Genomic DNA, 56574 nt, shown 5'->3' with positions numbered 1-56574 from the left:
GTCGGAGATCTCCTCGAAATCACCGCGTTCCATCGCCTCGTAGAAGGCGGTGTTGGTGAGCTCGACCGCCTCGATGTCGGCGCGTGCCGCGTCGTTCACCGGGCTCCCTCGACAGCGCGGGCCACCCGCACCGCGTCCGCCGTCGCGCGCACCTCGTGGACCCGTACGGCCCAGGCGCCTTCGTGCGCCGCGATCGCCGAGACGGCGGCGGTGGCCGCGTCCCGCTCCCGCGCGGGCGGCGGGGCGGCGCCCTCACCGGCCAGGACGTGGCCGAGGAACCGTTTGCGGGACGCGGCGACCAGCAGCGGGCGGCCGAGGGCCCGCAGGTCGGCCAGGTGTGCCACCAGGGCCAGGTCGTGCGGGGCCATCTTGGCGAAGCCCAGGCCCGGGTCGACGACGATCCGCTCCGGGTCGATGCCGCCCTCGACGACCGCCTCCATGCGCGTGCGGAGCTCGGCGACGACTTCGGCGACGACGTCGTCGTAGACAGCCAGGCTGTTCATGTCCTTGCTGAAGCCGCGCCAGTGCATGACCACGAACGGCACCTCGGCGGCGGCGACGGAGGGGACCATGCCGGGGTCGGCGAGGCCGCCGCTCACGTCGTTGACCAGGACCGCGCCGGCCTCGACCGCGCGGCGGGCGACCGAGGCGCGCATGGTGTCGACCGAGACGGTGACCCCTTCGGCCGACAGGCCGCGTACGACGGGGACGACCCGGCGCAGCTCCTCCTCCTCGTCCACCCGGGTGGCGCCGGGGCGGGTCGACTCGCCGCCGACGTCCACCAGGTCCGCGCCCTGGGCGACCAGCTCCAGGCCGTGCTTGATGGCGGCCGTGGTGTCGAACCAGCGGCCGCCGTCGGAGAAGGAGTCGGGCGTCACATTGACGACGCCCATGACCGCACACCGGTCGAACGTGGGCAGGCCCCGGGCCGTGCCCCGTCCGCGCAAGGTACTCATGCGTCCAGCCTAGGGGGTGTCTCGCGGGCGGCCCCGTCAGGCGGCGCGGACCTCGTGCTCGCCGTGGGCCGGGGTGATGTGGGCGCACGGGCGGCCGGTGGTGGCCGCGGCGCGGCGGCGGAACGGGCGGGGCAGCTCCACGTTCACGAAGCCCTCCGCCTGCATCGCGGCGAAACCGATGCGCGGGAGGTCACGGGCGTTGCGGTAGACCACGAAGCGGGGCTCCCAGCGGGGCTGGAACTTGGCGTTGAACTTGTACAGCGACTCGATCTGGAACCAGCGGGAGAGGAACACCAGCAGGCCGCGCCAGACCCTGAGGACCGGGCCCGCGCCCAGCTTCTCGCCGCGCGCCAGGGCGGAGCGGAACATCGCGAAGTTCAGCGAGACCCGCTCGATGCCCAGCTTCGGGGAGGCCTGGAGGGCGGCGACGATGAGCAGTTCGTTCATGCCCGGGTCGGCGGAGCGGTCGCGGCGCATCAGCTCCAGCGACATCCCGTCCGTCCCCCACGGCACGAAGTGGATGATCGCCTTCAGGTCGCCGTACGGGGAATCCGGGTCCTCCTTGTGCGCGGTGGCGATGACCGCGTCCCCGTCCGCCGGGTCACCGATCCGGCCCAGCGCCATGGAGAAGCCCCGCTCGGTGTCGGTGCCCCGCCAGTCGGCCGCGGCGCGCCGGATCCGCTCCAGCTCGCCGTCCGACAGGTCACGGGCGCGCCGGACGCGGGTCGTGTACCCATTGCGCTCGATGCGCTTGACCATCTGGCGCACATTGCGCATGGCGCGCCCGGTCAGGGAGAAATCCGCGACGTCCACCACCGCCTCGTCGCCCAGCTCCAGGGCGTCCAGGCCGGTCTCGCGGGTCCAGACCTCACCGCCGGTCTCGGAGCAGCCCATGACGGCGGGCGTCCAGGAGTGGGCCTTGGCCTCGTCCATGAACCGCTCGATGGCGCCGGGCCAGGCCTCGACGTCACCGATCGGGTCGCCGCTGGCGAGCATCACACCGGAGACGACGCGGTAGCAGACGGCGGCCTTGCCGCTGGGGGAGAAGACGACGCCCTTGTCGCGACGGAGCGCGAAGTGGCCGAGCGAGTCACGGCCGCCGTGCTTGTCCAGCAGGGCGCGCAGCCGGGTCTCGTCGTCCTCGGTGAGCCGGGCGACCGGGTGCTCGGGGCGGAAGGCGAGGTAAATGGTGGTGATGGCGGTCAGCAGGCCGAGGGCGCCGAGCGAGTAGCCGACGGTCCAGTCGACGCCACCGAGGTACCCGACCGGGCCCTCGATGCCGAACAGGCCGTACAGGACGTGCTCCAGGCGGTCGCTCAGGCTGGGGCTGCCGATGACCCTCCCGGGGTGGGCGCTGACGATGACCAGGCCGAGCGCGATGGAACCGGCGCCCATGAGGACGAAGTTCGCGAGGGCCTTCCAGCGGCTGCGCGGGTCGGGCAGGGCCGCGAACTCGCCGCGGTGGCGCAGCAGCAGCGCCAGGAGCAGCAGCGAGAAGAGCACCCCGATGACGGAATGGCGGTAGACGAACTGCGCCACGGCCCCGGCCGGCAGCAGGACCACCGCCGCGCGCCAGGCGCGGCGCTTGTGGCGCTTGAGTCCGTGGGCGAGGAGCAGCAGCAGGACGCCGGCGCTGAGGGAGAGCGCCGCGGACAGCGGCCCAAGGGTGCCGGGCAGCACCTCGGCGATGGCGTGCATCCGGCTGGCGCGGAAGCGCGGGAACACCCCGGCGGCGATGTCGATCAGACCGATGAACGTGCACGCCGTACCGACCAGGGAGGGCACCTTCCCGGCGCGTGGCCCGCGCAGGACACGGCGTATCCGACTCGGAACCGATCCTGACTTATCCCCATCTACCGTGACAGACATCGCTTCCCAAGGCTCCGCAAAGATTCGTTGTGTCCCTTCGGCCGGAACTGATTCGGTCCGGCCCGGACGATTCGCGCTCTCTAGGACGGGGCTTGTGGGGGGCGGGTTCACTCCCTTCCCGGAAAATCTCGACGAAGAAGGCTTGAACGACTCATGGGTCTCACCAGCAACAAAGTTCTGGCGCTGGCCGCCCTCCTGGCCGTGGTGCTGTTCGCCGTCACGGTCTGGCTGTGGCCCCGGCTGGCGCGCGGCGGCTGGCGGCCGGTGCTCGGCAGGATCGGCCTGCTGCTGGCGACCCAGGTGGCGCTGTTCGCGTCCGTCGGTCTCGCGGCCAACAACTACTTCCTCTTCTACGGCTCCTGGGCCGATCTCTTCGGGCAGGAACAGGAGCTGGGTGTGGTCGTCGACCACTCGGCGGGCGGCAAGGACATCAAGGTCGTCGGCAAGCAGAAGCTGGAGGGCGTGCCCGGGGGCGGCCACCCGGCGGTGGGCGGACAGGTCCAGAAGGTCGTCGTCGCGGGGGAGACCTCGAAGATCGACAGTCCGGCGTACGTCTATCTGCCGCCGGAGTACTTCCAGCCGGCGTACGCGAAGAAGACCTTCCCCGCCGCCGTCGTGCTGACCGGCTACCCGGGCACCGCCGAGAACCTGCTCAAGGGACTGAAGTACCCGCGTACGGCCTATGAGCAGGCCAAGGACAAGAAGATGCAGCCGATGATCCTGGTGATGATGCGGCCCACCGTGGCCCCGCCACGCGACACGGAGTGCGTCGACATCCCGGGCGGCCCGCAGACGGAGACCTTCTTCGCCAAGGACCTGCCCAAGGCGGTCTCCGAGACGTACCGCGTCGGCAACGCACCCCGGAACTGGGGCTTCATCGGCAACTCGACCGGCGGCTACTGCGCGCTGAAGATCGCGATGCACCACCCGGAGCAGTACGCGGCCGGCGCGGGCCTGTCCGCGTACTACAAGGCCGCCGAGGACATGACGACCGGCGACCTCTTCCACGGCGACCAGCGCCTGCGCAACCGGGCCAACCTGCTGTGGAGCCTGGACAACCTGCCGCAGGGCCAGTCGGCGTTCCTCGTCACCACCTCCCGCAAGGGCGAGGGGAACCTGCAGGGAACCCTCTCCTTCATCAAGAAGGTGAAGTCGCCCGCGCGCGTCTCGTCGATCACCCTGGACAGCGGCGGGCACAACTTCAACACCTGGAACCGGGAGATCCCGCCGGCGCTGGTGTGGATGAGCGGCCGGCTGAGCGCGGCCTGATGCTCAGCCGACCGTCTGGACGTCGACTTCGGTACGGGGGACGTCCCGCGTGTCCGCGTCGATCGAGCGGCGCAGCGCCTCGTGCAGCCGGGCCGGGGTCAGGACGCCGAGGAAACGTCCCCTCTCGCCGCGGTCGATGACGGCGATCCAGCCCGCGTCGTGCTGGAGCATGGTCGCGAAGGCCTGCTTGAGCGTGGCGCCGACCGGCAGCCACGCCTCCATGCGGCGGGCCTGGTCGCCCACGGTCCCGGTGGAGCGGGCGGCCTGCTCGGCGGAGATCCAGCCGTGCAGGTTGTCGTCGCGGTCCAGGACCACGGCCCAGCGCGAGTCGAGCTCGCGGGGCAGCGCGTCGTCCAGGTGGACGACCGGCGGCTGTTCGAGGTCGCTCTCCTCGATGGGCGTGACGGACAGCCGCTTCAGGCCGCGGTCCGCGCCGACGAAGTCGGCGACGTACGGGGTGGCGGGCGCGCCCAGCACGGTGGCCGGCGCGTCGAACTGCTCGATCCTGCCCTGGCCGTAGACGGCGATGCGGTCGCCGAGCCGGACGGCCTCCTCGATGTCATGGGTGACGAACAGGACCGTCTTGCGCACCTCCGACTGGAGTTTGAGGAACTCGCTCTGCAGGTGCTCGCGTACGACCGGGTCGACCGCGCCGAACGGCTCGTCCATCAGCAGGACGGGCGGGTCGGCGGCCAGGGCGCGGGCGACGCCGACGCGCTGGCGCTGGCCGCCGGAGAGCTGCTCGGGGTAGCGGTCGCCGTGGAGGGACGGGTCGAGGCCGACGAGGTCGAGGAGTTCGGCGGCACGGGCGCGGGCCGTGGCGCGTTTGACGCCGAGCAGGTGGGGGACGGTCGCGGTGTTCTCCAGGACCGTCTTGTGGGGGAAGAGACCGACCTGCTGGATGACGTAGCCGATCCGGCGGCGCAGCTGGACGGGGTCGGCGTCCGCGATGTCCTGGCCGTCGACGAATATCCGGCCCTCGGTCGGCTCGATCAGCCGGTTGACCATCTTCATCGTGGTGGTCTTGCCGCAGCCGGACGGCCCGACGAGCGTGACCAGTTCGCCCTCGGCCACCTCGAACGACAGGTCGTCGACGGCGGTCGTGCCGTCCGCGTACCGCTTCGTGACGCGCTCGAATCGGATCATGGCTCCCATTGTGGCCGGTGGCGGCCCCGGCGGGGTCGCGCGGCGTGTGAAGGCCGTGTTTCCAGGCTGTGGTGACGACCGGTGATTGTCAGTGGTGGAGGTTAGGGTCGTTGTCGGGTCGAACACCGGCTCGGACGCTGACAGGGGAGGAGGTGGGGGCGGGTGGCCGGCGAGGGATGCCTGGTGGCCAACGACTGGATCTGCGGGGAGTATGTCCGCTCCCGCGCCCAGGAGTTGACCGAGGCCACGGTCCAGCATGTGTGGATCACGGCGGTGTCGGTGCTGATCGGGCTGGCCGTGGCCTTTCCGCTGGCGCTGCTGGTGCGCGCCCGGCCGCGGCTGGCGGCGCCGGTGCTGGGCCTGACGACCGTGCTGTACGCGATTCCGTCGCTGGCGATGTTCTCGCTGCTGCTGCCGTTCTTCGGCCTGTCGGCCGCCCTGGTGGTGACCGGGCTGGTGCTGTACTCGCTGACCATTCTCGTACGGAACATCCTGGCCGGGCTCGCCGCGGTGCCCGACGAGGCGCGGGAGGCGGCGCGCGGGATGGGGTACGGGCCGGGGCGGCTGCTGTGGGAGGTCGAACTGCCGCTGGCGATACCGGCGGTGATGGCGGGCGTGCGGATGGCGACGGTGTCGACGGTCGCCCTGACGACGGTGGGCGCGCTGGTGGACTACGGCGGCCTGGGAACCCTCATCACGACGGGGCTGAAGAGCTTCTTCAAGGCGCAGGTGCTGACCGCGTCGGTGCTGTGCGTGCTGCTCGCGGTCACGGCCGACCTGCTGCTGCTGTGGCTGCAGCGGCTCCTGACGCCGTGGACCCGCACGCCCGGGACCCGAATACCCGGCACACGGACACGCATACGCATACGCAAGGCGGGGTGAGCGATGGGCGCGGTGGCCGATGCCTGGGCGTGGCTGACGACCGGGGCGAACTGGCAGGGCGAGAGCGGCGTGGGGAACCGGCTGGCCGAGCACCTGTGGTTCAGCGGCGTGTGCCTGGCGGTCGCGTGCCTGATCGCCCTGCCGCTCGCGCTGTGGCTCGGCCACATCGGCCGGGGCGGCGCGCTCGCCGTCAACATCTCCAACGCGGGGCGCGCGGTGCCCACGCTGGCGGTGCTGGTGCTGCTGACGCTCACCCCGCTCGGCAGGCACGGCGACCTGCCGACGATCATCGCGCTGGTGCTGTTCGCCGTGCCGCCGTTGCTCACCAACGCGTACGTGGGGATGCGCGAGGTGGACCGGGCGGTGGTCGAGGCGGCACGCGGGATGGGGATGTCGGGCGGTCAGGTGTTCCGCCGGGTGGAACTGCCCCTCGCGTACCCGATGGTGATGACGGGTCTGCGGTCGGCGACCGTGCAGGTGATCGCCACCGCGACGCTCGCCGCGATGGCGGGCGAGGGCGGGCTGGGCCGGATCATCACCGCCGGCTTCAACACCAACGACACCCCGCAGGTGGTCGCCGGGGCGCTGGTGGTCGGCGCGCTCGCGCTGCTGGCCGAGGGCCTGCTGGTGCTGGCGGGCCGGGTGCTCGACCCCATGCGGGCGACCCGGCGCGCGCACTGACCGAAGCCGAACGACTGGACAGCTGGACCGGACGGAGAACGTGATGAGCAGGATCTCAAGCATGGCGGGTGCGGTGCTGGGCGTAGTGGCGCTCACCGGCGGGCTGGCCGCGTGCGGCGGCGGCCAGAGCCTGGAGGAGCGGGGCGGTTCGGAAAGCTCGCCGGGCGGCGGCGGTGCCAAGGGGACGCTGGTCGTCGGCTCGGCGGGCTTCACCGAGGCCAATGTGCTGGCGGAGCTGTACGCACAGGTACTGAAGGACGCCGGATACTCCACGTCCATCAAGACCGTGGAGAACCGCGAGCTCTACGAACCGTCCCTGGAGAAGGGCGACATCGACGTCGTACCGGAATACGCGGCTACGCTTGCGGAATTCCTGAACGCCAAGGTGAATGGTCCGAAGGCGGTCGAGGAGAAGCCGGTCGCCTCCAGCGATGTCACCGCCACCGTAACGGCGTTGGAGAAGCTCGCCGGACCGCGCGGTCTGAAGGTGCTCCCGGCGGGTTCGGCGGTCGATCAGAACGCGTTCGCGGTCACCCGGGAATTCGCCGAGAAGAACAAGCTCAGGACGCTTTCGGATCTCGGCGCGGCCAAGCTGAAGGTCAGGATCGCGGCCGGTGACGAGTGCGCGATACGGCCGTTCTGCGCGCCCGGGCTGAAGAAGACGTACGGCATCGATGTGACGGGCATCGATCCCAAGGGCGTGGGCACGCCCCAGGCCAAGCAGGCCGTGAAGGACGGCGTCGACCAGCTCGTCCTGACCACGACGACCGACGCGACCCTGGACAACTTCGGGCTGGTGCTGCTGGAGGACGACAAGAAACTGCAGAACGCCGACAATGTGCTGCCGGTCGTGAATGCGAAGGACGCGGGTTCGGCGGAGATAGCCGCGGCTCTCAACAAGATCACCCAGGCGCTGACGACCGAGGATCTGGTGGAGTTGAACAGGAAGGTCGACGCCGAGCGGGCAAAGCCCGCGGACGTGGCGAAGGCTTACCTGGAGTCCAAGGGGCTGATCAAGAAGTAAGGGGCGCGCAGGGTGCGCCGGCCCGGTGGGGAAGGCGTGCGCACACGATTCGGATCACAGGGCCGAAACATTGCCGGGGCGGCCCCCCATACGACACCTACGCACGGTAAATTTCAGGCCATGCCACGTGGACGCCACCGCCATTCCCCACCCCTGCACAAACTTCTGCCCCCTTCCGCGGTAGCCGGAGCGGCCGTTGTGTGCGCCGGCGGCGCCTGGCTCCTCGCCGATCCGCTGGTGCTGCGCCTCCTGGCCGCCGCCGCGGCCGCGGCGGCCGTCACCGGCTCGGTCCTGATGCGCAGTTGGGACCGCGCCGCCGGCCGCCGGGTCGCCGAACTGACCCGCGCCCGGGCCGGTGACCAGTGGCGCACCGAGGAGCGCATAGCCGAGCTGGAGAGCGACCTGGAGGAATCCCGCGAGCTGCGCGCCAAGCTCGACGCCAAACTGCGCGCCAAGCGGGTCGAACTGGCCGCGCTGCGCAGTGAGCACGCCGAGCTGCTGCGGCGGTACGCCACCGCAGAGACCGAGCGCGCCAGCGCCCTGGAGGGCCGCAGGCAGCTCGCCCTGGAGGCCGCCGCCCCCACCCGGGCGCTGCCCGCCGCGAGTTCCACGCCCACGCCGGCCGCGTACCTCCAGGCCGCCAGGGCGCTGGAGAACCTCACGCGCAACGCCGCCGTCCAGGAGGCCAGGCGCACCACCGAGGAGGCCCGGCGCCGCGACCTGGCCGAGCGGGCCGGTGAGGCGGACGAGCCGCAGGGGAAGCACGCGGCGGCCGTCGAGCGGCAGCAGCACGCCCGCCCGTCGTCCGCCGCCCCCTCCGTCACCGGCGCGTCCGCGATGCGCCCGGTCCCGCCGGCCGCCGCCGTCGTGCCGTACACCGAGCCACGCCGCCCGGCGCCGCGCCTCCAGGGCGGCTTCGACTTCTTCGGTACGCAGAAGGCCCCCGCCGCCATCGAGGCCGTGCAGCACGAGGACCTCGCGGACGTCGTGGGCGAGGAGGCCCTCGCCGTACGGCGCAGGGAGGACCGCGCGGTCGGCAAGGTCATCGACCTGACCTCGCACGACGAGACCGAGCAGCTCGACGTGGTGGAGCTGCGGCGCGACGCCGTGTCCTGACCGACCGCGGGTCTACTTGTCGATGTCGCCGACGACGAAGAAGAACGACCCGAGGATCGCCACCATGTCCGCGACGAGCGTGCCGGGCAGCAGTTCGACCAGCGCCTGGATGTTGTTGTAGGACGCCGAGCGCAGCTTGAGGCGGTAGGGGGTCTTGTCGCCCTTGGAGACCAGGTAGTAGCCGTTGAGGCCGAGCGGGTTCTCGGTCCAGGCGTACGTGTGGCCCTCGGGCGCCTTGAGGACCTTCGGCAGCCGCTGGTTGATCGGACCGGGCGGCAGCTCGGCGATCCGGTCCAGGCAGGCGTCCGCGAGGTCCAGCGAGTTGTGGGTCTGCCCCAGCAGGCACTCGAAGCGGGCCAGGCAGTCGCCCTCGGTGCGGGTGACGACCTCCAGGGTGTCCTGGAGCTCCCCGTACGCCAGGTACGGCTCGTCGCGGCGCAGGTCGAAGTCGACACCGGAGGCGCGGGCGATCGGCCCGCTGACCCCGTACGCGTGGACGATCTCCGGCGACAGGACGCCGACGCCGCGGGTGCGGCCGCGGAAGATCTCGTTGCCGAGGACCAGCCGGTCGTACACGTCCATCCGGGAACGGACCTCGGCCACCGCCTCGCGGGCCCGGCCGAGCCACCCGGCCGGCAGGTCCTCCTTGAGGCCGCCGACCCGGTTGAACATGTAGTGCATCCGGCCGCCGGAGACCTCCTCCATGACGTGCTGGAGGTCCTCCCGTTCCCGGAAGGCGTAAAAGATCGGGGTGATACCGCCCAGTTCGAGGGGGTACGAGCCGAGGAACATCAGGTGGTTGAGGACCCGGTTCAGCTCGGCGAGGAGCGTGCGGGTCCACACGGCACGCTCCGGGACCTCCATGCCGAGCATCCGCTCGACGGCCATGACGACACCGAGCTCGTTGGAGAACGCCGACAGCCAGTCGTGGCGGTTGGCCAGCATGATGATCTGGCGGTAGTCGCGCGCCTCGAAGAGCTTCTCCGCGCCGCGGTGCATATAGCCGACGACCGGCTCGGCGTGCCGGATCACCTCCCCGTCCAGGACGAGGCGGAGGCGCAGCACGCCGTGCGTGGAGGGGTGCTGGGGCCCGATGTTCAGCACCATGTCGGTGCTTTCCGCGGCACCGCCGATGCCGACCGTGGTCTCCGTCATGCCGGACAGTATCCCTCGCCGGGCACGCGCTGCAGCAGCCAGGTGAAGTCCCCGAGCCCGCCGCGCGCGGTCAGCTCGGCGGCCTCCCCGGCCCGCGCGAGGGCCCGTACGTATCCGGCGGGGTCCGTCCGGGCCGTCTCCAGGGGCGGCCGCCCCCCGCTCACCGCGAGCCGCCGCAACGCTTCCCGCTGGCTGACCAGCTCGGTCCCGTACGGGAGCGGGCTCCCGCCCCCCGCTGGACCTCGCCCGACGTACCCGGCGCCGCCCGGGGTGCCCGGGGCGCCCGCGCTGCCCGTGCCGCCAGCGCGGCCCGTGCCGCCAGCGCGGCCCGTGCCGCCAGCGCGGCCCGTGTCGCCCGGGCTGCCCGTGTCGCCCCTGCTGTCCGGAGCGCCCGCGCCGCTTGCGCTGTCCGGAGCGCCCGCATTGCCCGCGCTTCCGGGAGTGCCCTCGCCGCCCCGGCCGCCCGGAGCACCCGCGCCACCCGCGCCACCCGCGCCACCCGTGTCACCCGCGCCACCCCGGGCGTCGGTGGCCGTGTGCCGGGGCGGGGGCGTGGCTGCCGCGCCCGCCGCCGCGCAGGCGTCCAGGGCAACGTGGGACGTGATGTCGCACGTGCCGTCCGGGGTCGGGGGGACCTCGCGGCCGGCGCGGAAGCCCGTCAGGGTGCCGTACGGGGGGCGGGCGGCGGCCGTGTGGGCGTAGTCGACCGCCACCGCCAGGCCCGCCGACAGGGACGACACCGCCCGCGCCCACGCCTCGTCACGGGGCAGGCCGATCTCGGCGCGCTCGCCCGGCTCCCGCAGCGGCCACCAACGGGCCAGCCACGCGGCGTCCGCGCCCGCCACGGGGGCGCCGAGCCGTTCCGTGCCGTCGGGCGCGACCTCCACGTACCGGGGCGTGCCCGACTCGTCGACCTCGGCAACGTCCACCGGGACGTTGTCCAGCCACTCGTTCGCGAACAGCAGCCCGCGCACCCCGGTCGGGGGCTCGGCCGCCCACGTGATGCGCGGGTCGAGGCCCTCGGGCCGGGCGGCGCGTTCGACGGCGTACGCCCGTACCCGAAGACCCGCCGGGGCGGCCGCCAGCACCCCCGTCAACAGCTCGCCGCGCCCCGCACCCATGTCGACCAGCGCGATCTCGTCCGGGCCGCCCAGCCCCTCCGCGACCTCCGCGAGCAGCCGGGCCACCGCCTCCGCGAACAGCGGCGAGGCGTGCACGGACGTACGGAAGTGCCCCGCCGGCCCCTCGGGGCGCAGGTAGAAGCCGTCAGGCCCGTACAGAGCCGCCTCGGTCGCCGCGCGCCAGCCGCGCCATTGACACGTCTCATCATTCACGGGCACCAGTCTCCACCTTGCGGAGTACGCCTCCGCCCCGTGGATCGAACCTCCGGTTGACCCCTGCACCTATCCGGTTTCCCTACGCTGGGTTACGTGCAGCGCCTCTACGACTTCATCCGCAGACACCCCACGGGCGTCGACAGTTTCTGGGCTGTGATGCTCCTGGGGTTCTCCATGCTGTGGGTGGCCCAGGTCCCCGTCGGCGCCGAGCCCCGCCTCCTGGCCGCCGAGATCGTCCTGCTGCTCTGCCTCGCCGTCGCGCTGCGCCGCCGCGCGCCCGAGAAGACGCTGCTGCTCGTCGCGGGCCTCGGGGCCGCCCAGCTCGCGCTCGACATCGCCACGAACCCGGCCGACTTCGCGATGCTCGTCGTCATCTACACGGTCGCCGCGCAGGGCGACGGCCCGCGCTGGGCGTCCCGCCTCGCGCTCGTCGGCGGCGTGGCCGCGGCACCGCTCTCCCAGCTGCGCTGGCCCGTCGAGAACGTCTCCACCGCCGGCAAGATCTTCTTCACCGTCGTGATGACCGTGCCGTTCATCCTCGCCTGGGTGCTCGGCGACTCCATGCGCACCCGCCGCGCCTACTTCGCCCAGCTGGAGGAGCGCGCTTCCCGCCTGGAGCGGGAACGCGAGGCCCAGGCCAAGGTCGCCGTCGCCGCCGAGCGCGCCCGCATCGCGCGCGAGCTGCACGACGTCGTCGCCCACAACGTCTCCGTCATGGTCGTCCAGGCCGACGGCGCCGCCTACGTCCTCGACACCTCCCCCGACCAGGCCAGACAGGCGCTGGAGACCATCTCCACCACCGGCCGCCAGGCCCTCGCCGAGATGCGCCGGCTGCTCGGCATCCTCCGCACCGGCGAGCCGCAGGACTCCGAGGACTACGTGCCGCAGCCGGACGTCCAGCAGATCGAGGACCTGGTCGAACAGGTCCGGGCCGCGGGCCTGACCGTCGACTTCAAGGTCGAGGGCACCGCGCGCCCCCTGCCCAGCGGCGTCGAGCTCACCGCGTACCGCATCGTCCAGGAGGCCCTGACCAACACCCGCAAGCACGGCGGCCCGGACGCCGGGGCGAGCGTGCGGCTGGTGTACTTCGACGACGGTCTCGGCCTGCTCGTCGAGGACGACGGCCGGGGCGCGGCGCACGAGCTGTACGAGGACGGCGGCGCCGACGGCCGCGGCCACGGCCTGATCGGCATGCGGGAACGCGTCGGTATGGTCGGCGGCACCCTGGACGCCGGGCCCCGGCCCGGCGGCGGCTTCCGGATCAGCGCCCTGCTCCCCCTCAAGCCCGCCCACTGACGATCCTTAAGGACCCCGTTTCATGTCGATCCGTGTGATGCTCGTCGACGACCAGGTGCTGCTGCGCACCGGTTTCCGCATGGTGCTCGCCGCCCAGCCGGACATGGAGGTCGTCGCCGAGGCGGGCGACGGGGCCGAGGCCATCGAGGTCCTCCGCGCCACGGCCGTGGACGTGGTCCTGATGGACGTACGCATGCCCAGGCTCGACGGCGTGGAGGCGACGCGCCGTATCTGCGACCGGCCGGATGCACCCAAGGTGCTGATCCTCACCACCTTCGACCTGGACGAGTACGCGTTCTCGGGGCTGAAGGCCGGCGCCAGCGGCTTCATGCTGAAGGACGTGCCGCCGGGCGAACTGCTCAGCGCGATCCGCTCCGTGCACAGCGGCGACGCGGTCGTCGCGCCGTCCACGACCCGGCGGCTCCTGGACCGCTTCTCCCCGATGCTCCCGGCCACCGGCAAGGAGCCGCGCAACAAGACGCTGGAGAAGCTGACCGAGCGGGAGCGCGAGGTCATGATGCTGGTCGCCCAGGGCCTGTCGAACGGCGAGATCGCGGCCCGGCTCGTCCTCTCCGAGGCCACGGTAAAGACCCATGTGGGCCGCATCCTCACCAAGCTGGCGCTGCGGGACCGCGTCCAGGTGGTGGTCCTGGCCTACGAGACGGGCCTGGTGCGGGCCGGAGGCGGGGGGCTCTGAGCCGGTGCTCCTCTGGATCAACGGCCCGTTCGGGGGCGGCAAGACCCAGACCGCGTACGAGCTCCGGCGGCGCCTGCCGGGAGCGGTCGTCTGCGACCCGGAGGAGGTCGGCTTCGGGCTGCACCGGATGATGCCGAGGGACCTCAGGGGAGACTTCCAGGACTTGGCGGCGTGGCGGCAGGGTGTGTACGAGGTGCTCGACCTGACGCTGCGGCGGTACGAGGACGGGCCGGTCATCGCCCCGATGACGCTGACGGACCCGGCGTACTTCGACCAGATCGTCGGCCGGCTGCGGGCGGCGGGCCACCAGGTCCACCACTTCGCGCTGCTGGCCGAGCGCGAGACCGTGCTGCGCCGGCTGACCGAGCGCGGGCTGGGGCGGGGGCTCAAGCGGGAGAGCTTCGCGGTGCGGAAGCTGGACGAGTGCCTGGAGCGGCTGGCCGGGCCCCGGTTCGCCGAGCACCTCCGTACGGACCGGCTGACCGTCCCGCAGGTCGCGGACCGGATCGCCGCCTCGGCGGGGCTCCGGCTCGCCCCGAACACGGACGGGGCGCTGCGGCACCGGCTACGTCGCATCGGGGTGGGGCTGCGGCACATCCGGCTCGCCTAGCGCAGCACCGTCTCCAGGAAGTCGCTGCCGATCCGGGCCACCGCGGCCACGTCCAGCTGGTGCAGGACGTAACGGCCGCGTCGCCGGGTCGTGACCAGGGACGCCTTCTTCAGCACGGCCAGGTGGCGGGAGACCTCCGGCGGGGTGATGCCGTACGTGTCCGCCAGCTCGCCCGTCGTGTACGCGGCGCGCGCCAGTTGCCGGCACAGTCGCATCCGCATGGGGTGGGCCAGGGCGTCCATGCGCAGCTGGAGCAGCTCCACGGAGGCGGGGCTCGGCAGCTCCGGGGCGCCGACCGGGTAGTGGACGACGGGGCGCCAGCCCGGGGCGTGCAGCACCACCAGGTGGGGCCAGCCGAAACTTGACGGTACGAACGACACGCCCGCGCCGACCACCGGGTCGGCGGCGGTGGTCCGGCCGTCCGCCAGCTTGTCCACCTCGATGCGCTGCCGGCCGCCGTCCTCGGAGAGCCCCAGGGTCACGGCGGGCGACACCGCCCGCAGTGTCTCGGGCAGGCCCTTGCGGCGCAGCAGCTCCGTCTTGTGCCGGGCGTCGGAGGCGAGACCGGGCGCGACCCGGCGCCAGGTGTCCGCGAAGAACGCCCGGTCGCAGTCCTCGAAGAGCCTGCGCAGCCAGGCGCGTACGCCGGCGGGGTCGGCGAGCAGGCGGCGCGTGAAGTCCAGCTGCTTGGGGCCCCGGTTGGCGGCCAGCTCCAGGGCCCGCTCGGTGCGTACGGGGCCGCCGGCCGCGTACTGCGTCGAGCAGGTGAACTCCAGCGCGGAGGCGACGAACCGGTCCTCGTCGAGCCGGTCCAGCATGTCCAGCTCCTCGGCGAGCGTCGCGCCGGTGCGGCCGTCGCCGCTGCGGATGCCGGCGTACGGCATGAAGATGTCCGAGAAGGTGGTCGTCCAGAGGAAGTTCGCCTCGTGCAGCCGGTCGGCCAGGTCCGGCTTGAGCGCGGCGGCGGTGGCGGTCGCCCAGCCGTGGAGTCCCGGGTGGTGGCCGGGCTCGGCGAGCGCGTGCAGCGCCACGCCCAGCTCGGCGAGGGGCGACGGCTCGAAGACGATGCGCTCGGGCGGCAGGCCGGTGATGTCGATGGTCACGCTCACGCCCCCATGGTGAGGGGTCGGGCGGCGGGCCTCGCGTCATTTGACGGGGGTCGTCAATCGACGGGGCGGGCGGGCGCGGGCGGGCGGAGGGTGGCGTACATGGATGCCATGCAGCAGCACATGCTCGACGCCTACCGGGCCGCCCAGCGCGGCGAGGCGCCCCCGCCGCCCCCGGGCCGGGGCGACCTGGCCGCCCTCCGCGCGGCCCGCGACCACCTCCGCCGCTCCGGTTCCGGTTCCCGTGCGCGGGACGGGTCCACAGGCTGTGGACAGTGACGTAGCCCCGCGTAACGCTGGCGTAGCATGACGAGAAATCGTCCGGTACCCCCCGCGGACTGGAACGGAAGGCCGTCGACGCGTGAACGCATCATCACAACCCCGCCCCGCCCGGCTCACCGTCGGCGTCGTAGGCGCCGGCCGGGTAGGACCCGCCCTCGCCGCGTCGCTGCAGCTCGCCGGGCACCGCCCCGTCGCCGTCTCGGGCGTGTCGGACGCGTCCCGGCGCCGCGCCGCCGAGCTGCTGCCGGACGTGCCGCTCGTGCCGCCCGCCCAGGTCCTGGAGCGCGCCGACCTCGTCCTGCTGACCGTCCCGGACGACGCGCTGCCCGGCCTCGTCCAGGGCCTGGCCGACACCGGGGCCGTACGGCCCGGGCAGCTCCTGGTCCACACCTCCGGGCGGTACGGCACCTCCGTGCTCGACCCGGCCCGCCGCGCCGGCGCCCTCCCGCTCGCCCTGCACCCCGCCATGACGTTCACCGGAACGAGCGTGGACGTCCAGCGGCTGGCGGGGTGCTCGTTCGGCGTCACCGCGCCCGACGAGTTGCGCCTGGCCGCCGAGGCCCTGGTCATCGAGATGGGCGGCGAGCCGGAGTGGATCGAGGAGGCGGCCCGCCCGCTCTACCACGCGGCCCTCGCCCTGGGCGCCAACCACCTGGTCACGCTCGTCGCCCAGTCCATGGAGCTGCTCCGGCAGGCCGGGGTCGCCGCCCCCGACCGGATGCTCGGCCCCCTCCTGGGCGCCGCCCTGGACAACGCCCTGCGCTCCGGCGACGCCGCCCTCACCGGCCCCGTCGCGCGCGGCGACGCGGGCACGGTCGCCGCGCACGTGGCCGAGCTGCGCAAGCACGCGCCCGCCACCGTCGCCGGATACCTCGCCATGGCCCGTACGACGGCGGACCGCGCCCTCGCCCATGGCGTCCTCAAGCCCGAGCTCGCGGAGGACCTGCTCGGGGTCCTCGCGGACGGCTCGGCGTCAGCCGAAGACGGCTCCGCGGGAGCTGAAGGAGACAGCGGCCGATGAGCCCCGACTTCGAACTGATCCCGATGCGCGACGACCTGGAGTACGTCCTCGAACACGCCGCGCCCCGGGGCCGTACCGCCGTCGTCATGACCATGGGCGCCCTCCACGAGGGGCACGCCACCCTCGTCCGGGCCGCCCGCGAGCACGTCGGCAAGAAGGGGTACGTGCTGGTCACGGTCTTCGTGAACCCGCTCCAGTTCGGCGCGGGCGAGGACCTCGACCGCTACCCCCGCACCCTGGACGCCGACCTCAAGACCGCCGAGCAGGCGGGCGCGAACGCCGTCTTCGCGCCGTCCGTCGACGAGGTCTACCCGGGCGGGGCGCCCCAGGTCCGGATCACGGCCGGCCCCATGGGGGAGCGGCTGGAGGGCGCCTCCCGCCCCGGCCACTTCGACGGCATGCTCACCGTCGTCGCGAAGCTGCTGCACCTGACCCGCCCCGACGTGGCGTTCTTCGGCCAGAAGGACGCCCAGCAGCTCGCCCTGATCCGCCGCATGGCCACCGACTTGAACTTCCCGGTCGAGATCGTCGGCGTCCCGACCGTCCGTGAGCCGGACGGGCTCGCGCTGTCCAGCCGCAACCGCTACCTCTCGCCCCGCGAGCGCCGCACCGCCCTCGCCCTGTCCGCCGCGCTGTTCGCCGCCCGCGACCGGCTCGCCGCGCAGACCGCGCTGCTGGCCCGCGCCGAGACGCTGCCCGCCTCCGAGAGCCGCGCCGAGGCCCTGTCCCGGCTCGGCGAGTCCCGCGCGGCCGCCGACGCCCACGCGGTGGCCGCGGCGGTCCCCGGCGGCGGCGCCCACGCGGTTCGCGCCGCGGCCCGCGCGGTACTCGACGAGGCGGCGAAGGCCGACCCGCCGCTGCGCCTGGACTACCTGGCGCTGGTGGACCCCGCCGACTTCACCGACGTCTCCGACGACCACACCGGCGAGGCGATCTTCGCCGTCGCCGCGAAGGTCGGCACCACACGGCTGATCGACAATCTCCCCCTCACCTTCGGAGCCCCCGCATGACCGGCATACGCCTCCAGGCCCCCGCCCCCGGCTGGTCGATCGACGCCGACGTCGTCGTGGTCGGCTCCGGCGTCGCGGGCCTGACCGCCGCACTGCGCTGCACGGCCGCCGGGCTGCGTACGGTCGTCGTCACCAAGGCCCGCCTGGACGACGGCTCCACGCGCTGGGCGCAGGGCGGCATCGCGGCGGCGCTCGGTGAGGGCGACACGCCCGAGCAGCACCTGGACGACACGCTCGTCGCGGGCGCTGGCCTGTGCGACGAGGAAGCCGTACGGCTCCTGGTCACCGAGGGCCCCGACGCCGTACGCCGGCTCATCGCGACCGGTGCCCGCTTTGACACCGACGAGGCCGGCACCATCGAGCTCACCCGCGAGGGCGGCCACCACCGCCGCCGCATCGCGCACGCGGGCGGTGACGCGACCGGCGCGGAGATCTCCCGCGCCCTCGTCGACGCGGTTCGCGACCAGGGCGTACGCACCATCGAGAACGCGCTCGTGCTGGACCTGCTCACCGACGCCGACGGCCGCACGGCGGGCGTCACCCTGCACGTCATGGGCGAGGGCCAGCACGACGGAGTGGGCGCCGTCCACGCACCCGCCGTCGTCCTCGCCACCGGTGGCATGGGCCAGGTCTTCTCCGCCACCACGAACCCGGCCGTGTCCACCGGGGACGGAGTCGCGCTCGCGCTGCGGGCGGGCGCCGAGGTGAGCGACCTGGAGTTCGTCCAGTTCCACCCCACCGTCCTGTTCCTCGGCCCGGACGCCGAGGGCCAGCAGCCGCTGGTGTCGGAGGCGGTACGCGGAGAGGGCGCCCATCTGGTCGACGCGGACGGTGTCCGGTTCATGGTCGGGCAGCACGAGCTGGCCGAGCTCGCCCCGCGTGACATCGTCGCCAAGGGCATCATGCGCCGCATGCGCGAACAGGGCGCCCGGCACATGTACCTGGACGCCCGCCACTTCGGGCCCGAGATGTGGGCGTCCCGCTTCCCCACGATCCTCGCCGCCTGCCGCGCCCACGGCATCGACCCGGTGACCGAGCCGATCCCGGTCGCCCCGGCGGCCCACTATGCCTCCGGAGGCGTCCGCACGGACCTCCACGGCCGCACCACCGTGCCCGGGCTGTACGCGTGCGGCGAGGTCGCCTGTACGGGGGTCCACGGCGCCAACCGGCTCGCGTCGAACTCCCTCCTGGAGGGCCTGGTCTTCGCCGAGCGCATCGCGGACGACGTCGCGGCCTCTTCGGTACGGGCCGGCGCCCCCGTACCGCACCCCGCCCCCACCGTCCTCCCGCTGCTGGACCCGGCCGCCCGCGCCCGCGTCCAGCACGTCATGACGCACGGCGCCGGGGTGCTGCGCTCCGCCACCAGCCTCGCCGAGGCGGCGGACGCGCTGGACGCCGTGCACGCCGAGGCGCTGCACGACGGGCCGGACGGCAGCAAGGCCGCCGAGCCGGGCGTGGAGTCCTGGGAGACCACCAACCTCCTGTGCGTCGCCCGCGTCCTGGTCGCCGCCGCCCGCCGCCGCGAGGAGACCCGCGGCTGCCACTGGCGTGAGGACCGCCCCGACCGCGACGACGCCCTGTGGCGCCGCCACCTGGTGGTACGCCTCGGCCCGGACCGGAACCTGGACGTCCGCCCCACCGACACCCAAGACTTCCCCCCGACCGACGCCGACGCCCCCAGGGAGCCGTAACCGTGAGCACGCCCGAAGAACGCCCGCAGCCCGTGGACGTACCGCTGATCAACATCGGCGCCCCCGCCGCGTCGTCCGGTGGCTGCGGTGACGGCTGTGGCTGCGGCGGCGACGACGAGGTGTACGAGTGCGGGCTCGACCCGGCGCTCGCCGCGCTGCTCGTGAACGCCGGCCTCGACCCCGTACTGGTCGAGGACGTGGCGTACCGCGCGATCGAGGAGGACCTGGACGGCGGCGAGGACGTGACGAGCGTCGCGACCGTCCCCGAGGACGCGGTCGCGACCGCCGACTTCACGGCCCGTGAGGCGGGTGTCGTCGCGGGCATCCACATCGCGGAAGCGATCCTGTCCGTCGTCTGCACCGAGGAGTTCGCGGTCGAGCGACACGTGGCGGACGGCGACCGCGTCCAGGCGGGCCAGAAGCTGCTGTCGGTCACCACCCGCACCCGGGACCTGCTCACCGGCGAGCGCAGCGCGCTGAACATCATGTGCCGCCTGTCCGGCATCGCCACCGCCACGCGCGCGTGGGCCGACGCTCTGGAGGGGTACAAGGCGAAGGTCCGCGACACCCGCAAGACGACTCCCGGGCTGCGCGCCCTGGAGAAGTACGCGGTGCGCTGCGGCGGCGGCGTCAACCACCGCATGTCGCTGTCCGACGCGGCCCTGGTGAAGGACAACCACGTGGTGGCGGCGGGCGGTGTCGCCCAGGCCTTCAAGGCGGTACGGGACCGGTTCCCCGACGTACCGATCGAGGTGGAGGTGGACACCCTCCACCAGGTCCGCGAGGTCCTCGACGCGGGCGCCGACCTGATCCTGCTGGACAACTTCACCCCCGCGGAGACCGAGGAGGCCGTCACCCTCGTCGCCGGGCGGGCCGTGCTGGAGTCCTCCGGCCGCCTGACCCTGGAGAACGCCGCCGCGTACGCCGCGACCGGCGTCGACTACCTGGCGGTGGGCGCGCTGACCCACTCCTCCCCGATCCTCGACATCGGCCTCGACCTCCGAGAGGCGGACCAGGGCTGATGCTGCTCACGATCGACGCGGGCAACACCCACACCGTCCTGGGCCTGTTCGACGGCGCGGAGATCGTCGAGCACTGGCGCATCTCCACCGACGCGCGCCGCACCGCCGACGAGCTCGCCGTGCTCCTCCAGGGCCTGATGGGTATGCACCCGCTGCTCGGCGACGAGCTGGGTGACGGAATCGAGGGCATCGCGATCTGCTCCACCGTGCCGTCCGTCCTCCACGAGCTGCGCGAGGTCACACGCCGGTACTACGGCGACGTCCCGGCCGTGCTCGTCGAGCCCGGCATCAAGACCGGCGTGCCGATCCTCACGGACAACCCCAAGGAGGTCGGCGCGGACCGCATCGTCAACGCGGTCGCGGCGAACGAGCTGTACGGCGGCCCGGCGATCGTCGTCGACTTCGGCACGGCGACGACGTTCGACCCGATCAGCGTGCGCGGCGAGTACATCGGCGGGGTGATCGCCCCGGGCATCGAGATCTCGGTCGAGGCGCTCGGCGTCAAGGGCGCCCAGCTCCGCAAGATCGAACTGGCCCGCCCGCGCAGCGTGATCGGCAAGAACACGGTCGAGGCCATGCAGGCGGGCATCGTGTACGGCTTCGCGGGCCAGGTCGACGGCATCGTCAGCCGCATGAAGCGCGAGCTCGTCGGGCGGGACGGAGACCCCTCGGACGTCACGGTCATCGCGACGGGCGGCCTGGCGCCGATGGTCCTGGGCGAGGCCGCGGAGATCGACGAACACGAGCCGTGGCTGACCCTGATCGGCCTCCGCCTGGTCTACGAACGCAACGTCTCCCGTATGTAGCACCGTGCGGGGCGCCTGCCCAGCGCGGGCGCCCTCGTTGTGGCCGGCCGCCCTGCCGGGCGGCGCCTCCCCCCGTTGTGGGCAGTCGTCCGGTCGCGCGCCTTCCCCCGTTGTGGGCAGTCGTCCCGGCCCGCGGGCCTTCGTCCGTTGTGGGCAGTCGTCCCGCAGGGCGGGACGGGTGGGCACAACGGGACGGGGCGGTGCCCTTCCCGGTTCGCCCCGGGGCGGTGCCGGTGGCTGGGGCCGGTGGGCCTGGTCGGGGCCCCTCCGGGCTCGACTCCTCGTGGTCGGCGGGGCACCCGAACGGTTTCCTGGCCGTCACTCGCCGCCGATCCGCTGCGGGGACGACCCTGCACGGCCCCTCCGCGCCGCGGCAGGGAAGCGGCCCGGGGCGCAGCCTCCGCGAGAGACCCCGCCCCGGGGCGGGGGGCAACGCGCCCAGCAAGTGGCCGGTAAGCGAAATTTGTCCTATTTGCACGTATCGTCGGGGCATGCCCACGCCATACGGATCCCGCGGCGGCCTGGCGTTCGGCGCAGACGAGCTGCGTGTGCTCCGACGCGCCCTCGCCCATGCCCTCCACCCCACCCCGCTCGACGACGAAGACGTGCAGGACTGCCTGCGACTCGCCGGCTCCGTGGACGAGGCGGTCCGCGAGGCCGGCCGGATGCGGGCCTTTCTCCTCGCCGACCTCGCCCGCTACCGCGACGCGCTGCCCGGCTCGGCGGCCGGGTACCTGGAGCTGCTCCAGGACGCCCTCGCCGCCGGCTACGACCCCCGCCCCGAGGACCTCGCCGCGTTGCGCACCCTGCGCGGTACGCCCGTCGGCGCCGCCCTGCTGGCGCGCTGCCAGACGCTGGCCGAGCACTCCGTGCGGGCCCGCCTGGCCGGACGGTACGTCACTCCCGCCCCCCGCGCCCGGCTGCTCGCCCTGCCGGGAGGCCGTACCTGCGAGGCGGACGAGCCGAAGCCCCGGCCGGCGCCGCCGAAGCCGAACCCGGCCCCGCCGCCGGCCGACCGCCCGGTACCCAAACCGTCCGAGGTCTTCCCGCCCCGCCGCCGCCCCGCCGCGCCCCCGCCCGAGGAGCGAGCCGCCGGCTAGCTACCCTGGAGCCATGGAATACGTATCCGCGCTCCTGCCCCCCGTGGTGATGGCCGCCTTCTTCATCGGCCTCGTCGTGACGATCGTCAAGAGCCAGGGCGGCCCGAACAAGGCCAAGGAGGACGCGGCCGTGGACGCGGCGCTCGCCCGCGCCGAGGCCGCCCGCCAGGCGGACGGAGCCGCGAAGCCGGGCCAGGCCTGACCGGGCCGGTAGCGGCGGTACCCGCGCCAAGGGCGTACGACCACACCCGTCGTACGCCCTTTTTGGTACGTCAATAGCCAGCTATTCCGACATCTCCCACTATGGTGGCGATGTGCCCCGTCAATTGGGAGAGCTCGAAGACGCCGTCATGACACGCGTCTGGCAATGGAACCGGCCCGTCACCGTCCGGGAAGTCCTGGAGGATCTCCAGCAGGAACGGTCCATCGCCTACACGACGGTCATGACCGTAATGGACAATCTCCATCAGAAGGGCTGGGTGCGCCGGGAAGTCTCGGGCCGCGCCTATCGATATACGGCGGTCTCCACCCGTGCCGCCTACTCGGCCGCACTGATGAACGAAGCCTGGTCGAAGAGCGACAACCCCGCCGCCGCTCTCGTGGCCTTCTTCGGCATGATGTCGCCGGAGCAACGAGAGGCGCTGAACGCCGCCGTCCGTATCGTGCAAGGGGACACCCCTGAGGAACCGGAGCGCCCCGTGGAGGCGCAACCCCCCGAAGAGCCCGCCGAGGGGGAGGCGGGAGAGGGGCGATAGCGTCCAGCCATGTCGTCGTCCTCCTCGTCCCCCGACGTTCCGCCCCCGGCCGGGCAGGCCCCGCCGTCGAATGCCGCGGCGAAAGCCGTGACGGTGCGCCGGGCCCGTACCGGTGATGTGCAGGCGGTCCGCCGACTCGTCGATCCGTACGTCACCGAAGGCATCCTGCTCGACAAAGCGACCGTGACGCTTTACGAGGACATCCAGGAGTTCTGGGTCGCGGAACGCGACGAGGACGGCACCGTCGTCGGCTGTGGGGCGCTGCATGTGATGTGGGAAGACCTCGCCGAAGTGCGTACTCTCGCGGTTGATCCCGACTTCAAGGGCGCCGGCATCGGTCATCAAGTGCTCGACAAGTTGCTGCACACCGCCCGCTGGCTCGGCGTCCGCCGGGTTTTCTGCCTGACCTTCGAAGTGGACTTCTTCGCGAAGCACGGCTTCGTCGAGATCGGCGAGACGCCGGTCGACGGAGATGTCTACACCGAGCTCCTCCGTTCCTATGACGAGGGCGTCGCCGAGTTCCTCGGTCTCGAACGAGTGAAGCCGAACACCCTGGGCAACAGCCGGATGCTTCTGCACCTGTGATCCCTATGTCCGAATCGCGCACGTTTCCCGTGTCCTCCGGGATCTGAACCTCTCCCAGGGGTTTGTGTTTTCCAGAGAAAAGCGGTTTCCTTTCCGCGTACTGCATTTTCGATGAAAGGAAATCCGGTGGCACAGAAGGTTCAGGTCCTTCTTGTCGACGACCTCGACGGTGGCGAGGCGGACGAGACGGTGACGTTCGCTCTGGACGGCAAGACCTACGAGATCGACCTCACCACCGCCAATGCGGACAAGCTTCGTGGCCTGCTGGAGCCGTACACCAAGAGCGGCCGTCGCACCGGTGGCCGCGCCTCGGCCGGCCGTGGCAAGGGACGGGCCGCCGCGGGTGGCAGCCCCGACACCGCGAAGATTCGCGCATGGGCCAAGGAGAATGGCTACAACGTGAACGACCGCGGCCGCGTGCCCGCCGATATCAAGCAGGCTTACGAGGACGCCAACCGCTGAGTGCGGTCCGCACCCAGCAACCGGACCCGGTGACATTCCGATGCCGCCGCGTCCACGAGTCGTACCAGGCAGGGGGCGCCGGCGCCGCCCCCCACGGCCGACATGGCCGGGAGCGTCGGCTCCACTTCGCGCCCGGGTTCGGGGGGGCGCAGCCACGAAGCGGCGCCAGGTGAACCGGATCCGCTCCATCCTGGGGGAATCGGAGCGGTCATCCGGTCACCGGCGCCCAGGGCGGCCAGGTCGAGCGCGATCCCGCCCCACTCCAGCCAGTCGAGCAGCCCCGGCAGCTCGTCGGCGGCGCCCGCGGCCACCAGCAGCCGCATCCTGCGCCCCGCGAGGGCGACGGGCCACTGGCCACCGAGCCGCCGCAGCACGGCGAACCCGGCGGCGGCAGGCAGCTCCAGGGCGTCGAAGCGCAGCCCCGTGAGCAACTCCACCGGTCTTTCGCCGCCGCCCTTCGCCGTGGCCCAGCCGAGCTCGTGCTCGTACCACGAGGCGACGCCGTGCAGGGGGTGCGAAGCGGTGAAGGCCATGCCCGGGGAACTCGCGACCGTTCCTCCGGGTTACGCATCGCGACGGATCGCTACTGTGCGTACGGGTTCGGGGTGGCGCGTGGCGGTGTGGGGGAGCGCAAGGGTGTTCGCCCTTAGCTGAGGGAACCGGGGTACGCCGCATGGAGTGTCAGTGCTTACGGGTAAGACATTCCTAGTGGGGAGGGGCGACACGCACGGATCGGGCGTCTCACGTTCGCCATCGGCGTACTGCCGGTGAGGGTAAGTGCCTGGCCTGCGGGAACATCGTCTCGGACCATTGGGTTGGAGCATTTGTCGGCGTTCGGGTCAGGAGGCCAGAGACGGGTGTCGGCAGTTGGAATGAGCGGTCCCCGCTTGCGGGACTAAGCTGCGGAAGGACAGGGAGGGGACCGACCCCTTACTGCCTGACCGCTCTGAGGAGCGATTAACGATGTTCGAGAGGTTCACCGACCGCGCGCGGCGGGTTGTCGTCCTGGCTCAGGAAGAAGCCCGGATGCTCAACCACAACTACATCGGCACCGAGCACATCCTCCTGGGCCTTATCCACGAGGGTGAGGGTGTCGCCGCTAAGGCCCTGGAGAGCCTCGGGATTTCGCTCGAGGCGGTCCGCCAGCAGGTGGAGGAGATCATCGGCCAGGGCCAGCAGGCCCCGTCCGGGCACATCCCCTTCACGCCCCGTGCCAAGAAGGTCCTGGAGCTGTCGCTCCGCGAGGCCCTTCAGCTGGGCCACAACTACATCGGCACCGAGCACATCCTGCTCGGCCTGATCCGCGAGGGCGAGGGCGTCGCCGCCCAGGTCCTCGTGAAGCTGGGCGCCGATCTCAACCGGGTGCGGCAGCAGGTCATCCAGCTGCTCTCCGGCTACCAGGGCAAGGAAGCCGCCACCGCCGGTGGCCCTGCCGAGGGCACTCCCTCCACGTCCCTGGTCCTCGACCAGTTCGGCCGGAACCTCACCCAGGCCGCTCGTGAGTCCAAGCTCGACCCGGTCATCGGGCGCGAGAAGGAGATCGAGCGGGTCATGCAGGTGCTGTCCCGCCGGACCAAGAACAACCCGGTCCTCATCGGCGAGCCCGGCGTCGGCAAGACGGCGGTCGTCGAGGGCCTGGCGCAGGCCATCGTCAAGGGCGAGGTGCCCGAGACCCTCAAGGACAAGCACCTCTACACCCTCGACCTGGGCGCGCTCGTCGCCGGCTCCCGCTACCGCGGTGACTTCGAGGAGCGCCTGAAGAAGGTCCTCAAGGAGATCCGCACCCGCGGCGACATCATCCTGTTCATCGACGAGCTCCACACCCTGGTGGGTGCGGGTGCCGCCGAGGGCGCGATCGACGCGGCGTCCATCCTGAAGCCGATGCTGGCCCGTGGTGAGCTGCAGACCATCGGCGCCACCACGCTGGACGAGTACCGCAAGTACCTGGAGAAGGACGCGGCCCTGGAGCGCCGCTTCCAGCCCATCCAGGTCGCGGAGCCGTCGCTGCCGCACACCATCGAGATCCTCAAGGGCCTGCGCGACCGTTACGAGGCGCACCACCGGGTCTCCATCACGGACGAGGCGCTGGTCCAGGCCGCCACCCTGGCCGACCGGTACATCTCGGACCGCTTCCTGCCGGACAAGGCGATCGACCTGATCGACGAGGCCGGCTCCCGGATGCGCATCCGCCGGATGACCGCGCCGCCGGACCTCCGCGAGTTCGACGAGAAGATCGCGGCCGTCCGCCGGGACAAGGAGTCCGCGATCGACTCCCAGGACTTCGAGAAGGCGGCGTCTCTCCGCGACAAGGAGAAGCAGCTGCTGGCGGCGAAGGCCAAGCGGGAGAAGGAGTGGAAGGCCGGCGACATGGACGTCGTCGCGGAGGTCGACGGCGAGCTGATCGCCGAGGTCCTCGCGACCGCCACCGGCATTCCGGTCTTCAAGCTCACGGAGGAGGAGTCCTCCCGCCTGCTGCGCATGGAGGACGAGCTCCACAAGCGCGTCATCGGGCAGAAGGACGCCATCAAGGCCCTGTCGCAGGCGATCCGCCGTACGCGCGCCGGCCTGAAGGACCCCAAGCGCCCGGGTGGCTCGTTCATCTTCGCCGGCCCGTCCGGTGTCGGTAAGACCGAGCTGTCCAAGACGCTCGCCGAATTCCTCTTCGGCGACGAGGACGCGATGATCTCCCTCGACATGTCGGAGTTCAGCGAGAAGCACACGGTTTCCCGCCTCTTCGGTTCCCCGCCCGGATACGTGGGTTACGAAGAGGGCGGCCAGCTCACCGAGAAGGTGCGCCGCAAGCCGTTCTCCGTCGTCCTCTTCGACGAGGTCGAGAAGGCCCACCCCGATATCTTCAATTCCCTTCTCCAGATCCTGGAGGACGGTCGCCTGACCGACTCCCAGGGCCGGGTCGTGGACTTCAAGAACACGGTCATCATCATGACGACCAACCTCGGGACCCGGGACATCTCCAAGGGCTTCAACCTGGGCTTCGCGGCACAGGGCGACGTCAAGACCGGTTACGACCGGATGAAGGCGAAGGTCAACGAAGAGCTGAAGCAGCACTTCCGGCCCGAGTTCCTCAACCGTGTCGACGACACGGTCGTCTTCCACCAGCTCAGCCAGGAAGACATCATCCAGATCGTCGACCTGATGATCGCCAAGGTGGACGAGCGCCTGAAGGACCGCGACATGGGCATCGAGCTCAGCGGTTCCGCCAAGGAGCTCCTGGCCAAGCACGGCTACGACCCCGTGATGGGCGCCCGGCCGCTGCGCCGGACGATCCAGCGCGAGATCGAGGACATCCTGTCGGAGAAGATCCTCTTCGGCGAGCTGCGCCCCGGTCACATCGTGGTCGTGGACACCGAGGGTGAGGGTGAGGAAAAGAAGTTCACCTTCCGCGGCGAGGAGAAGTCCGCTCTGCCGGACGTCCCCCCGATCGAGCAGGCCGCCGGCGGCGCCGGCCCGAACCTCTCGAAGGACGCGTAAGCGGTAACCACCGCTGACGGACCGACGGACAGGGGCTGCCCACTGGGCAGCCCCTGTCCGCGTTCTCAGCAGGGGTTCGGCTTGCGCCAGGAGCATTCGAGGTCGGCGGACGGTTCCGAGGAGCGGATGCGGGACGGCGGTACGGCGGTGATGGCGCCCTTGGCCGTGTCGGACCTGGCAAGGGTCACGACGATGGCGTCCTCGATGCTCTTCACGGACGACGCCAGGTGGTTGTTGAGGACGATGGAGTAGACGAGACGGCGGCCGCCGACGTCCGTGACGTACCCGGAGAGGCCGGAGGCACCGGTCAGGGTGCCCGTCTTGGCACGGGTGTTCAGGGCGGCGGGGAACAGGTTCATCCGGGACAGACCGGAGCCGTCGACCTGGCGGACGGTCGACGTCTGTACGCCCTGCTCCTTCAGGTACGTGCCGATGGCGGCGAGGCCCGCGCTCCACGTGCCGCGGCCGGACGTCTCGTACCCGATGGTCTTGGTGAGGGTCTCGGCGTGCATGTTGTTGGACAGCTTCATGAAGGGACGCATGAGGTCCTTGAGCGGCATGGAGCTGTGCGTGGCCAGGGCCTTGGCGTGGGCGGGGGTCGGTGCCCCGAGGCGGGGCGGCCCGTCGATGCGTACGCCATGGGCGGCGAGGGCGTCGGTGAAGACGGCGGCGGCGTAGCCGGTGGGCTCCCAGACGGTGACCCACTCCTTGGCGGGTGAGCCCTGCAGGGGGATCTCACCGGCGACGGTGATGGTGTTCGTGCCGTGCTCCCGCTCGATGGTGAGGGTGCCGGGGCGGCCGGCGGGGACGGTGGTGGCGCGGTTGTCGACGCGTACGTAGTCGGTGGCGGGGGTCAGGGAGACGCGCGGTTTCGCGCCCGCGCGGCCGGCGGGGGCCGCCTCGACGACGACCGTGCCGGAGTCGTAGTCGGTGTCCGGCGCGACCGTGAGGGGCGAGATCTGCGCCGAGTAGTACGACGACTCGTCGTCGGCGGCCCAGGAACGGCCCAGCCGGTTCGTGTCGAACCTGGTGTCGTCGGCGACCAGCCGGCCGGTCACCCGCCGGATTCCGGAGGCGGCGACCCGGGCGGCCAGCGCGTCGTAGTCCTTGGCGAGGGTGGTGGGGTCGCCCGTCCCGCGCACGTACAGATCGCCGTGCAGGACGCCGCCCTTGGGGCCGGCGGTGGACAGCACCTCCGTACGGAAGCGGTACTCGGGGCCGAGCAGTGCCATGGCGGCGACGGAGGTGGGGATCTTGGTGTTGGAGGCGGGCATCAGGCGGTCGCCGGCGTCACGCTGGTAGAGGGTGTCGCCGGACGAGGCGTCGGCGACGACGACGCTCGCGGCGCCGCCGTCGAGCCGGGGGTCGGCGAGGATCGTGTCGATGGCGCCCTTCAGACCGGTGTCGGAGGGCCCCGCCCCGGCGGGGAGGCTGCTCCCCGCGAGGAGCCCGGCGAGCCCTAAGGCGAGGGCGGTGACGCGCGTCACGTGTCTGCTCATGGGGAGGAGGATGGCGGAGCGGGGGTGGGGTGGGAAGGAGGCGGGGCGAGGTCACATGGTGATGATCTGGATCCCGGGGGAGAGGCGTTCGGTACCGGTGAGTCGCAGGCGGCGGGCGTCGATGCGCTTCAGCCGCGGCAGATCGGCCAGCGGCGAGACATCGAACGGGACTCCCGACTCCGCGACGGCGCTGATCAGGCCGAGGCGCTCCACGGCGGGAAACACGGTCACCAGCCGGTGCAGGGCCGAGTGGTCGGTGAAGAACCCGATGCCGGCATAGCTGACACCGGGAAAGCTCAGAGTGCCGGGGCAGAAGGCCAGTGAACCCACTTCGCACGAGACGCCGGCCAGGAGCGGCAGAGCGGCCAGCTCCCACCAGTCGTCCTCCGACAGACGCCCCGTGCCGGCGACGTAGTCCAGAGTCGGGTAGCGGCGCAGCCCCTTCAGTCCTTCCTCCGCCGGTTCCCGCATGTAGATAAAGCCCAAAGGGGCTTTCGGGGGCAGGCAGGTGAGGCTCCATTCCGCCTCTTGAGCCAGGTCGAGGTGCAGCGTTTCCAGCCGCTCGAGCGGACGGAGGCAGCTGAGGTCAGGACTGGTTCCCTCGCGCTCCAGAGCCAGGTGGGCGGGATCACAGTGCCCGAGGAGCTCGGACAGCAGCGCGTCGGAAAGGTGCTTCCTGAGATCGAGCCGGGTGGGCCGCAGGCCGAGGCGCATCAGCTCGTGGGCCTGCTCGTCCGAGGCGACCGTGAAGTCCAGCCCCTCGGGACCGAGCCGCGCGACGACCTCCTCCGCGTACGCGGCCGTGTCGAAGCGGGACCAGGCCCACATGAGCTGGGCACGCACCGGCAGACTCGCGTGCTCGGCGAATTGCGCCAGGTACGGCAGCGCCGCATCCGACCGGATGTGCGTCGCCGTGGTCACCACCATCCGCGCCTGCTCGTCGTCCAGCCCCTCCGGGCCCGGCAACAGGTCCAGCACCACCGGGCCCACCGTGGCCAGTTCGCGGGCCTCCTGAGGCGTACGGGGCGGGATGACCTCGGCCGTGCGGTCCAGGAGGGCGCGCTGGATGTCCGGGGCGAGCTCCGTGGCGTGTTCGAGGGCGGCCGCGGCGACGAAGAGGACGCGGAGCTGGGCGCGGCGGTCGGTGGCGCGGTCGGCGGCCTTCAGCAGCTCCGTGAAGATCTCGGCGCATTCGCGCGGCCGGGCGTGGGCGACCGCCATGCGGATGACGTCCTCCCACTGGTCGTCGCCCGCGTGGCCGGTCAGGACGCCGACGTGCCAGTCGTCGACGATGGCCTTGGCGGCGAGGTAGTCCTGGAAGGTCCGGTGGACGAAGTCCACGGCGCCCGGGCCCGGTTCGCGGAGCAGGCCGCTGCGCTGGAGCAGGTGCTGGAAGACCGCCTCCGGCCTGCCGATGGCCGCGGCGTCCGGGATGGCCGGGATGGCGTCGAGCACGATGGTCTCGGCGCGGGAGCGGTCCATCTCCGTACGGCCGTTGATCGTGAGCCAGTACGCGAGCCGCTGGATCAGCCGGATCTGCGGGGCCTCGCCCAGGTCGACGCCCGTCGGGTCGCCCATGTCGCGCTCCCGGTCGCGGCGGGCGAGCAGCATGTCGAGGGCGGCGTCGTACAGGCCCTTGCGGCCGCGCGGGAGGAAGCCGCGGCGGTCGCGGTGCAGGGCGCAGAGCAGGCCGCACATCAGGGGGTTGGTGGCGAGGCGGGCGAGGTCCTGCTTGGTGCGGAGGGCGTCGAGGAGCGGCTGCTCGTACGAGGCGGCGTCCGGGCCCGCCGCTGCGTGCCAGCGGCGTACGAACGCGATCACCCCCGTGCGGCTCATCGGGGACAGCGTGAGCTCGGTGAAGCCCTCCGGGGCCAGCCAGTCGTCGCGTACGGCGGAGGGGCGGGAGGTGACGAGCCAGCGGTTGCCGCTGTCGTACGCCGCCAGTAGGTCACGCAGCCAGCGGCGGGTCCGGTCACGCTCCGGCTCGGGGATCTCGTCGATCCCGTCGACCAGGACGAGGCCGCGCCCGGACGTCAGTACGCGGTCGGCCCATCCGTCGGGCGGGGTGAGGGGGCATCCGACGGCCGACAGGAAACGGTCAGGTGCGGGGAGCCGTTCCCCGTGGCGGGTGAGGGTGCGTAGCGGGAGGACGAAGGGGACGCGGTCGCCGAGGTACGCCATACGTTCGTCGGGAGCACTCCGGGACGCGGACACGGCCAGCCACTGGACCAGCGTGGTCTTGCCCGAGCCGGCGACCCCGCGCAGCAGGACGCGGGCTTGCTGCGCCAGGGCCTGGTCGGCGGGGCGGGGGCCCTGGGCGGCGCGGTGGGCGAGGAGGGTGTTGACCGTTTCGCGGACGGACGTGAGGTCGGCTTGCGGCGGTGTCTCCGGCGCGCTCGCCTCCAGCGACAGGTACGCCACGTCCAGCGGCCAGGCGTCCGGCGAGTTGTGCAGGTCGATGCCGTAGATCGTCAGGCTGCCGTGCTTCTTCGCGACGTACGCGCGGTAGCGGTGCTCGAAGGCCGCGTCCTGCGCGAAGGGCCGGGGCGTACGGGCGATGAGGGCGTCCACCTTGGCGATCAGCTCCGCCTGCGTGCGGCTCTGCTCCACCAGGGTGCGGGCGACGAAGGTCGAGCGCTGGGTGAAGAAGTGCAGGACGTGCAGGCAGGCCCACTCGGTGATCGACTCCAGGAAGAGTGCCGCGTCGGTCGACAGCCCGGCGGGCGCCGGGGCGGCGCCGCGCAGGCGGCCCGCCAGCTCGCGGTGGCCGAGCCGGACGGCTTGGACGTCGTTCATGTCGAGGTCGCCGAGGGCGAGCAGGGTGCGGGCGAGGGCGTCCGCGACGGCTTGGGCCTCGTCGGGCGGGAACGGCGGCTCGCCGGGGACGGTGAGCGCGTCGGCGACGAGCCGTCCGGCGAGCTTGCGTACGTCCCGCTCGGTGAGCGTGCGCTGCTCGCCACGGAAGGAGACCAGCCGGGAGAGGCGGATGCGCTGCCCGGTCAGCCCGGCGCCGGGGCCTTCCTGGACGAAGAGCTTCTTGATCAGGGGTGTGATCGCGCTCGACGCGAGGCGAATGAGTGCTGGATCCATGTGCGTCCCCCCGGAGCCACGGCGTGTCAGCCGACGCGTCGAGAGTAGCCGGGGTTCCGGGTCCTTGGTCCCAGAAGGGGAGGGCTTCCGGCCCGGTGGCCGTGACAAGGCGCACAGGCGTTTTGGGCGGTACTAGGTGGAATAGTGCGTCCGGGCGGGTAGGAGGTGCCGTTTCGGGGCCGTGCGCGGTGGCCCGGCGGGCGGGTGGCGGGTGAGGCGGCGGTGAGCAGGACGGAAAGCGCCAGGTGGCGGGGGGCGCCATAGGGATAAACCTTGCTTTCTAAGGACATTTCGGGCTCTTCCCCTGTCTTGGGGCGGCGCGTCAAGAGCCCACGTCACACCGGGGCATCTACGACCAGATGTCGTAGATGGGCGGTTTGAGGTGGGATGGGTGGGCGGGTTACCAAGGATGAGCCCAACCGCCCGGCGCGCCCTTCGCGTCGGGTCCGTTCTTGTCCGGAGGACTTCCCCGTATGTCGAAGCGCGTCAAGCATCCCGCCCGTAACGCCGCCGTCGCCCTCGCCGCCGCCGGCATGGGAGCGTCGATGGTGTTCGGAGGCGGTGCCGCCGTCGCCGCCGACAGCAAGACCGCCCCCCTCTCGGGCCCCGCCGCCGCCGTCGCCGCGCAGGCCGAGGCCCAGGCGGCGCAGGCCAAGGCCGCCGCCGCGAAGAAGGCGGCCGCCGTCAAGCAGGCCGCCAAGGCCGCCGCCGCCAAGAAGGCCGCCGCGAAGAAGGCCGCCGCGGCCAACGCCGCCAAGAAGGCCGCCCTCGCCAAGAAGGCCGCCGCCAAGAAGGCCACGTCCTGGGTCAAGCCGGTCACCGGCGGCTACACCCTGACCGCCTCCTTCAACCAGGGCGGCTCCATGTGGTCCCACAAGCACTCCGGCCAGGACTTCGCCGTCCCGGTCGGCACCGTGGTCAAGGCCGCCCACTCCGGTGTCGTCGTGAAGGCCGGCCCGAACGGTGGCGGCGACGGCCCGGCGTACGGCAACGCCATCGTGGTCAAGCACGCCAACGGCACGTACTCCCAGTACGCGCACCTGTCGAAGATCAACGTCCACATCGGCGAGACCGTGAAGACCGGCGAGACCATCGCGCGGTCCGGCAACACCGGAAACTCCTCCGGCCCGCACCTGCACTTCGAGATCCGTACGACCCCGAACTACGGCTCCGCGCTCAACCCGGCCAAGTTCCTGCGCTCCGAGGGCGTCATCATCTGACGCTCAGCCCTGTGACCGACGGCGACTTCGAGGACGGCATCACGCCGCTCCCCGGGGTCGCCGTCGTCGTCCGGCACGCCCGGCCGTCAGGGCGTGCCGGGGAACTGGAGTATCGGGAAACTGCCCGTCGACGTCGGGGCGTGTTCCGGGAGCCACAGCACCGCGATCGCGCCCCCCGCCCCCGGGGCGGTGCCCGAGGGGGCCGCGTTGCGGAAGGTCAGCCGGGCGCCCAGGACCCGGGCCTGGCCCGCCGCGATCGTCAGGCCCAGGCCGTGACCGTGCCCGGCCCGGTCGCTGGCGCCCGTACGGAAACGGCTCGGGCCCTCCCGCAGCAGCGCCTCCGGGAAACCCGGCCCGTGGTCGCGGACCCGCACCACCCGGCCCTCGACCGTGACCTCCACCGGCCCCCTGCCGTGCTTGGCGGCGTTGGCCAGCAGGTTGCCCAGGATCCGCTCCAGCCGGCGCGGATCGGTGTTCACCCACGACTCGTGCACCACCCGCACCACCGCGTCCGGGTACAGCGCCACCACCCGGCGCTCGACGAACTCCCCGAGCGCGATCTCCTGAAGCTCGGCCCGCTCCGAGGCACTGTCCAGCCGGGCCACCTCCAGCACGTCCTCGACCAGCGTGCGCATCGCCTGCGCCCGGTCCCGCACCAGTTCGGTCGGCCGCCCGGGCGGCAGCAGCTCGGCGGCCGTGAGCAGCCCCGTCACCGGCGTACGCAACTCGTGCGCGATGTCCGCGGTGACCCGCCGCTCCGCCTCGATCCGCTCGTTCAGCGCGTCCGTCAGGGCGTCCACCGCCCGCGCGAGCTCGTCCGTCTCATCGCGTACGACACCGCCGATGGCGTCCCGGACCCGCACCTCCGTATTGCCCTGGGCGACCTTCCCGGCCGCCGTGGCCGCCTTGCGCAGCCGGCGCGAGAGCTGGCCGCCGATCAGCACGCCCAGCGCGCAGCCGCCGAAGACCACCGACACCGAGCCGACGATCAGCGCCTCGTCCAGGTCCTTCATGATCGTCGTGCTGCGGCTGGCGAACGGGCTGTGCAGCGACAGCACGTCCCCGTTGCCCAGCGGCACGGCGGCCCACACGTCCGGCGGGCCGTCCTCGTGCTCCTGCACGTACGTCCCGCGCCGCTTCTTTCCTATGAGCTCGTCCAGCTCCGGCGGCAGCGCCGGGTCGTTGAGCTTCGCCCCGAACTTGGGGTCGGTCTTCGGCTTCGCCGACTCGTACATCCGCTGGGCGAACATCAGCCGCTCCATCTGTACGTCACGCGCGTTGCCGAGCATCGAGACGCGGGCGGCGTTGTGCACGACGAGGCTGAGCGCGACCGCGACCAGGGCGCCCACGGCGGCGATGGCGATCGAGATCTTCCATCTGACGCCCGTGCGCAGGACCGGCGGCTTCATGCCTTGAGCTTGTAGCCGAAGCCGCGGACCGTCTCGATCCGGTCCTGGCCGATCTTGGTGCGCAGCCGCTGTACGTGGACGTCCACGACGCGCGTGTCGCCGCCCCAGCCGTAGTCCCAGACCCGCTCCAGCAGCTTGTCGCGCGACAGGACGGTGCCCGGCGCGGAGGAGAATTCCAGCAGCAGCCGCATCTCCGTCGGGGTCAGCGCCACCGGGGCGCCGCCCCTGCGGACCTCCATGCCGTCGGTGTCGACCTCCAGGTCGCCGAAGACCAGCACGCCGCCCTGGTCCTGCCCGGCCCGGTCCGCGTCACCGCCGCCCGCCCCGCCCGCCGGCCCGCCCGCGTGGCCGAAGCGGCGCAGCACGGCGCGGATCCGGGCGACCAGCACCGCGCCGTCGAACGGCTTGGTGACGTAGTCGTCGGCGCCGGCCTCCAGGCCCAGCACCACGTCGATCGAGTCGGCGCGGGCCGACAGCATGATCACCGGCACGGTCGACTCGTCGCGGATGCGCCGGCACAGGCTCACGCCGTCCATGCCCGGCAGCATCACGTCCAGCAGCGCGATGTCCGGCTGCCGCCGCCGGAAGGACTCCAGACCGGACAGCCCGTCCGGCATCGCGGTCACCGCGAAGCCGTCCCGCTCCAGGGCGAGCTGCGTGGCCTCACGGATGACGTCGTCGTCCTCCACGAACAGGACATGGGTCTCGGCCATCGCCGTCTTCTCTCCGTGCTCCGTCAGTTCTTGGGCGCCGGGGTCGGCTCGGCGTCGGGGCCGTCGATGCCGCCGTCCCCGACCGTCTTGCTGTACTCGTTGTGCACCCGGTCGTGCTCGGTGAACTTGTTGCCCGTCCACCGGTAGGTGACCACGTCCTCGCCGGAGGGGTACGACACCGGGTCGTCCTCCGCGTACACCTGCTTGGTGACGACCAGGTCGCCGCGGTCGATCGCCGAATAGACGGCAGGCTCCTCCAGGGAGAAGACATTCTCGTACGCGGTGCCCTTGGCGTCGTCCTTGGCGCCGCCCAGACGGTACACATACGTCCCGACGCCCACGGCGTCACCGCACGTCAGCACGTTCACCACGACATCCGGCGTACCGGAGTCGGTGAGGTTCCCGTACGAGGTGTCCACCGGGTAGGCGTCCGCCACGCACGGCTTGAGGTCGTCCTTGACCTGGTCGCTGACCTTCGGATCGTTCATGATCAGCCGGACCGCGTTCACCTTCTTCACCGGCGACGACGCCGCCGACGTGGGAGCCGGCGCGGTCGACGGCGTGCCCTGGTCGGTCCTGGCCGCGCCCTCGTCGCGCGTCCCCGTGCCGCCGGTGGAGCAACCGGCGGTGAGCAGGCCGAGGGCGGCGGCCACGGCCATCGCCGTGGTACCCGCCGCCCGGAACCCGCCGGTACCGCTCCGGCTCCCGTTGTCTCTGGCGCTCAGGCCGCGCACCGCTCCCGCCCCCGCTCGTCACTGCGTTCCGTACGCTCCAGGGCACGGGCGCCGACGTCCCGGCTCTCCAGCTCCTGGCGGAGGCGGGCGAGCGCCCGGTGAAGCGTGGACTTCACCGTACCGGTCGACATGCCCAGCGCGGCGGCCGTCTCCTCGGTGCTCATCTGCTCCCAGTGCCGCAGCACGACGACGCTGCGCTGCTTGGGCGCCAGCACCTTCAGGATGTCCATCAGCAGGGCCCGGTCGGCGTGCTGCTCGGTGGCGTCGTCGACCGACGCGTCCGGCAGCTGCTCGGTGGGCACCTCCTCCAGCTTGCGGGCGCGCCACCACTCCGTACGCGTATTGATCATCACGCGGCGGAGGTACGCGTCGGCGAGGGCCTTGTCCGCTATGCCGTCCCAGCGGCCGTACGTCCGGGCCAGCGCCGTCTGCAGCAGGTCCTGCGCGTCGACCGGGTCGGGGACGAGACGCCGGGCGCTGCGCAGCAGAGCGTCCTGCCGTGTGCGTACGTACTCCTCGAATTCGAGCACTTCGCCGTGCGACATCCCGAACCGCCTCCGATCCCCGTGAAACCCCGTGTGGTGCTTACGTCGGGAGACGCTACGGAGCGGTTGTCACGGGGTTGTCCGCGCAGACCGTCGGCGGACGCACGGCTGGCCATCGGTTGTGTAACAGCGATGGTGTTACACAGCCGGGGACGGACCCCGGCTCCGTACGCCTCACCCCGCCGGGAGCCGGTACCGGCCGCCGTCCAGGGGCTCGACCAGGCCGTCCGCGACCAGGCCGTCCAGAGCGCGGGCGCGCTGCACCGGGTCGTGCCAGACCGCGTCCAGCGCGGCCTGCTCCACCGGGGTCACCGCCTCGCGCAGCACCGCGAGCAGCCGGCCGCGCACCTGGCGGTCCGTACCCGCGTACGTCTGGCCGCGCCGGGCCGGGCCGTCGTGGGCCGGCTTGCCCGCCAGCCGCCAGGCGCACTGCCGGGCGACCGGGCAGCGGGCGCAGTCCTCGTTCCTGGCCGTGCACACCAGGGCGCCCAGCTCCATGGAGGCCGCCGCCCAGCGGGCCGCCGTCCGCTCGTCGTCCGGCAGCAGCGCGCGCGCCAGCTTCCGCTCGGCGGCGGTGGTGGCGTTCGGCGGGTACTGCACGCCCGTCACCGACCGGGCGAACACCCGCCGCACGTTGGTGTCCAGCACGGCATGACGCTGCCCGTACGCGAACGACGCCACCGCCGCGGCCGTGTACTCGCCGATGCCCGGCAGCGCGAGCAGCTGCGCGTGATCGCTCGGTACGTCACCGCCGTGCCGTTCCGTTATCGCGACCGCCGCGCCGTGCAGCCGCAGCGCCCGGCGCGGATAGCCGAGCCGGCCCCAGGCGCGTACGGCCTCACCGGGGGCCTCGGCGGCCAGGTCGGCGGGGCGGGGCCAGCGGGCCAGCCACTGCTCGTACACCGGGAGCACCCGGCTGACCGGGGTCTGCTGGAGCATGAACTCGCTGACCATCACCCCCCAGGCGCCGGCCTCGGGGCGGCGCCAGGGGAGGTCGCGGGCGTTCTGCTCGAACCAGGCGAGCACGGGCGCGTGCAGGCCGAGGGCGTCGGGCCCGGACCCGGGCGTGGTTTCGGGCCTGGCTTCGGGGGTGGAGGGGATCGCAGTCATGACACCCCCGATCCTGGCACGTTCCTCAGGAACGGCGGTGCATCGGCTCCCGGCGCCGCCGGGACACGGCGCGGTCCGGAGCCGTCGTGGGGACGGCGGGCCCGGCCCCGGCCAGCCACGTGGCGGTGGCCGACCGGCTCATCCGCATCGTGTCGGTCAGCGCCCGGGTAGGCCCGGTCAGCAGCGTGACGAACAGCACCGTGGCCAGGGCGCCCAGCACCAGTCCGGCCGCCACGTCGTGCGGGTAGTGCACGCCGACGAAGACCCGCGAGAAGGCCATGAGGAGCGCCATCGGCACGGTCAGCCAGGCGATCCCGCGCCACGCCAGGGCGAGGGCGACGGCGGCGGCACCGGCGATGGCCGAGTGGTTGCTCGGGAAGGACCAGTCGCCGTACGGCGGGCACTCCACGATCGAGGCGGCTGCCCCGGCCACCGCGCGGCACGGGCGCTCCTCGTCCACCACCGACTTCAGCAGCTCGCTGACCACGTACCCGAACGCGGTGCCCAGCGGCGCGAGGACGGCGAGCGCCATGGCCCGGGAATCGGCGGGGCGCGCCCGCCACCAGCCGGCGATGAACAGCACGCCGAACAGCAGCAGGCCGGCCTCCGTCCACAGCTCGGCGAGCAGCCGCAGCCAGCCCGGGCTGTCGTGCGCGAGGTCGGTGATGTCGAGGTAGAGGTCCTGGCTCATGGCTACGGACGGTACCTGGCGTCCGGAACGCTTCCGACCGCCAGCCGGAGCGTTCGAGTGTGATCATCGGCAAAACTTGGTGCACGGGCGGCGGGTGGGGCGGGAGTTGGCGCAGATCTCTCGTACAGTTTGCGCCGTGGGATCTCTGCGCAATCCGGTCGGGCCGCTTCCCTCCTCCATCTACTGGCGACGGAGGGCAGTCGCGGCGAGTCTGGTCGCGCTGCTCGCGCTGCTGATCGTATGGTTCGTCAGTTCCGGTGACGACGACGGGAAGAAGGGCAGCGGCAGCTCCAACGGGGCCGCTCCCGCGACCTCCATCACCCCGGGCCCGTCCCGGCCGGGGACGGCGATCAGCGAACAGCCGGGCGGACGCGACGAGTCCGGGCCCGGGGCGGGCGACGGCGGCGCGGAAGGTGGCGCGGACGGCGGGAAGAACGGCGACACGGCGTCGCCGGGCGGCGCGGACGGTGACGGTACGGGACCGGAATCCGGCGGCACGGGCGGCGACACCGGCGCGGGTACCTCTAGCGGCACCGGCTCCGGCGGCGCCGGCACCGGCCTTCAGGTCCCGGCGAACTCCCCGCTCCCCAACTGCGCTCCCGGCTCACTGAAGTTGACGCTGCGCAGCGTCAAGGTGAGCTACGCGCCCGGCGAGAAGCCCCGCTTCCAGCTGGTCGCCCGCAACACGTCCGCCACCACCTGCAAGGCCGACCTCGGGCCGAAGACCGCCGTGCTCACCATCAAGGACGCCGAGGCCGACCAGGTCTGGTCGTCGAAGGACTGCCCGCGCGGATCCGGCAGCCTGTGGCTGCGCGTCCCGGCGGGCGGGAGCGTCACGCACACCGTCGAGTGGGACCGCAGCCAGAGCGCGCCGCGCTGCGCGACGCCGCCCGCGGCGGCCGCCGGGCCGGGCACCTACCTGCTCGAGGCGACGGTGCCGGGCGTGAAGGTGATGCCGGCGTCGTTCACGCTGTCCAAGGACTGAGGGCCGGCCCGGCTAGACGTACCGCTCCAGGATCGACGACTCGGCGAGCCGCGACAGTCCCTCGCGCACGCTGCGGGCGCGCGCCTCGCCGACCCCGTCGACGGTCTGGAGGTCGTCGACGCTCGCGGCGAGCAGCTTCTGCAGGCCGCCGAAGTGCTCCACGAGCCGCTCGATGATGGCGCCGGGCAGCCGCGGCACCTTGGCCAGCAGCCGGTAGCCGCGCGGCGAGACCGCCGAGTCGAGGGCCTCCGGCGAACCGGTGTAGCCCAGGGCGCGGGCCACGATGGGCAGCTCCAGCAGCTCGGCGTGGCTGAGGGCGTCCAGCTCGGTGAGCGCCTCGGCGACCGTGCGGGACCGCTTGGCGGTGGGCTCCGGTACGTAGTCGCGGACCACCAGCTCCCGCTCCGGCTCGACGCCCGCGATCAGCTCGTCGAGCTGGAGGGCGAGCAGCCGACCGTCGGTGCCCAGCTCGACGACGTACTCGGCGATCTCGGTGGCGATCCGGCGCACCATCTCCAGGCGCTGGGCGACGGCGGTGACGTCCCGGACGGTCACCAGGTCCTCGATCTCCAGCGCGGAGAGCGTGCCGGCCACCTCGTCGAGGCGGAGCTTGTACCGCTCCAGGGTGGCGAGGGCCTGGTTGGCGCGGGAGAGGATCGCGGCCGACTCCTCCAGGACACGGCGCTCACCGTCCACGTACAGGGCGATCAGCCGCATCGACTGCGACACGGAGACGACGGGGAAACCGCACTGCTTGCTGACCCGGTCCGCGGTGCGGTGGCGGGTGCCGGTCTCCTCGGTGGGGATGGACGCGTCCGGGACGAGCTGGACGCCGGCCCGGAGGATCTTGGTGATGTCCTTGTCGAGGATGAGCGCGCCGTCCAGCTTGCACAGCTCGCGCAGCCGGGTCGCGGTGAACTCCACGTCCAGCACGAACCCGCCGGTGCACATCGACTCGACCGTCTTGTCCATGCCGAGGACGATGAGCCCACCGGTGTTCCCGCGGAGGATGCGCTCCAGACCGTCGCGCAGGGACGTACCCGGCGCGACCGCACTCAGGGAAGCGCGCATCAGCGCTTCATTGCCGGAGCCCGCGCCGGACTTTCCGGGAGCTGCTGCCCCGTCCTTGGCTGCCACTGCACTCCTCCGGCTCGTACGGATGGGCGAGACCTGGGCAAAGTCTAGCGACCCCGCACCGACCACCTACCGGTTGTGGGCGTCGTCCCGCTTGCGGGTCCCGTTGTGGGCAGTCGTTCCGCCCAGGCCCCGCCCCGTCCGTTGTGGGCAATCGTCCCGCTGGGCGGGACGGGTGGGCACAACGGAACGGGGCGGTGCCCTTGCGGCGGCTCCACCCGGGGCGGTGCCGTTCCCGGTGCCCGGCCGGAACGGCGGGCGCCCCCGGTGCGTGGGGGCCTGGCCCCTCCGGGCTCGTCTCTCCCCCAGAAGGGGGGCACCCCCACGAGGCCGGCGGCCTTGGGTACGACGGATCGGGAGCCGTTACGGCGCCGCCAACCTCTGCGGGGACGACCCTGCACGGCCCCGCCCCGGTCGTACGCCGACCGCGGCCCGGTGAGGGCTTTTCCCGGGCGTAAGGGGCCGTGCAGGGCCGCCCCCGCTGGGGTGTGCGTGGGCACCCGCCGACCGCCAGGAGGTGGGCCCGGAGGGGCCCCCGACCGGGCCCACCGGCCGCGACCGACCCGGTCGTGCACCGCGGGCCCGCGGGTCTCCGGGGCGCGGCGTCAGCCCCGGGGGGCCTCCTCCCGCGCAGGGGCGCGGCGCGCGCGGGGCAGCACCCGCAGCGCGTCGCCCATGTCGGCGACCTCCGTGACCTTCATGCCCGGGGGGACCTTGCCCGGGTCGACCGGGACCAGCGCATGGGTGAAGCCCAGCCGGTGGGCCTCGGCGAGGCGGCGCTGGACGCCCGTGACGCGCCGGACCTCGCCCGCGAGGCCGACCTCGCCGATGGCGACCAGGTTCTTGGGCAGTGGGGTGTCGCTGGCCGCCGAGGCCAGGGCCAGCGCGACGGCCAGGTCGGCGGCCGGTTCCGAGAGCTTCACCCCGCCGACCGTCGCCGAGTAGATGTCGCGCTTGCCGAGGGCGGTGATCCGGCCGCGCTGCTCCAGGACCGCCAGCATCATCGAGACGCGGGACGTCTCCAGGCCGGACGTGGTGCGGCGGGGCGAGGGGATCTGCGAGTCGACCGTGAGCGCCTGGACCTCCGCGACCAGGGGCCGGCGCCCTTCGAGGGTGACGGTCAGGCAGGTGCCGGGCACGGCCTCGGCGCGGCGGGTGAGGAAGAGGCCCGAGGGGTCGGCCAGCCCCGTGATGCCCTCGTCGTGCAGCTCGAAGCAGCCGACCTCGTCGGTGGCGCCGTACCGGTTCTTGACGCCGCGGACGAGGCGCAGCCGGGCGTGCCGGTCGCCCTCGAAGGACAGGACGACGTCCACGAGGTGTTCCAGCAGCCGGGGCCCCGCGATGGCGCCGTCCTTGGTGACGTGACCCACCAGGAGGGTGGACATGCCGCGCTCCTTGGAGGCGCGGATCAGCGCGCCGGCGACCTCCCGGACCTGCGCCATGCCGCCCGGCGCGCCGTCGATCTCGGGGGAGGCGACCGTCTGTACGGAGTCGAGGACGAGGAGGGACGGTTTGACGGCGTCCAGGTGCCCGAGGACGGCCGACAGGTCCGTCTCGGCCGCGAGGTACAGGTGGTCGTTCAGCGCGCCGATCCGGTCCGCCCGCAGCCGGACCTGGCTCGCGGACTCCTCACCCGTCACGTACAGCGTGCGGTGGTCGTCGCTCGCCGCCTTCGCCGCGACGTCGAGCAGGAGGGTGGACTTGCCGACGCCCGGCTCGCCCGCGAGGAGGACGACGGCGCCGGGCACCAGCCCGCCACCCAGGACGCGGTCCAGCTCGTCCACGCCGGTCGTCCGGGCGGCGGCCTGCCGGCCGTCGACTTGACCGATCGGGAGCGCGGCGGTGGAGACGCGCCCCGCGGCAGTGGTACGGACAGCGGGCGCGCCGTACTCCTCCACCGTCCCCCATGCCTGGCACTCGGGGCAGCGGCCGAGCCATTTGGCGGTCGTCCAGCCGCATTCGGTGCAGCGGTAGGAGGGCCTGTCCTTGGTGGATTTCGTACGGGCAGCCATGCGGACGACCGTAGCGGGCCCCACTGACAACGCCGCCCGCGCGGGGCTGGCGGGGCGACCGGGACATCAGGGACGTGGGTGGGTGACCGGCGCGGAATCTGCGCGTCCTGTCCCCTTTTGAGGGATACGTTCACCCGTAAGGATTAAAAGTGTGGAAGGGGTACGAAGGGTGTGCCCTCTACTGCCTACGGTCGCCGGGTGACAAGCAGCAGGCTGGAAACCCCCACGCACACCACCGGCGCACACCTGGCACCGCGCCGCGCGCCCCGGACCGGGCCGCGCACCCTGGCCCAGTGCCCGCCGGCGCGGTACGAGCCGTATCTGGACGGCCTGTTCACGTACTGCCTGTCCGTGCTGTGCGACCACGATGTGGCGACCACGGTGCTGGGCGACGTACTGGCCATCTCCGAGCGGCAGTTCGGGCGATGTCCCGGCGGCGACGCCGAGCGGAAGGCCTGGCTCTACGCGCTCGCCCGCTGGGCCTGTCTGCGCGAGCTCGGCGAACAACGGCGGCGCGGCAAGAGGCAGGGACAAGGGCAGGGCCAGGGGGCGTACGCGGGGCGGCCGGACGTGCCGTGCACCGACCCGCCCGTCCCCCCGGAGACCGCCGAACAGCGCCACCGCGAGCTGGCCCTGCTCGCCTGGCCCGAGGCCGCCGGCACCACGCCCGAGCAGCGCGAGGCGCTGGAACTGGCCGTACGGCACCAGCTCGCCGCACCCCAGGTCGCCGCCGTCCTCGGCATGGAGGCCTTCGCGGCCCGCGAGCTGCTGTCCGCCGCCGCCTGCGAGGTGGAGCGCACCCGCGCCGCGCTCGCCGTCGTCGAGACCGGTAGCTGCCCGGCCGTCGCCCGGCTCACCGGCGACAACCGGGTGCTGCTCTCCGCCGCCCTGCGCCGCGAGCTCGTCCGGCACGTCGACGACTGCCCGCTCTGCCGCCGCGCCGCCGAGCGCGCCGGGGCGGGCGGCCCCTGGCCCGGCTCGTCCGTGACCCCCGCGAAACTGCCGCTCGTCGAGGCGCCGCGGGCGGCGGCGTACGTCGCGATGCTGCACGTCCCGCGTGCCCGGTCGGGCGGCCCGCGGTTCGGGCGCGACGGCTTCCCTCTGGACCCCAAGGACCACGCGGCCCGCCGCGACCGGATGCGGGCGCGGGCGGTGACGACCACCGTCGTGGCCACCGTGGTCGCGGCGCCGGTGCTCGCCCTGTGGGCGGCGTACCGGGGCGCGCCGCTGACGGGCGAGGGGCACGACGGTTCGTCGGTCAGCGCGGCCGACGCCGAAGACCGGGGCGTGCGGGGGGCGGAGGGCCGCCCCGGCCCCTACGAGAACGCGGGCAGCGCCCGTACCGAACCCGGTGGCCGCCCCGCGCCCGGCGGCTCGCCGCACGTCTCCGTCGAGGTGATCAGCACCGGCACGCCCCCTCCGCCGGCCGCCCCCGGCCGCCCGGGCCCCGGCCGCATCACGGTCGCCGCGCAGCCGTCCGACGGCGACACCACGATGCTCACGCTCACCGCCTCGGGCGGCGCGCCGGTGGCCTGGTCCCTGTGGACCGACGCCCCATGGCTCTACGCGAGCCGCTCCTCCGGCATGCTCACCCCCGGGCAGTCGGTCACGGTGTACGTCTCCGTCGACCACACCCGCGAACCGGCGGGCGCCTGGACCGCCCGCGTCGGGGTCGACCCGGCGGGCGCGGTGGTGGAGATCGACGGCCGCGGCGCGTTCCGCCCGCCGTCCCGCCCCGGCCACGGCCCGCGCCCGACCCCGTCCATGCCGGCGACCACCCCACCGCCGTCCCAGGCCCCGGACCCGGACCCGGATCCGACGCCGACCCCGCCGCACACCCCACCACCGACGACCCCGCCGCCCTCGCCCGACCCCACGCCCTCGGACACCCCGCCGCCCACGGCGAGCCCGTCGACGGACCCGCCGCCGAGCTGACCGCGCCGGCTAGAGCGCCGGGTCCGCCGGGTGCGGGGCCACCAGCGGAAGCTGCGACGCCAGGCGGGCCTCGCACAGCTCGACCAGCACGTCGTACGCCGCCTTGCCCATCAGCTCCGTCAGCTCCGGGCGGTACGTCACGTACACCGGCTCCCCGGCCCCGTGCGCCGACGTCGCCGACGTGCACCACCAGTGCAGGTCATGGCCGCCCGGGCCCCAGCCCCGGCGGTCGTACTCGCCGATCGAGATCTGCAGCACCCGCGTGTCGTCGGGGCGGTCGATCCAGTCGTACGTACGCCGCACCGGCAGCTGCCAGCAGACGTCCGGCTTCGTCTCAAGCGGCTCGCGGCCCTCCCGCAGCGCCAGAATGTGCAGCGCACAGCCCGCCCCGCCCGTGAACCCCGGCCGGTTCTGGAAGATGCACGAGCCCTCCCAGCGGCGCGTCTGCCGCTCACCGTCCTCGTCGAGCTGTACCCAGCCGCCGGCGGACGTGCCCTCGTCGTGGAACTGCCACAGCTCCGGCGTGAGCCGTGCCACGTGCGACGCGACGCGCTGCTCGTCGTCCTCGTCCGAGAAGTGCGCGCCCAGCGTGCAGCAGCCGTCGGCCGCGCGCCCCGCCTGGATGCCCTGGCAGCCGCTGCCGAAGACGCAGCTCCAGCGTGACGTCAGCCACGTCAGGTCGCAGCGGAAGGCCTGCTCGTCATCGGCCGGGTCCGGGAACTCCACCCACGCACGGGGAAAGTCCAGTCCCTTTTCATCGGAAACATCCGGTACCGCGGGCTTCGCGGGCTTCGCCTTCTTCGTCTTTGGCACACACCAAGCGTATGCGCCAGGCGCAGTAGCGTTCAGGGCATGAGACTCGGAGTCCTCGACGTCGGTTCGAACACAGTGCACCTGCTGGTGATGGACGCCCACCCCGGCGCCCGGCCGCTGCCCGCCCACTCCCACAAGGCGGAGCTGCGGCTCGCCGAGCTGCTCGACGCGGACGGCGCCATCGGCGAGCACGGCATCGAGCGGCTCATCACCATCACCCACGACGCGCTGCGCACCGCCGAGGACAAGGGCTGCGAGGAGGTCCTGCCCTTCGCGACCTCCGCCATCCGCGACGCGGCCAACGCCGACGCCGTACTGAAGCGGGTCAAGGACGAGACGGGCGTCGACCTCCAGGTCCTCTCCGGTGAGGAGGAGGCCCGCCTCACCTTCCTCGCCGCCCGCCGCTGGTTCGGCTGGTCCGCCGGGAAGCTGCTGCTCCTGGACATCGGCGGCGGTTCCCTGGAGATCGCGTACGGGATCGACGAGGAGCCCGACGCGGCCGTGTCCCTGCCGCTCGGCGCGGGACGGCTCACTGCCGGCTGGCTGCCCGGCGACCCGCCGGACCCCGCCGACGTGAAGGCGCTGCGCCGCCACGTCCGGGCACAGATCGCCCGCACGGTCGGTGAGTTCGCCCGCTTCGGCAGGCCGGACCACGTCGTCGCCACGTCCAAGACGTTCAAGCAGCTGGCCCGGATAGCCGGCGCGCCGGGATCGGGCGAGGGTCTGTACGTGGAGCGGGTTCTGAGTCGTACGTCACTGGAGGAGTGGGTCCCCAAGCTCGCCGCCATGACCGCCGAACAGCGCTGCACCCTCCCCGGGGTCTCCGAGGGCAGGGCGCCGCAGCTGCTGGCGGGAGCGCTGGTCGGGGAGGGTGCGATGGACCTGTTCGGGGTCGAGGAACTGGAGATCTGCCCATGGGCCCTGCGCGAGGGAGTCATCCTGCGTCGGCTGGACCACCTCCCGACTCCCTAGCCGGTGCCCGTACTCTGTCCCTCGTGGCTGAAACGTCGGAATCAGTGGTGCGCATCCCGGATGCGAAGGTCGCCCTGTCGACGGCCTCGGTCTATCCGGAGTCGACGGCGACCGCCTTCGAGGTCGCCGCGCGCCTCGGCTACGACGGCGTCGAGGTCATGGTGTGGACCGACCCCGTGAGCCAGGACATCGAGGCGCTGCGCCGCCTGTCCGACTACCACCAGGTGCCCGTCCTCGCGATCCACGCGCCGTGCCTGCTGATCACCCAGCGGGTCTGGTCGACCGACCCGTGGGTGAAGCTGCAGCGCGCCCAGGCGGCGGCGGAGAAGCTCGGCGCGTCGACGGTCGTCGTCCACCCGCCGTTCCGCTGGCAGCGCCAGTACGCCCGGGACTTCACCGACGGCATCTGGCGGATGGCGAACGAGACGGACGTACGCTTCGCCGTCGAGAACATGTACCCGTGGCGCTACCGGGACCGCGAGATGCTCGCGTACGCGCCCGAGTGGGACGTCAGCAAGGACGACTACCGCCACTACACGATCGACCTCTCGCACACCGCGACCGCCCGCGTCGACGCCCTGGACATGGCGGGCCGCATGGGCGACCGCCTCGGCCACGTCCACCTCGCCGACGGGCGCGGCTCCGCGAAGGACGAGCACCTGGTCCCGGGGCGCGGCACGCAGCCGTGCGCCGAACTCCTGGAGCACCTGGCGCGTTCCGGCTTCGACGGCCATGTCGTCATCGAGGTCAACACGCGGCGCGCCATGTCCGCGGCCGAACGCGAGGCCGACCTGGCGGAGGCCCTGGCCTTCACCCGGCTCCACCTCGCGTCCTCGGCCCGCATCCGATGACCCCGCCCGCCGTGGCGCCGACGCGGCGTTGCGGCGGTGCACGGGTGCGGCGTTGCGGCGGTACGCCGGAGAAGCCGTCCCGCAGGGCCCCAGTGGGGCTGCTCGACGGGGCGCCGGTGCGGCCCCTCGACGGGGGGCCTGTGATCGCGCCCGGTGGGACTCCGACGGGGCCTTGCGGCGGGGCGCCTGTGAACGCACCCGGCGGGCCTGCGGCGCGGCGTTGCGGCGGGGGGCCTGTGATCGCGCCCGGTGGGACTCCGACGGGGCCTTGCGGCGGGGCGCCTGTGAACGCACCCGGCGGGCCTGCGTCGCGGCGTTGCGGCGGGGGGCCTGTGAACGCGCCCGGCGGGGCCCCCGTGCGGCCTCGCGCCGGTGCGCCGGAGAACCCGCCCGGCAGGGCCCCGGCGCGGCCGTCCCGCGGGGCGCCGACCCCGCTGCGCCGGGCTCCGGTGAGCGTCACGTGAGCGGCGTGCGCAGAGGGCGGGGCCGGCCGGCCAGGGGCGAGGGTGTCGAGGGGCCCGGGGCGCGGGAGCGCATCCTGGAGGCGGCCCGCGCCGAGTTCGCCGAGCGCGGTTACGACAAGACCTCCGTACGCGGCATCGCCAAGGCGGCGGGCGTGGACCCGGCCCTCGTCCACCACTACTTCGGTACGAAGGACGAGGTGTTCGCCGCCGCCATCGAGGTCTCCTTCGAACCCGCGCTGATCATCCCGGCGATCATCGGGGAGTCCACCGAAGGCATCGGCGAGCGGCTCGCCCGCTACTTCATCGGCGTCTGGGAGAACCCGGCCACCCGCGCCCCCCTCCTCGCCATCATCCGTTCCGCGCTCACCCACGAGGCCGCGGCGAAGGTGCTGCGCGGCTTCGTGCTGCGACGGGTGCTGGAGCGGGTGGCCGACGACCTCGACGTACCGAACCCGAAGTTCCGGGCGGAGCTGGCCGCCTCGCACATGATCGGCATCGCGGTCCTGCGGTACGTCGTGCAGGTGGAGCCGCTGGCGTCCGCGCACCCCGATGAGATCGTCGCCGTGGTCGCCCCGACGCTCCAGCGGTACCTGACCGAAGCGTGACCGAAGGCTGATCTCCTCGTCCCGGAATCCGGACGCCCTGTCCAGATCTTGGAGCTGGGGCGTACGCTCGAAGAGTCACATCTGTCTGAAGGAGCGAGCGACGATGCCCGAGCTGAGGTCCCGCACTGTCACCCACGGCCGTAATATGGCGGGCGCCCGCGCCCTTATGCGGGCCTCCGGTGTACCGGGCGCGGACATCGGCCGCAAGCCGATCATCGCCGTGGCCAATTCGTTCACCGAGTTCGTGCCGGGCCACACCCACCTCCAGCCGGTCGGCCGGATCGTCTCCGAGGCGATCAGCCAGGCCGGCGGCATCCCGCGCGAGTTCAACACGATCGCCGTCGACGACGGCATCGCCATGGGCCACGGCGGCATGCTGTACAGCCTGCCCTCCCGCGACCTGATCGCGGACAGCGTCGAGTACATGGTCGAGGCGCACTGCGCCGACGCCCTGATCTGCATCTCCAACTGCGACAAGATCACGCCCGGCATGCTGATGGCCGCCCTGCGCCTCAACATCCCGACGGTCTTCGTCTCCGGCGGTCCGATGGAGGCCGGCAAGGCCACCCTCGTCGACGGCACGGTCCGTACGCTCGACCTGGTCGACGCGATGTCGGACGCCGTCAACGACAAGATCTCCGACGCGGACATGCTCCGTATCGAGGAGAACGCCTGCCCGACCTGCGGCTCCTGCTCCGGCATGTTCACCGCCAACTCGATGAACTGCCTGGCCGAGGCGATCGGCCTGGCCCTGCCCGGCAACGGCTCGACCCTCGCCACCCACACGGCCCGCCGCGCCCTGTACGAGAACGCCGCCCGTACGGTCGTCGAGCTGACCGACCGCTACTACGCCCAGGGCGACGAGTCCGCCCTGCCGCGCAACATCGCCACCATGGCGGCCTTCGAGAACGCCATGGCCCTCGACATCGCCATGGGCGGCTCGACGAACACGATCCTGCACCTGCTGGCCGCCGCCCAGGAGGCGGGCGTCCCCTTCGGGCTGGAGGAGATCGACGCCGTCTCGCGCCGCGTGCCGTGCCTGGCCAAGGTCGCGCCGAACGTCGCGAAGAACCGCACGTACTACATGGAGGACGTGCACCGCGCCGGCGGCATCCCCGCACTGCTCGGCGAGCTGCACCGCGCCGGGCTGCTCAACGAGGACGTGCACTCCGTCCACAGCCCGTCGCTCGCCGACTGGCTCAAGACGTGGGACGTGCGCGGCGGCTCTCCGTCGGCCGAGGCCGTCGAGCTGTGGCACGCCGCCCCGGGCTGCGTCCGCTCCGCCGAGGCGTTCTCGCAGTCGGAGCGCTGGGACTCGCTGGACGTGGACGCCGCCGAGGGCTGCATCCGGTCCGCCGAGCACGCGTACTCCAAGGACGGCGGCCTGGCGGTCCTGAAGGGCAACCTGGCCGTCGACGGCTGCGTCGTGAAGACGGCCGGTGTCGACGAGTCGATCTGGACCTTCGAGGGCCCGGCGGTCGTCTGCGAGTCGCAGGAGGAGGCCGTCGAGAAGATCCTGCTGAAGGAGATCAAGGAGGGCGACGTCGTCGTCATCCGCTACGAGGGCCCCAAGGGCGGCCCCGGCATGCAGGAGATGCTCTACCCGACCTCGTACCTGAAGGGCCGGGGCCTGGGCAAGGCCTGCGCGCTGATCACCGACGGCCGCTTCTCCGGCGGTACGTCGGGCCTGTCGATCGGCCACGCGTCGCCGGAGGCGGCGAGCGGCGGCACGATCGCGCTGGTCGAGGACGGCGACCGGATCCGTATCGACATCCCGAACCGCTCCATCGAGCTGCTCGTCGACGACGCCACGCTGGCGGCCCGCCGCGAGGCGCTCGGCGGCGTGTACGCGCCGAAGAACCGCGACCGCAAGGTGTCGGCGGCGCTGCGGGCGTACGCGGCGATGGCCACGAGCGCCGACAAGGGCGCGGTCCGGGACGTCAGCAAGCTCGGCTGATCACCACCCCGACGGGTCGTCCGCCTTCACCGCGAAGACCGACCCGTCGGGCGCCGTCGCGAACACCGTGCCGTTCGCGACGGCGGGCGCGGGCAGCAGCGGCGCGAACGTGTACCGCCCGCCGTCCATGCGCGGCTTGGTCATCCCCAGCAGTACGCCGCGCTCGGCGTCCACGGCCAGCAGCCGCCCGTCGGCCGCCGCCAGGTGGACGTGCCCGCCCGCCACGACCGGGCGGGACGCCCGCGTCACCCCGGTCTCCAGGCGCCAGCGCTGCTTGCCGTCGCCCGTGGTGTCCACGGCGGCGAGCGAACCGCCCGACCCGATGACGTACACCGTCTCCCCCGCCATCACGGCCTGCGCCTGGTCGGCCGAGACCGTGAGGGGCACGCGCCGGGCGGTGCGGTCGGCCGTGTCCAGCGTGACGACCGCGTCGGTGTACAGGTCCGCGTCGGTCGACAGGAGCAGCAGCGCGTCCTTCGACGCCTGTACGGGGCTGAGGGCGCCGCTCATCCGCTTGGTCCACCGCACCCGCCCGCCATCCGCCGGGTCGACCGCGCTCACGAGCGTGGACGTCGCGTCGGGCGAGGCGGTTGCCGCGTACGCGACACCGTCCCCGCTCACCCATTGCGCGCCGGGCGCCGCGAGCCGCCGCTCGGTCCAGCGCTCGTCGCCGGTCGCGCCGTCCAGGGCGCGCACGGTGCCGTCCGCGGCCACGAGCAGCACGGTGTCGCCCGCGTGCAGGACGTTCGTGTACGCGGAGACGTCCGTGCTCCACCGGGTGCCGCCGGTGTCCGGGGCGAGCGCGTCGAGGCGGGCGCGGCCGGGGGTCACCACATGGACCAGCCCGCCGGAGAGCACGGGCGCGGCGCCCGCCTCGGCTCCTGCCACAGCCCAGGTGGTGGCCCCGTCGGCAGGGCTGAGGCGGGCCGCTTTGACGCCGGGGGCGGTGCAGTAGAGGGCGGCGTCCGCGGTGGTGCACAGAGGCGTCAGGTTCTCGCCGCCGCCGGTGCCCAGCGTGGTGGCCCAGGGGCGGAACTCCTGGGCGGGGGCGCTCCGGGCGGCGGTCGTGGACGGCTCGTCCGCCAGGCCGCCCCGCACCGCGACGACCCCGGCCGCGATCACGGCGGCGAGGACGGCGAGCCCCGCGGCCCAGCGCAGCCGGCGCCCACGCCGCACAGCCGCGCCCGAGCCCGTACCCGAACCCGCGCCCGCGCCCGCGTCAGCCCCCTGGTCCGCCTCCGGCTCCGCCCCGTCCCTCCGCTGCCCCGGTATGAACACCGGGGCAGCGCCGCCCTCCGGCTCACCGGCCCGCAACTCACCCATCAGCTCGTCCGCCGTGGGCCGCTGGGCCGGGTCCTTCGCCAGGCAGCGCCTCAGCAGCGGGACCAGGTCCTCCGGCACACCGGCCAGGTCGGGCTCGTTGTGGACGACCTGGTAGGCCACGATGTACGGGGAGTTCGAGTCGAACGGGCCGCGCCCGGTCGCCGCGTGGACCAGGACGGCGCCCATCGCGAACACATCGGCGGCCGGCCCCACATCGCGGGGCCGCTGGAACTGTTCGGGCGCCATGAACGGCGGCGTCCCGATCAGCTTCCCCGTCTCCGTCCGCAGATCGCTGTCCGCGGGCCGCGAGATCCCGAAGTCGATGACCTTCGGTCCGTCGGCGGCCAGCAGGACGTTGCTCGGCTTCAAGTCGCGGTGCACCACACCGGCCCGGTGGATGTCGCGCAGCGCCTCGGCGAGCCCGGCCCCGACCCTCCGCAGCTCCACGGAGCCCAGGCGGCCGTTCCGCTTCACCCGCTCCGACAGGGTCGGCCCGTCGATGAACAAGGTGGCCATCCAGGGCCGCTCGGCGTCCGGATCCGCGTCCACGACGGGCGCGGTGAACGCGCCGCTGACCCGCCGGGCGGCCATGACCTCCTGCCGGAAACGCGCCCTGAACTCGGCGTCCGCCGCATGCTCCGCGTGCACCACCTTCACCGCGAGCCGCAGCCCCGAGCCGGATCTGGCCAGGTGGACGACACCCATGCCGCCCGAGCCCAGGCACTCCTCCAGCCGGTACCGTCCTGCGTACTGCGGGTACTCCGCTTCCGGAACCGGTCCGGTACTGCGCAACGGCGGCATCGCCACCCCCGTGTGTGTTCGTCCGTGCGCGTCCCGCGTCCAGCGCGACGCACGGAGCCTAGTCGATGATGCGTGCGATGCCGCCAGGGCTTGCTAGCCTGCGCGCGGCGCGCGTGCACGGGGTACGCGCCTGGAACGGGGGAGGGCCACATGGCCATGGAAGAAGCCACGGCAGAAGCGACAGAAGCCGTCGAGACCGCGGCGTACGCCGTGAAGCGCTACCCGGTGGCGCCCGGCTACCGGATCAACGTACGCAGCGGCCCCGGCACCCAGTACAGCGTGGTGAAGGTCCTGGCCGAGGGCGTCCGCGTCCCGATCAACTGCCAGAAGCCCGGAACGACCGTCACCGGCCCGTACGGCACGTCCAACCTGTGGGACAACATCGCCAACGGCCAGTACGTGGCCGACGCCTACGTGAACACCGGCACCGACGGCTACGTCGCCGTGCGCTGCTCCTGACCGCTCCACGGCCCGCCCGGGGATAATCGACCCCGTGAGCGACCACACCAGCGACACCAACACCACCATCAGCACACCCGCCGGGCCGCAGCCCGAGCCCATCCGCTTCTTCGGCACGACCTGGGTCGGCCACGACGGCGGATACGGGCTGCGGCGCGCCGGTGTCGCCGTCGGCTCGCTCGCCTCCGCCGTGGCCGGGGCGTTCGTCCTCCGCTTCGCCTACGAGGGCCTGGCCGTCGCCGACGTCGGCGGCTTCGTCAACGCCCTGGTCGTCGTCATGTTCGCGGTGTGCACCGCCATCGCCTTCAGCAGGACCTGGCAGGGCTTCACCCGCCGCCCGGCCGACCCGGCCCGTGAGGACGCGCTGCGCAGCCTGAAGGCGATCGGCTTCATCGGCTCCCTCCTCGCGTACTTCCTCCGCTCCCTGACCGAAGCGCCCGGCGAGAAGCTGCTGCGCGCCGAGTACGAGACGGCCCTCGCCCGGTACGAGAAGCGCCGCTCCACCCGCGCGGGCAACCCGGCCGCCCGCAAGAAGAAGCCCAAGCGCCCCTAGGCCCCCCGGCGGGCATGCCCTGTCGCCGCGCACCTTGACGCCCTCCTCGCCCCAGGCCCATTATTCATCACATGGTGAATTTCTCTGGCTGTGCTGTCGAAGCCCGCGGCCTCACCGTCGTCCGCGGCACACGCACCGTCCTGCGCGGCCTCGACTTCGCCGTACCGCGCGGGCAGATCACCGGCCTCCTCGGCCCCTCCGGCTGCGGCAAATCGACCCTGATGCGCGCCGTCGTCGGCACCCAGGCCAAGGTCACCGGCACCCTGAACGTCCTCGGCCACCCCGCCGGCGACGCCACCCTCCGCGCCCGCGTCGGCTACGTCACCCAGGCCCCCTCCGTCTACGACGACCTCACCATCCGCCAGAACCTCGACTACTTCGCCGCCGTCCTCCTCCCCGGCCGCCACCACCGCGACGCCCGCGCCGAAGCCGTCACCCGCGCCATCACCGACGTCGACCTCACCTCACACGCCGACGCCCTCGCCGCTCACCTCTCCGGCGGCCAGCGCAGCCGCGTCTCCCTCGCCGTCGCCCTCCTCGGCACCCCCGAACTGCTCGTCCTCGACGAACCGACCGTCGGCCTCGACCCCGTCCTCCGCCGCGACCTGTGGAACCTCTTCCACCGCATCGCCGACGACCGAGGCGCCACCATCCTCGTCTCGTCACACGTCATGGACGAGGCCGAACGCTGCCACCGCCTCCTCCTCATGCGCGACGGCGAGATCCTCGCCGACGACACCCCCGAAGCCCTCCGCCGCCGCAACGACACCGCCACCGTCGAAGACGCCTTCCTCCACCTCGTCGACGCCGCCGACGCCCTCCAGGAGGCCCAGCGATGAACGTCTCCCGCACTCTCGCCACCGCCGCCCGCGTCCTGCGCCAACTGCGTCACGACCCCCGCACCATCGCCCTGATGCTCCTCGTCCCAGTCCTGATGATCACCCTCCTCCGGTACGTGTTCGACGGCAGCCCCGGCACCTTCGACTCCATCGGGGCCTCACTGCTCGGCATCTTCCCGTTGATCACCATGTTCCTGGTGACCTCGATCGCCACCCTCCGCGAACGCACCTCCGGCACCCTGGAGCGCCTCCTCGCCATGCCCCTCGGCAAGGCCGACCTCATCGCCGGCTACGCCCTCGCCTTCGGCCTGCTCGCCATCGTCCAGTCCGCGCTCGCCACCGCGGCGGCCCTCTGGGTGCTCGGCCTCGACATCACCGGTTCTCCCTGGCTGCTCCTCCTCGTCGCCCTCCTCGACGCGCTGCTCGGCACCGCCCTCGGCCTCTTCGTCTCGGCCTTCGCCGCCTCCGAATTCCAGGCCGTCCAGTTCATGCCGGCCGTGATCTTCCCTCAGCTCCTCCTCTGCGGCCTGTTCACCCCGCGCGACACGATGCAGCCGGCGCTCGAAGCCCTCTCCAACGTGCTGCCCATGTCCTACGCCGTCGACGGAATGAACCAAGTACTCCGGCACACCGACATGACCGCCGACTTCCTCCGCGACACCCTCGTCGTCGCCGCCTGCGCCCTCCTCGTCCTCACCCTCGGCGCGGCCACCCTCCGCCGCCGCACCGCCTGACCTCCGCCGTCGTCTCGTACCGCCCATCGGACACGCGCGCCCCACCGCCGCCCCCGGTGCGAGGATGGCGACACGTACCCCCACCGGCGAGGTGAACTTCAGCCATGACCCAGACCGTCGCAGTCATCGGTACCGGCAAGATCGGTGAAGCCCTGCTCAGCGGCATGATCCGAGCCGGCTGGCCCACCGCACACATCGTGGCCACCGCCCGCCGCAGCGACCGCGCCGAGGAGCTCCGAGCCCGGTACGGCATCGAGACCGTCACCAACGCCGAGGCCGCCAAGCGCGCCGACACGCTCATCGTGGCCGTCAAGCCGCAGGACATGGGCAAGCTCCTCGACGAACTCGCCCCCCACGTCGCCTCCGACCGCCTCGTCATCAGCGCCGCGGCCGGCATCACGACCGCTTTCATCGAAGAACGTCTCACCCCCGACACCCCCGTCGTACGCGTCATGCCCAACACCCCCGTCCTGGTCGACGAAGGCATGTCCGTCATCTCGGCCGGAAGCCATGCCACCGGCGACCACCTGGCCCACACCGAAGAGATCTTCGGCAGCGTCGGCAAGACCCTCCGCGTCCCCGAATCGCAGCAGGACGCCGCCACCGCTCTCTCCGGCTCCGGACCGGCGTACTTCTACTTCCTCGTCGAAGCCATGACCGACGCCGGCATCCTCCTGGGCCTGCCCCGCGCCCAGGCCCACGACCTGATCGTCCAGGCCGCCATCGGCGCCGCCGTGATGCTCCGCGACAGCGGCGAACACCCGGTCAAGCTCCGAGAGGCCGTGACCTCCCCGGCCGGCACCACCATCAGCGCCATCCGGGAGCTCGAGAAGCACGGCGTACGAGCCGCCCTGATCGCCGCCCTCGAAGCCGCCCGTGACCGCAGCCGCGAACTCGCCACCGGCAACGGCTGACCCCGCCGCCCACGCCCCACCGTCGGCCCCGCCCACCCCGGGGCCGACGGAGCCGACGGCGCCGCCCCACGTCACCCCGGCGGCAGCAGCCCCACGACCCGACAGGCATGGTCCACCACAGGCCGCGCGATCTCCCGCGCCCGCTCAGCCCCCTCTCTCAGCAGCTTGTCCACATATCCGGGTTGGGCCACCAGCACTCCACCACCGCCTCACCCACGTCCCTTTTGAGTGCGCCGTACGACTGATATACACCGGCCAACGCCTCCGGGTTCCCACCCCCGCACGCCACCAGCCCATCGAGCAGATAGACGATCCCGGCCCCCCGTTCCCGTGCGACTTGCCCATCTTTCCGCTCCGCGTGAGCTCCACGTGCTGCGCCTGGTCGTCACCCACCGGCACCTCATCCGCCACCGCCACCCGCGGCTGCCCTCCCGGAGGGAGAAACACGAACGGCCGCCGAGGCGGCGGCCGTTGAGTGCATGCGCGTCTGCCGGCCGCCGTCAGGCGGCCCACCACTGAGACGTGAACGCATGCGCTGTCATGCCGCGCGGCCAGGGCAGCAGGGCCGAAGTTGACACGGCTTTGCTCGGTCCGTACTGTTCTCCGGGTTGTCCGACGTGAGCACCGACCCCGGTCGGTCCCCGGACAGCCATTCCGCAAGAACCACTTCAAGCGAGCGACGTTCCGTCGCCCCGCTTTCCGTGCGCTTTTGCGAAATGAGGAATCCGCGTTCGAACGAGCGCAGCCCCGATTAGCGTCGGGGCCGAGGAATCCGCTAAAGTCTCACTCGTCGGAACGGCCCAACAGCCGGAAAGACACCCCCCGCTGACTGGGAATCAGGCCCG

Annotated in this window: 52 protein-coding genes and 1 pseudogene (1 of these 53 only partly in view); 32 read left to right on the top strand and 21 right to left on the bottom strand. The window is 72.6% G+C overall.

What is annotated here, in order from left to right; genetic code table 11:
- The 3 genes from BKD26_RS13365 to BKD26_RS13355 all read right to left on the bottom strand — a co-directional run.
- Positions 1 to 33: the start of a nuclear transport factor 2 family protein gene (locus BKD26_RS13365; protein WP_241518674.1), read on the bottom strand. Its footprint begins 366 nt before the window's first position; only the first 33 of its 399 coding nucleotides appear in the window; the start codon lies at positions 31 to 33; its stop codon lies off the left edge, out of view.
- 62 nt (positions 34 to 95) lie between these two features.
- Positions 96 to 956: a dihydropteroate synthase gene (gene folP, locus BKD26_RS13360; RefSeq protein WP_084898060.1), complete on the bottom strand. Its 861-nt coding sequence runs from the start codon at positions 954 to 956 to the stop codon at positions 96 to 98.
- A gap of 36 nt (positions 957 to 992) precedes the next feature.
- On the bottom strand, positions 993 to 2825 hold the full coding sequence (locus tag BKD26_RS13355; RefSeq protein WP_084898059.1) for a phosphatidylglycerol lysyltransferase domain-containing protein: 1833 nt from the start codon (positions 2823 to 2825) through the stop codon (positions 993 to 995).
- Positions 2826 to 2978: 153 nt separating this feature from the next.
- On the opposite strand from BKD26_RS13355, the gene BKD26_RS13350 reads away from it, so the two are divergent.
- Positions 2979 to 4094: an alpha/beta hydrolase-fold protein gene (locus BKD26_RS13350; protein WP_084898058.1), complete on the top strand. Its 1116-nt coding sequence runs from the start codon at positions 2979 to 2981 to the stop codon at positions 4092 to 4094.
- A 3-nt stretch (positions 4095 to 4097) separates the two neighbouring features.
- Here BKD26_RS13350 and BKD26_RS13345 read toward each other — a convergent pair whose 3' ends face one another.
- The gene (locus BKD26_RS13345; RefSeq protein WP_084898057.1) at positions 4098 to 5240 is read right to left on the bottom strand and encodes a betaine/proline/choline family ABC transporter ATP-binding protein; all 1143 of its coding nucleotides are present in this window, start codon (positions 5238 to 5240) and stop codon (positions 4098 to 4100) included.
- 162 nt (positions 5241 to 5402) lie between these two features.
- Here BKD26_RS13345 and BKD26_RS13340 point away from each other — a divergent pair, with 162 nt between their 5' ends.
- From BKD26_RS13340 to BKD26_RS13325, 4 genes are all read left to right on the top strand, one after another.
- Positions 5403 to 6122 (top strand): ABC transporter permease, encoded by a 720-nt coding sequence (locus tag BKD26_RS13340; protein ID WP_084898056.1) that lies wholly within the window; start codon positions 5403 to 5405, stop codon positions 6120 to 6122.
- 3 nt (positions 6123 to 6125) lie between these two features.
- Positions 6126 to 6803: an ABC transporter permease gene (locus BKD26_RS13335; RefSeq protein ID WP_084898055.1), complete on the top strand. Its 678-nt coding sequence runs from the start codon at positions 6126 to 6128 to the stop codon at positions 6801 to 6803.
- Positions 6804 to 6846: 43 nt separating this feature from the next.
- A complete protein-coding gene (locus BKD26_RS13330) occupies positions 6847 to 7827 on the top strand; it encodes an ABC transporter substrate-binding protein (protein ID WP_084898054.1) in 981 nt (326 codons plus the stop codon).
- Positions 7828 to 7947: 120 nt separating this feature from the next.
- Positions 7948 to 8943: a hypothetical protein gene (locus BKD26_RS13325; protein ID WP_179166523.1), complete on the top strand. Its 996-nt coding sequence runs from the start codon at positions 7948 to 7950 to the stop codon at positions 8941 to 8943.
- Positions 8944 to 8955: 12 nt separating this feature from the next.
- Here BKD26_RS13325 and BKD26_RS13320 read toward each other — a convergent pair whose 3' ends face one another.
- On the bottom strand, positions 8956 to 10098 hold the full coding sequence (locus BKD26_RS13320) for an NADH-quinone oxidoreductase subunit D (RefSeq protein WP_084898052.1): 1143 nt from the start codon (positions 10096 to 10098) through the stop codon (positions 8956 to 8958).
- Positions 10095 to 11432 carry an SAM-dependent methyltransferase gene (locus BKD26_RS13315; RefSeq protein ID WP_241518626.1) on the bottom strand — a complete coding sequence of 446 codons (1338 nt, stop codon included), beginning with the start codon at positions 11430 to 11432 and terminating at the stop codon, positions 10095 to 10097. Before BKD26_RS13315 ends, BKD26_RS13320 begins: the two co-directional genes overlap by 4 nt.
- Before the next feature lie 96 nt (positions 11433 to 11528).
- Here BKD26_RS13315 and BKD26_RS13310 point away from each other — a divergent pair, with 96 nt between their 5' ends.
- Genes BKD26_RS13310 through BKD26_RS13300 form a run of 3 tightly spaced genes read left to right on the top strand, consistent with a single transcriptional unit; the run spans position 11529 to position 14038 of the window.
- Positions 11529 to 12731 (top strand): sensor histidine kinase, encoded by a 1203-nt coding sequence (locus BKD26_RS13310; RefSeq protein WP_107417843.1) that lies wholly within the window; start codon positions 11529 to 11531, stop codon positions 12729 to 12731.
- Positions 12732 to 12753: 22 nt separating this feature from the next.
- Positions 12754 to 13428 (top strand): response regulator transcription factor, encoded by a 675-nt coding sequence (locus tag BKD26_RS13305; RefSeq protein WP_084898051.1) that lies wholly within the window; start codon positions 12754 to 12756, stop codon positions 13426 to 13428.
- Between the two features lie 4 nt (positions 13429 to 13432).
- The gene (locus BKD26_RS13300) at positions 13433 to 14038 is read left to right on the top strand and encodes an AAA family ATPase (RefSeq protein ID WP_084898050.1); all 606 of its coding nucleotides are present in this window, start codon (positions 13433 to 13435) and stop codon (positions 14036 to 14038) included.
- On the opposite strand, the gene BKD26_RS13295 is transcribed toward BKD26_RS13300, so the two are convergent.
- On the bottom strand, positions 14035 to 15141 hold the full coding sequence (locus BKD26_RS13295; RefSeq protein WP_084898473.1) for a DUF5937 family protein: 1107 nt from the start codon (positions 15139 to 15141) through the stop codon (positions 14035 to 14037). The two genes, BKD26_RS13300 and BKD26_RS13295, sit on opposite strands and share 4 nt — an antisense overlap.
- A 105-nt stretch (positions 15142 to 15246) precedes the next feature.
- Between BKD26_RS13295 and BKD26_RS40205 the strand changes: the two genes are divergently transcribed.
- The 11 genes from BKD26_RS40205 to BKD26_RS13240 all read left to right on the top strand — a co-directional run bounded on the left by BKD26_RS40205 (position 15247) and on the right by BKD26_RS13240 (position 23878).
- Entirely contained in the window at positions 15247 to 15423 is a 177-nt protein-coding gene (locus tag BKD26_RS40205) for a hypothetical protein (protein WP_179166522.1), read from the top strand.
- 82 nt (positions 15424 to 15505) lie between these two features.
- The gene (locus tag BKD26_RS13285; protein ID WP_084898048.1) at positions 15506 to 16447 is read left to right on the top strand and encodes a DUF2520 domain-containing protein; all 942 of its coding nucleotides are present in this window, start codon (positions 15506 to 15508) and stop codon (positions 16445 to 16447) included.
- A gap of 23 nt (positions 16448 to 16470) precedes the next feature.
- Positions 16471 to 17457, top strand: a complete 987-nt coding sequence (gene panC, locus BKD26_RS13280) for a pantoate--beta-alanine ligase (RefSeq protein ID WP_084898472.1) — start codon at positions 16471 to 16473, stop codon at positions 17455 to 17457.
- Entirely contained in the window at positions 17454 to 19148 is a 1695-nt protein-coding gene (locus BKD26_RS13275; RefSeq protein ID WP_084898047.1) for an L-aspartate oxidase, read from the top strand. Before panC ends, BKD26_RS13275 begins: the two co-directional genes overlap by 4 nt.
- Positions 19149 to 19150: 2 nt before the next feature.
- Positions 19151 to 20170, top strand: coding sequence for a carboxylating nicotinate-nucleotide diphosphorylase (nadC, locus tag BKD26_RS13270; protein ID WP_084898046.1), 1020 nt, complete (start codon positions 19151 to 19153; stop codon positions 20168 to 20170).
- Positions 20170 to 20976 (top strand): type III pantothenate kinase, encoded by an 807-nt coding sequence (locus BKD26_RS13265; RefSeq protein WP_073756999.1) that lies wholly within the window; start codon positions 20170 to 20172, stop codon positions 20974 to 20976. Before nadC ends, BKD26_RS13265 begins: the two co-directional genes overlap by 1 nt.
- Positions 20977 to 21497: 521 nt before the next feature.
- On the top strand, positions 21498 to 22076 hold the full coding sequence (locus BKD26_RS13260; RefSeq protein ID WP_179166557.1) for a hypothetical protein: 579 nt from the start codon (positions 21498 to 21500) through the stop codon (positions 22074 to 22076).
- A gap of 13 nt (positions 22077 to 22089) precedes the next feature.
- On the top strand, positions 22090 to 22278 hold the full coding sequence (locus BKD26_RS13255; RefSeq protein WP_073757001.1) for a hypothetical protein: 189 nt from the start codon (positions 22090 to 22092) through the stop codon (positions 22276 to 22278).
- A gap of 112 nt (positions 22279 to 22390) precedes the next feature.
- Positions 22391 to 22831: a BlaI/MecI/CopY family transcriptional regulator gene (locus BKD26_RS13250; protein ID WP_084898044.1), complete on the top strand. Its 441-nt coding sequence runs from the start codon at positions 22391 to 22393 to the stop codon at positions 22829 to 22831.
- A 9-nt stretch (positions 22832 to 22840) separates the two neighbouring features.
- Entirely contained in the window at positions 22841 to 23416 is a 576-nt protein-coding gene (locus BKD26_RS13245) for an amino-acid N-acetyltransferase (protein WP_084898043.1), read from the top strand.
- 126 nt (positions 23417 to 23542) lie between these two features.
- On the top strand, positions 23543 to 23878 hold the full coding sequence (locus tag BKD26_RS13240; protein WP_073757004.1) for an Lsr2 family protein: 336 nt from the start codon (positions 23543 to 23545) through the stop codon (positions 23876 to 23878).
- On the opposite strand, the gene BKD26_RS13235 is transcribed toward BKD26_RS13240, so the two are convergent.
- A complete protein-coding gene (locus tag BKD26_RS13235; protein WP_084898042.1) occupies positions 23857 to 24411 on the bottom strand; it encodes an SCO3374 family protein in 555 nt (184 codons plus the stop codon). The two genes, BKD26_RS13240 and BKD26_RS13235, sit on opposite strands and share 22 nt — an antisense overlap.
- A gap of 430 nt (positions 24412 to 24841) precedes the next feature.
- Here BKD26_RS13235 and BKD26_RS13225 point away from each other — a divergent pair, with 430 nt between their 5' ends.
- Positions 24842 to 27367, top strand: coding sequence for an ATP-dependent Clp protease ATP-binding subunit (locus BKD26_RS13225; protein ID WP_084898041.1), 2526 nt, complete (start codon positions 24842 to 24844; stop codon positions 27365 to 27367).
- Positions 27368 to 27432: 65 nt separating this feature from the next.
- Here the strand turns inward: BKD26_RS13225 and dacB are convergent, their stop codons facing one another.
- Positions 27433 to 28866: a D-alanyl-D-alanine carboxypeptidase/D-alanyl-D-alanine-endopeptidase gene (gene dacB, locus BKD26_RS13220; RefSeq protein WP_084898040.1), complete on the bottom strand. Its 1434-nt coding sequence runs from the start codon at positions 28864 to 28866 to the stop codon at positions 27433 to 27435.
- A 51-nt stretch (positions 28867 to 28917) separates the two neighbouring features.
- Positions 28918 to 31956 (bottom strand): NACHT domain-containing protein, encoded by a 3039-nt coding sequence (locus BKD26_RS13215; protein WP_084898039.1) that lies wholly within the window; start codon positions 31954 to 31956, stop codon positions 28918 to 28920.
- A gap of 473 nt (positions 31957 to 32429) precedes the next feature.
- On the opposite strand from BKD26_RS13215, the gene BKD26_RS13210 reads away from it, so the two are divergent.
- Entirely contained in the window at positions 32430 to 33176 is a 747-nt protein-coding gene (locus tag BKD26_RS13210) for a M23 family metallopeptidase (protein ID WP_084898038.1), read from the top strand.
- A gap of 86 nt (positions 33177 to 33262) precedes the next feature.
- Here BKD26_RS13210 and cseC read toward each other — a convergent pair whose 3' ends face one another.
- From cseC to BKD26_RS13180, 6 genes are all read right to left on the bottom strand, one after another.
- The gene (gene cseC, locus BKD26_RS13205; protein ID WP_084898037.1) at positions 33263 to 34585 is read right to left on the bottom strand and encodes a two-component system sensor histidine kinase CseC; all 1323 of its coding nucleotides are present in this window, start codon (positions 34583 to 34585) and stop codon (positions 33263 to 33265) included.
- On the bottom strand, positions 34582 to 35298 hold the full coding sequence (cseB, locus tag BKD26_RS13200) for a two-component system response regulator CseB (RefSeq protein WP_073757011.1): 717 nt from the start codon (positions 35296 to 35298) through the stop codon (positions 34582 to 34584). Before cseB ends, cseC begins: the two co-directional genes overlap by 4 nt.
- A gap of 23 nt (positions 35299 to 35321) precedes the next feature.
- Positions 35322 to 35957: a hypothetical protein gene (locus BKD26_RS13195; protein ID WP_084898471.1), complete on the bottom strand. Its 636-nt coding sequence runs from the start codon at positions 35955 to 35957 to the stop codon at positions 35322 to 35324.
- A gap of 62 nt (positions 35958 to 36019) precedes the next feature.
- Positions 36020 to 36577: a SigE family RNA polymerase sigma factor gene (locus tag BKD26_RS13190; protein ID WP_084898036.1), complete on the bottom strand. Its 558-nt coding sequence runs from the start codon at positions 36575 to 36577 to the stop codon at positions 36020 to 36022.
- A gap of 174 nt (positions 36578 to 36751) precedes the next feature.
- Positions 36752 to 37687 (bottom strand): A/G-specific adenine glycosylase, encoded by a 936-nt coding sequence (locus tag BKD26_RS13185; RefSeq protein ID WP_084898035.1) that lies wholly within the window; start codon positions 37685 to 37687, stop codon positions 36752 to 36754.
- A gap of 25 nt (positions 37688 to 37712) precedes the next feature.
- Entirely contained in the window at positions 37713 to 38378 is a 666-nt protein-coding gene (locus BKD26_RS13180) for a phosphatase PAP2 family protein (RefSeq protein WP_084898034.1), read from the bottom strand.
- A 136-nt stretch (positions 38379 to 38514) separates the two neighbouring features.
- Between BKD26_RS13180 and BKD26_RS13175 the strand changes: the two genes are divergently transcribed.
- Positions 38515 to 39363, top strand: a complete 849-nt coding sequence (locus tag BKD26_RS13175; protein ID WP_084898033.1) for a hypothetical protein — start codon at positions 38515 to 38517, stop codon at positions 39361 to 39363.
- 12 nt (positions 39364 to 39375) lie between these two features.
- Here the strand turns inward: BKD26_RS13175 and disA are convergent, their stop codons facing one another.
- Both disA and radA read right to left on the bottom strand, forming a co-directional pair.
- Positions 39376 to 40500, bottom strand: coding sequence for a DNA integrity scanning diadenylate cyclase DisA (gene disA, locus BKD26_RS13170; RefSeq protein WP_073757015.1), 1125 nt, complete (start codon positions 40498 to 40500; stop codon positions 39376 to 39378).
- A 602-nt stretch (positions 40501 to 41102) separates the two neighbouring features.
- Positions 41103 to 42509 carry a DNA repair protein RadA gene (radA, locus tag BKD26_RS13165; RefSeq protein WP_073757016.1) on the bottom strand — a complete coding sequence of 469 codons (1407 nt, stop codon included), beginning with the start codon at positions 42507 to 42509 and terminating at the stop codon, positions 41103 to 41105.
- Between the two features lie 198 nt (positions 42510 to 42707).
- Here radA and BKD26_RS13160 point away from each other — a divergent pair, with 198 nt between their 5' ends.
- Complete coding sequence (locus BKD26_RS13160; protein WP_084898032.1) at positions 42708 to 44444, top strand: hypothetical protein; 1737 nt, start codon at positions 42708 to 42710, stop codon at positions 44442 to 44444.
- 9 nt (positions 44445 to 44453) lie between these two features.
- Here the strand turns inward: BKD26_RS13160 and BKD26_RS13155 are convergent, their stop codons facing one another.
- The gene (locus BKD26_RS13155; protein ID WP_084898031.1) at positions 44454 to 45257 is read right to left on the bottom strand and encodes a hypothetical protein; all 804 of its coding nucleotides are present in this window, start codon (positions 45255 to 45257) and stop codon (positions 44454 to 44456) included.
- Positions 45258 to 45296: 39 nt separating this feature from the next.
- Here BKD26_RS13155 and BKD26_RS13150 point away from each other — a divergent pair, with 39 nt between their 5' ends.
- The 4 genes from BKD26_RS13150 (at position 45297) to ilvD (ending at position 50106) form a co-directional block, all read left to right on the top strand.
- On the top strand, positions 45297 to 46229 hold the full coding sequence (locus BKD26_RS13150) for a Ppx/GppA phosphatase family protein (RefSeq protein WP_084898030.1): 933 nt from the start codon (positions 45297 to 45299) through the stop codon (positions 46227 to 46229).
- Between the two features lie 23 nt (positions 46230 to 46252).
- Positions 46253 to 47080, top strand: coding sequence for a sugar phosphate isomerase/epimerase (locus BKD26_RS13145; protein ID WP_241518625.1), 828 nt, complete (start codon positions 46253 to 46255; stop codon positions 47078 to 47080).
- 460 nt (positions 47081 to 47540) lie between these two features.
- Positions 47541 to 48149 carry a TetR family transcriptional regulator gene (locus tag BKD26_RS13140; RefSeq protein ID WP_084898028.1) on the top strand — a complete coding sequence of 203 codons (609 nt, stop codon included), beginning with the start codon at positions 47541 to 47543 and terminating at the stop codon, positions 48147 to 48149.
- Between the two features lie 103 nt (positions 48150 to 48252).
- Positions 48253 to 50106, top strand: a complete 1854-nt coding sequence (gene ilvD / locus BKD26_RS13135; protein WP_084898027.1) for a dihydroxy-acid dehydratase — start codon at positions 48253 to 48255, stop codon at positions 50104 to 50106.
- Here the strand turns inward: ilvD and BKD26_RS13130 are convergent, their stop codons facing one another.
- Positions 50107 to 52230, bottom strand: a complete 2124-nt coding sequence (locus BKD26_RS13130) for a serine/threonine-protein kinase (protein WP_084898470.1) — start codon at positions 52228 to 52230, stop codon at positions 50107 to 50109.
- Between the two features lie 150 nt (positions 52231 to 52380).
- Between BKD26_RS13130 and BKD26_RS13125 the strand changes: the two genes are divergently transcribed.
- From BKD26_RS13125 to proC, 5 genes are all read left to right on the top strand, one after another.
- Positions 52381 to 52689 (top strand): hypothetical protein, encoded by a 309-nt coding sequence (locus BKD26_RS13125; RefSeq protein WP_084898026.1) that lies wholly within the window; start codon positions 52381 to 52383, stop codon positions 52687 to 52689.
- Positions 52690 to 52723: 34 nt separating this feature from the next.
- Complete coding sequence (locus tag BKD26_RS13120) at positions 52724 to 53242, top strand: hypothetical protein (RefSeq protein WP_084898025.1); 519 nt, start codon at positions 52724 to 52726, stop codon at positions 53240 to 53242.
- Positions 53243 to 53313: 71 nt separating this feature from the next.
- Positions 53314 to 54081 (top strand): ABC transporter ATP-binding protein, encoded by a 768-nt coding sequence (locus BKD26_RS13115; protein WP_084898024.1) that lies wholly within the window; start codon positions 53314 to 53316, stop codon positions 54079 to 54081.
- Entirely contained in the window at positions 54078 to 54815 is a 738-nt protein-coding gene (locus BKD26_RS13110; RefSeq protein WP_084898023.1) for an ABC transporter permease, read from the top strand. Before BKD26_RS13115 ends, BKD26_RS13110 begins: the two co-directional genes overlap by 4 nt.
- A gap of 104 nt (positions 54816 to 54919) precedes the next feature.
- Positions 54920 to 55729 carry a pyrroline-5-carboxylate reductase gene (gene proC / locus BKD26_RS13105; protein WP_084898022.1) on the top strand — a complete coding sequence of 270 codons (810 nt, stop codon included), beginning with the start codon at positions 54920 to 54922 and terminating at the stop codon, positions 55727 to 55729.
- A gap of 71 nt (positions 55730 to 55800) precedes the next feature.
- Here proC and BKD26_RS41265 read toward each other — a convergent pair.
- A pseudogene (locus tag BKD26_RS41265) lies at positions 55801 to 56134 on the bottom strand (tryptophan--tRNA ligase); the annotation flags it as partial.
- Positions 56135 to 56574: the final 440 nt, after the last annotated feature.

Source organism: Streptomyces sp. CB03238 (assembly GCF_002099185.1).
In the GTDB taxonomy this organism is placed as follows: domain Bacteria; phylum Actinomycetota; class Actinomycetes; order Streptomycetales; family Streptomycetaceae; genus Streptomyces.
The sequence above is the reverse complement of the archived record's forward strand: the minus strand, read 5'-3'. Positions and strand labels throughout refer to the sequence as shown.

Excerpts from the sequence above, each read along its gene's own strand:
- BKD26_RS13210 (WP_084898038.1), top strand. The coding sequence starts at position 32,430 with ATGTCGAAGCGCGTCAAGCATCCCGCCCGTAACGCCGCCGTCGCCCTC.
- BKD26_RS13190 (WP_084898036.1), bottom strand. The coding sequence starts at position 36,577 with ATGTCGCACGGCGAAGTGCTCGAATTCGAGGAGTACGTACGCACACGG.
- BKD26_RS13235 (WP_084898042.1), bottom strand. The coding sequence starts at position 24,411 with ATGGCCTTCACCGCTTCGCACCCCCTGCACGGCGTCGCCTCGTGGTAC.
- radA (WP_073757016.1), bottom strand. The coding sequence starts at position 42,509 with ATGGCTGCCCGTACGAAATCCACCAAGGACAGGCCCTCCTACCGCTGC.
- BKD26_RS40205 (WP_179166522.1), top strand. The coding sequence starts at position 15,247 with ATGGATGCCATGCAGCAGCACATGCTCGACGCCTACCGGGCCGCCCAG.
- folP (WP_084898060.1), bottom strand. The coding sequence starts at position 956 with ATGAGTACCTTGCGCGGACGGGGCACGGCCCGGGGCCTGCCCACGTTC.
- BKD26_RS13125 (WP_084898026.1), top strand. The coding sequence starts at position 52,381 with ATGGCCATGGAAGAAGCCACGGCAGAAGCGACAGAAGCCGTCGAGACC.
- cseB (WP_073757011.1), bottom strand. The coding sequence starts at position 35,298 with ATGGCCGAGACCCATGTCCTGTTCGTGGAGGACGACGACGTCATCCGT.
- panC (WP_084898472.1), top strand. The coding sequence starts at position 16,471 with ATGCGCGACGACCTGGAGTACGTCCTCGAACACGCCGCGCCCCGGGGC.
- dacB (WP_084898040.1), bottom strand. The coding sequence starts at position 28,866 with ATGAGCAGACACGTGACGCGCGTCACCGCCCTCGCCTTAGGGCTCGCC.
- cseC (WP_084898037.1), bottom strand. The coding sequence starts at position 34,585 with ATGAAGCCGCCGGTCCTGCGCACGGGCGTCAGATGGAAGATCTCGATC.
- BKD26_RS13275 (WP_084898047.1), top strand. The coding sequence starts at position 17,454 with ATGACCGGCATACGCCTCCAGGCCCCCGCCCCCGGCTGGTCGATCGAC.
- BKD26_RS13150 (WP_084898030.1), top strand. The coding sequence starts at position 45,297 with ATGAGACTCGGAGTCCTCGACGTCGGTTCGAACACAGTGCACCTGCTG.
- BKD26_RS13350 (WP_084898058.1), top strand. The coding sequence starts at position 2,979 with ATGGGTCTCACCAGCAACAAAGTTCTGGCGCTGGCCGCCCTCCTGGCC.
- BKD26_RS13195 (WP_084898471.1), bottom strand. The coding sequence starts at position 35,957 with ATGGCCGTGGCCGCCGCCCTCGGCCTGCTCACCGCCGGTTGCTCCACC.
- BKD26_RS13305 (WP_084898051.1), top strand. The coding sequence starts at position 12,754 with ATGTCGATCCGTGTGATGCTCGTCGACGACCAGGTGCTGCTGCGCACC.
- BKD26_RS13335 (WP_084898055.1), top strand. The coding sequence starts at position 6,126 with ATGGGCGCGGTGGCCGATGCCTGGGCGTGGCTGACGACCGGGGCGAAC.
- BKD26_RS13225 (WP_084898041.1), top strand. The coding sequence starts at position 24,842 with ATGTTCGAGAGGTTCACCGACCGCGCGCGGCGGGTTGTCGTCCTGGCT.
- BKD26_RS13345 (WP_084898057.1), bottom strand. The coding sequence starts at position 5,240 with ATGATCCGATTCGAGCGCGTCACGAAGCGGTACGCGGACGGCACGACC.
- BKD26_RS13245 (WP_084898043.1), top strand. The coding sequence starts at position 22,841 with ATGTCGTCGTCCTCCTCGTCCCCCGACGTTCCGCCCCCGGCCGGGCAG.
- proC (WP_084898022.1), top strand. The coding sequence starts at position 54,920 with ATGACCCAGACCGTCGCAGTCATCGGTACCGGCAAGATCGGTGAAGCC.
- BKD26_RS13320 (WP_084898052.1), bottom strand. The coding sequence starts at position 10,098 with ATGACGGAGACCACGGTCGGCATCGGCGGTGCCGCGGAAAGCACCGAC.
- BKD26_RS13355 (WP_084898059.1), bottom strand. The coding sequence starts at position 2,825 with ATGTCTGTCACGGTAGATGGGGATAAGTCAGGATCGGTTCCGAGTCGG.
- BKD26_RS13215 (WP_084898039.1), bottom strand. The coding sequence starts at position 31,956 with ATGGATCCAGCACTCATTCGCCTCGCGTCGAGCGCGATCACACCCCTG.
- BKD26_RS13325 (WP_179166523.1), top strand. The coding sequence starts at position 7,948 with ATGCCACGTGGACGCCACCGCCATTCCCCACCCCTGCACAAACTTCTG.
- ilvD (WP_084898027.1), top strand. The coding sequence starts at position 48,253 with ATGCCCGAGCTGAGGTCCCGCACTGTCACCCACGGCCGTAATATGGCG.
- BKD26_RS13255 (WP_073757001.1), top strand. The coding sequence starts at position 22,090 with ATGGAATACGTATCCGCGCTCCTGCCCCCCGTGGTGATGGCCGCCTTC.
- BKD26_RS13110 (WP_084898023.1), top strand. The coding sequence starts at position 54,078 with ATGAACGTCTCCCGCACTCTCGCCACCGCCGCCCGCGTCCTGCGCCAA.
- BKD26_RS13185 (WP_084898035.1), bottom strand. The coding sequence starts at position 37,687 with ATGACTGCGATCCCCTCCACCCCCGAAGCCAGGCCCGAAACCACGCCC.
- BKD26_RS13330 (WP_084898054.1), top strand. The coding sequence starts at position 6,847 with ATGAGCAGGATCTCAAGCATGGCGGGTGCGGTGCTGGGCGTAGTGGCG.
- BKD26_RS13130 (WP_084898470.1), bottom strand. The coding sequence starts at position 52,230 with ATGCCGCCGTTGCGCAGTACCGGACCGGTTCCGGAAGCGGAGTACCCG.
- BKD26_RS13180 (WP_084898034.1), bottom strand. The coding sequence starts at position 38,378 with ATGAGCCAGGACCTCTACCTCGACATCACCGACCTCGCGCACGACAGC.
- BKD26_RS13265 (WP_073756999.1), top strand. The coding sequence starts at position 20,170 with ATGCTGCTCACGATCGACGCGGGCAACACCCACACCGTCCTGGGCCTG.
- BKD26_RS13115 (WP_084898024.1), top strand. The coding sequence starts at position 53,314 with ATGGTGAATTTCTCTGGCTGTGCTGTCGAAGCCCGCGGCCTCACCGTC.